The sequence below is a fragment of the Achromobacter sp. ACM01 genome, from assembly GCF_014851745.1.
Taxonomy (GTDB): Bacteria; Pseudomonadota; Gammaproteobacteria; order Burkholderiales; family Burkholderiaceae_B; genus Achromobacter; species Achromobacter aegrifaciens.
This window is the reverse complement of the sequence record NZ_JACVAF010000002.1, coordinates 1303676-1360029: the sequence shown is the minus strand read 5'-3', so window position 1 is coordinate 1360029 and position 56354 is coordinate 1303676. Positions and strand designations below refer to the sequence as shown.

The 56354-nt window shown below is 66.7% G+C and carries 52 protein-coding genes and 1 pseudogene (2 of these 53 running past the window's edge); 35 read left to right on the top strand and 18 right to left on the bottom strand.

The genetic code is table 11. The features are described 5' to 3' along the window. Together guaB and guaA are read left to right on the top strand one after the other, a co-directional pair. Positions 1-258 carry the end of an IMP dehydrogenase gene (gene guaB / locus IB268_RS14640; protein WP_054456333.1) on the top strand. The gene continues 1203 nt to the left of window position 1, outside the view, so only the last 258 of its 1461 coding nucleotides appear in the window; its start codon lies beyond the left edge, outside the window; the stop codon is at positions 256-258. Between the two features lie 118 nt (positions 259-376). Next, a complete protein-coding gene (gene guaA / locus IB268_RS14635) occupies positions 377-1969 on the top strand; it encodes a glutamine-hydrolyzing GMP synthase (RefSeq protein ID WP_119451346.1) in 1593 nt (530 codons plus the stop codon). 80 nt (positions 1970-2049) lie between these two features. Here the strand turns inward: guaA and IB268_RS14630 are convergent, their stop codons facing one another. After that, positions 2050-3261, bottom strand: a complete 1212-nt coding sequence (locus tag IB268_RS14630; RefSeq protein WP_192354439.1) for an MFS transporter — start codon at positions 3259-3261, stop codon at positions 2050-2052. A gap of 226 nt (positions 3262-3487) precedes the next feature. On the opposite strand from IB268_RS14630, the gene IB268_RS14625 reads away from it, so the two are divergent. Beyond that, positions 3488-4402, top strand: coding sequence for a LysR family transcriptional regulator (locus IB268_RS14625; RefSeq protein WP_125472949.1), 915 nt, complete (start codon positions 3488-3490; stop codon positions 4400-4402). Positions 4403-4459: 57 nt separating this feature from the next. On the opposite strand, the gene IB268_RS14620 is transcribed toward IB268_RS14625, so the two are convergent. Further along, the gene (locus tag IB268_RS14620) at positions 4460-5626 is read right to left on the bottom strand and encodes a mandelate racemase/muconate lactonizing enzyme family protein (protein WP_192354438.1); all 1167 of its coding nucleotides are present in this window, start codon (positions 5624-5626) and stop codon (positions 4460-4462) included. An 81-nt stretch (positions 5627-5707) separates the two neighbouring features. Here IB268_RS14620 and IB268_RS14615 point away from each other — a divergent pair, with 81 nt between their 5' ends. The 5 genes from IB268_RS14615 to IB268_RS14595 are packed head-to-tail and all read left to right on the top strand — an operon-like array spanning position 5708 to position 10775. After that, a complete protein-coding gene (locus IB268_RS14615; protein WP_054456338.1) occupies positions 5708-6475 on the top strand; it encodes an ABC transporter permease in 768 nt (255 codons plus the stop codon). Between the two features lie 29 nt (positions 6476-6504). Continuing rightward, a complete protein-coding gene (locus tag IB268_RS14610; RefSeq protein WP_192354437.1) occupies positions 6505-7362 on the top strand; it encodes an ABC transporter ATP-binding protein in 858 nt (285 codons plus the stop codon). A gap of 34 nt (positions 7363-7396) precedes the next feature. Beyond that, complete coding sequence (locus IB268_RS14605) at positions 7397-8395, top strand: ABC transporter substrate-binding protein (protein ID WP_054456339.1); 999 nt, start codon at positions 7397-7399, stop codon at positions 8393-8395. Continuing rightward, the gene (locus tag IB268_RS14600) at positions 8392-10059 is read left to right on the top strand and encodes a GMC family oxidoreductase (RefSeq protein ID WP_192354436.1); all 1668 of its coding nucleotides are present in this window, start codon (positions 8392-8394) and stop codon (positions 10057-10059) included. The genes IB268_RS14605 and IB268_RS14600 overlap by 4 nt, the downstream gene beginning before the upstream one ends. Continuing rightward, positions 10056-10775 (top strand): GntR family transcriptional regulator, encoded by a 720-nt coding sequence (locus tag IB268_RS14595; protein WP_054456341.1) that lies wholly within the window; start codon positions 10056-10058, stop codon positions 10773-10775. Before IB268_RS14600 ends, IB268_RS14595 begins: the two co-directional genes overlap by 4 nt. A 60-nt stretch (positions 10776-10835) precedes the next feature. On the opposite strand, the gene IB268_RS14590 is transcribed toward IB268_RS14595, so the two are convergent. Next, positions 10836-11633, bottom strand: coding sequence for an aminoglycoside adenylyltransferase family protein (locus IB268_RS14590; protein ID WP_119451359.1), 798 nt, complete (start codon positions 11631-11633; stop codon positions 10836-10838). Positions 11634-11769: 136 nt separating this feature from the next. On the opposite strand from IB268_RS14590, the gene IB268_RS14585 reads away from it, so the two are divergent. From IB268_RS14585 to IB268_RS14565, 5 genes and pseudogenes are all read left to right on the top strand, one after another. After that, positions 11770-12375 carry a hypothetical protein gene (locus tag IB268_RS14585; protein WP_175161463.1) on the top strand — a complete coding sequence of 202 codons (606 nt, stop codon included), beginning with the start codon at positions 11770-11772 and terminating at the stop codon, positions 12373-12375. Positions 12376-12398: 23 nt separating this feature from the next. Next, positions 12399-13406, top strand: coding sequence for a hypothetical protein (locus IB268_RS14580; protein WP_119451361.1), 1008 nt, complete (start codon positions 12399-12401; stop codon positions 13404-13406). Positions 13407-13465: 59 nt separating this feature from the next. Continuing rightward, positions 13466-14674 carry a hypothetical protein gene (locus IB268_RS14575; protein ID WP_192354435.1) on the top strand — a complete coding sequence of 403 codons (1209 nt, stop codon included), beginning with the start codon at positions 13466-13468 and terminating at the stop codon, positions 14672-14674. 17 nt (positions 14675-14691) lie between these two features. Continuing rightward, positions 14692-14796: pseudogene (locus IB268_RS14570) on the top strand (VOC family protein); the annotation flags it as partial. 84 nt (positions 14797-14880) lie between these two features. Next, entirely contained in the window at positions 14881-15228 is a 348-nt protein-coding gene (locus IB268_RS14565; RefSeq protein ID WP_119451363.1) for a hypothetical protein, read from the top strand. A 63-nt stretch (positions 15229-15291) separates the two neighbouring features. On the opposite strand, the gene IB268_RS14560 is transcribed toward IB268_RS14565, so the two are convergent. Both IB268_RS14560 and IB268_RS14555 read right to left on the bottom strand, forming a co-directional pair. Beyond that, positions 15292-16905, bottom strand: coding sequence for an NAD(P)/FAD-dependent oxidoreductase (locus IB268_RS14560; RefSeq protein ID WP_175161458.1), 1614 nt, complete (start codon positions 16903-16905; stop codon positions 15292-15294). A 90-nt stretch (positions 16906-16995) separates the two neighbouring features. Further along, a complete protein-coding gene (locus IB268_RS14555) occupies positions 16996-17949 on the bottom strand; it encodes a GlxA family transcriptional regulator (RefSeq protein WP_192354434.1) in 954 nt (317 codons plus the stop codon). 136 nt (positions 17950-18085) lie between these two features. On the opposite strand from IB268_RS14555, the gene IB268_RS14550 reads away from it, so the two are divergent. The 5 genes from IB268_RS14550 to IB268_RS14535 all read left to right on the top strand — a co-directional run bounded on the left by IB268_RS14550 (position 18086) and on the right by IB268_RS14535 (position 21620). Beyond that, a complete protein-coding gene (locus tag IB268_RS14550) occupies positions 18086-18886 on the top strand; it encodes an SDR family oxidoreductase (protein WP_175213555.1) in 801 nt (266 codons plus the stop codon). A 3-nt stretch (positions 18887-18889) separates the two neighbouring features. After that, complete coding sequence (locus IB268_RS14545; protein ID WP_192352408.1) at positions 18890-20104, top strand: multidrug effflux MFS transporter; 1215 nt, start codon at positions 18890-18892, stop codon at positions 20102-20104. A gap of 42 nt (positions 20105-20146) precedes the next feature. Next, positions 20147-20560 carry a PaaI family thioesterase gene (locus IB268_RS14540; protein ID WP_054456351.1) on the top strand — a complete coding sequence of 138 codons (414 nt, stop codon included), beginning with the start codon at positions 20147-20149 and terminating at the stop codon, positions 20558-20560. A gap of 255 nt (positions 20561-20815) precedes the next feature. Further along, a complete protein-coding gene (locus IB268_RS31055; protein ID WP_082401177.1) occupies positions 20816-21091 on the top strand; it encodes a hypothetical protein in 276 nt (91 codons plus the stop codon). 4 nt (positions 21092-21095) lie between these two features. After that, on the top strand, positions 21096-21620 hold the full coding sequence (locus tag IB268_RS14535) for an AlpA family transcriptional regulator (protein WP_192328258.1): 525 nt from the start codon (positions 21096-21098) through the stop codon (positions 21618-21620). Positions 21621-21754: 134 nt separating this feature from the next. Here IB268_RS14535 and IB268_RS14530 read toward each other — a convergent pair whose 3' ends face one another. Genes IB268_RS14530 through IB268_RS14500 form a run of 7 tightly spaced genes read right to left on the bottom strand, consistent with a single transcriptional unit; the run spans position 21755 to position 30180 of the window. Next, a complete protein-coding gene (locus IB268_RS14530) occupies positions 21755-22879 on the bottom strand; it encodes a C45 family peptidase (protein ID WP_192354433.1) in 1125 nt (374 codons plus the stop codon). Between the two features lie 28 nt (positions 22880-22907). Next, positions 22908-23948, bottom strand: coding sequence for a CapA family protein (locus tag IB268_RS14525; RefSeq protein ID WP_192354432.1), 1041 nt, complete (start codon positions 23946-23948; stop codon positions 22908-22910). A gap of 10 nt (positions 23949-23958) precedes the next feature. Beyond that, entirely contained in the window at positions 23959-25512 is a 1554-nt protein-coding gene (locus IB268_RS14520; RefSeq protein ID WP_119451373.1) for an ABC transporter substrate-binding protein, read from the bottom strand. A gap of 40 nt (positions 25513-25552) precedes the next feature. Next, a complete protein-coding gene (locus tag IB268_RS14515) occupies positions 25553-26683 on the bottom strand; it encodes a C45 family peptidase (protein ID WP_192354431.1) in 1131 nt (376 codons plus the stop codon). Between the two features lie 31 nt (positions 26684-26714). After that, positions 26715-28370 carry an ABC transporter ATP-binding protein gene (locus tag IB268_RS14510; protein ID WP_119451375.1) on the bottom strand — a complete coding sequence of 552 codons (1656 nt, stop codon included), beginning with the start codon at positions 28368-28370 and terminating at the stop codon, positions 26715-26717. 1 nt (position 28371) lies between these two features. Then, on the bottom strand, positions 28372-29229 hold the full coding sequence (locus IB268_RS14505) for an ABC transporter permease (protein ID WP_054456358.1): 858 nt from the start codon (positions 29227-29229) through the stop codon (positions 28372-28374). Positions 29230-29235: 6 nt separating this feature from the next. Next, on the bottom strand, positions 29236-30180 hold the full coding sequence (locus tag IB268_RS14500; protein ID WP_054456359.1) for an ABC transporter permease: 945 nt from the start codon (positions 30178-30180) through the stop codon (positions 29236-29238). A gap of 184 nt (positions 30181-30364) precedes the next feature. On the opposite strand from IB268_RS14500, the gene IB268_RS14495 reads away from it, so the two are divergent. Together IB268_RS14495 and IB268_RS14490 are read left to right on the top strand one after the other, a co-directional pair. Then, positions 30365-31255, top strand: a complete 891-nt coding sequence (locus IB268_RS14495) for a LysR family transcriptional regulator (protein ID WP_054456360.1) — start codon at positions 30365-30367, stop codon at positions 31253-31255. A gap of 137 nt (positions 31256-31392) precedes the next feature. After that, entirely contained in the window at positions 31393-33006 is a 1614-nt protein-coding gene (locus IB268_RS14490; RefSeq protein ID WP_192354430.1) for an ABC-F family ATP-binding cassette domain-containing protein, read from the top strand. Here the strand turns inward: IB268_RS14490 and IB268_RS14485 are convergent. Further along, the gene (locus IB268_RS14485) at positions 32999-33454 is read right to left on the bottom strand and encodes a GNAT family N-acetyltransferase (RefSeq protein WP_054456362.1); all 456 of its coding nucleotides are present in this window, start codon (positions 33452-33454) and stop codon (positions 32999-33001) included. The genes IB268_RS14490 and IB268_RS14485 overlap by 8 nt on opposite strands. Before the next feature lie 107 nt (positions 33455-33561). Here IB268_RS14485 and IB268_RS14480 point away from each other — a divergent pair, with 107 nt between their 5' ends. After that, positions 33562-34836 (top strand): hypothetical protein, encoded by a 1275-nt coding sequence (locus tag IB268_RS14480; RefSeq protein WP_192354429.1) that lies wholly within the window; start codon positions 33562-33564, stop codon positions 34834-34836. Between the two features lies 1 nt (position 34837). Here the strand turns inward: IB268_RS14480 and IB268_RS14475 are convergent, their stop codons facing one another. The 4 genes from IB268_RS14475 to IB268_RS14460 all read right to left on the bottom strand — a co-directional run bounded on the left by IB268_RS14475 (position 34838) and on the right by IB268_RS14460 (position 37311). Continuing rightward, entirely contained in the window at positions 34838-35404 is a 567-nt protein-coding gene (locus IB268_RS14475; RefSeq protein ID WP_054456364.1) for a hypothetical protein, read from the bottom strand. Next, positions 35401-35982, bottom strand: coding sequence for a hypothetical protein (locus IB268_RS14470; RefSeq protein ID WP_175181309.1), 582 nt, complete (start codon positions 35980-35982; stop codon positions 35401-35403). Before IB268_RS14470 ends, IB268_RS14475 begins: the two co-directional genes overlap by 4 nt. Beyond that, on the bottom strand, positions 35979-36575 hold the full coding sequence (locus IB268_RS14465; RefSeq protein ID WP_054456366.1) for a hypothetical protein: 597 nt from the start codon (positions 36573-36575) through the stop codon (positions 35979-35981). The genes IB268_RS14470 and IB268_RS14465 overlap by 4 nt, the downstream gene beginning before the upstream one ends. Positions 36576-36744: 169 nt before the next feature. Continuing rightward, positions 36745-37311: a hypothetical protein gene (locus IB268_RS14460; RefSeq protein ID WP_119451382.1), complete on the bottom strand. Its 567-nt coding sequence runs from the start codon at positions 37309-37311 to the stop codon at positions 36745-36747. Between the two features lie 279 nt (positions 37312-37590). On the opposite strand from IB268_RS14460, the gene IB268_RS14455 reads away from it, so the two are divergent. The 6 genes from IB268_RS14455 (at position 37591) to IB268_RS14430 (ending at position 46173) form a co-directional block, all read left to right on the top strand. Further along, positions 37591-38304 carry a gluconate 2-dehydrogenase subunit 3 family protein gene (locus tag IB268_RS14455; protein WP_054456371.1) on the top strand — a complete coding sequence of 238 codons (714 nt, stop codon included), beginning with the start codon at positions 37591-37593 and terminating at the stop codon, positions 38302-38304. Positions 38305-38307: 3 nt separating this feature from the next. Next, positions 38308-40083, top strand: coding sequence for a GMC family oxidoreductase (locus IB268_RS14450; protein ID WP_192354428.1), 1776 nt, complete (start codon positions 38308-38310; stop codon positions 40081-40083). 12 nt (positions 40084-40095) lie between these two features. Beyond that, on the top strand, positions 40096-41409 hold the full coding sequence (locus tag IB268_RS14445) for a cytochrome c (RefSeq protein ID WP_192354427.1): 1314 nt from the start codon (positions 40096-40098) through the stop codon (positions 41407-41409). Positions 41410-41680: 271 nt separating this feature from the next. Continuing rightward, a complete protein-coding gene (locus IB268_RS14440; RefSeq protein WP_192354426.1) occupies positions 41681-42193 on the top strand; it encodes an ATP-binding protein in 513 nt (170 codons plus the stop codon). 69 nt (positions 42194-42262) lie between these two features. Continuing rightward, a complete protein-coding gene (locus IB268_RS14435) occupies positions 42263-43906 on the top strand; it encodes a VRR-NUC domain-containing protein (protein ID WP_192354425.1) in 1644 nt (547 codons plus the stop codon). Next, on the top strand, positions 43903-46173 hold the full coding sequence (locus tag IB268_RS14430; protein ID WP_192354424.1) for an ATP-dependent DNA helicase: 2271 nt from the start codon (positions 43903-43905) through the stop codon (positions 46171-46173). Before IB268_RS14435 ends, IB268_RS14430 begins: the two co-directional genes overlap by 4 nt. Here the strand turns inward: IB268_RS14430 and IB268_RS14425 are convergent, their stop codons facing one another. Further along, positions 46174-46581: a group III truncated hemoglobin gene (locus IB268_RS14425; RefSeq protein WP_119451386.1), complete on the bottom strand. Its 408-nt coding sequence runs from the start codon at positions 46579-46581 to the stop codon at positions 46174-46176. 217 nt (positions 46582-46798) lie between these two features. On the opposite strand from IB268_RS14425, the gene IB268_RS14420 reads away from it, so the two are divergent. The 8 genes from IB268_RS14420 to IB268_RS14385 all read left to right on the top strand — a co-directional run. Beyond that, on the top strand, positions 46799-48280 hold the full coding sequence (locus IB268_RS14420) for an amidase (RefSeq protein WP_175181301.1): 1482 nt from the start codon (positions 46799-46801) through the stop codon (positions 48278-48280). Positions 48281-48528: 248 nt separating this feature from the next. Continuing rightward, the gene (locus IB268_RS14415) at positions 48529-50148 is read left to right on the top strand and encodes a methyl-accepting chemotaxis protein (protein WP_192354423.1); all 1620 of its coding nucleotides are present in this window, start codon (positions 48529-48531) and stop codon (positions 50146-50148) included. Then, positions 50148-50678, top strand: coding sequence for a chemotaxis protein CheW (locus tag IB268_RS14410; RefSeq protein ID WP_370540022.1), 531 nt, complete (start codon positions 50148-50150; stop codon positions 50676-50678). The genes IB268_RS14415 and IB268_RS14410 overlap by 1 nt, the downstream gene beginning before the upstream one ends. Further along, the gene (locus IB268_RS14405; RefSeq protein WP_082401157.1) at positions 50675-51958 is read left to right on the top strand and encodes a protein-glutamate O-methyltransferase CheR; all 1284 of its coding nucleotides are present in this window, start codon (positions 50675-50677) and stop codon (positions 51956-51958) included. The genes IB268_RS14410 and IB268_RS14405 overlap by 4 nt, the downstream gene beginning before the upstream one ends. A 4-nt stretch (positions 51959-51962) precedes the next feature. Continuing rightward, complete coding sequence (locus IB268_RS14400; RefSeq protein ID WP_175181489.1) at positions 51963-52613, top strand: chemotaxis protein CheW; 651 nt, start codon at positions 51963-51965, stop codon at positions 52611-52613. Then, on the top strand, positions 52610-54865 hold the full coding sequence (locus IB268_RS14395; RefSeq protein ID WP_192354421.1) for a hybrid sensor histidine kinase/response regulator: 2256 nt from the start codon (positions 52610-52612) through the stop codon (positions 54863-54865). The genes IB268_RS14400 and IB268_RS14395 overlap by 4 nt, the downstream gene beginning before the upstream one ends. Beyond that, entirely contained in the window at positions 54862-55872 is a 1011-nt protein-coding gene (locus IB268_RS14390) for a chemotaxis response regulator protein-glutamate methylesterase (protein WP_175161415.1), read from the top strand. Before IB268_RS14395 ends, IB268_RS14390 begins: the two co-directional genes overlap by 4 nt. 34 nt (positions 55873-55906) lie before the next feature. Then, positions 55907-56354, top strand: partial view of a PleD family two-component system response regulator gene (locus IB268_RS14385; RefSeq protein ID WP_054456382.1) — the start only. 566 nt of this gene lie beyond the right edge of the window; only the first 448 of its 1014 coding nucleotides appear in the window; the start codon lies at positions 55907-55909; its stop codon lies off the right edge, out of view.

Here is a 56354-nt window from a genome sequence, read left to right as displayed (position 1 = left end):
CAGGACCCGTCCAACAACGCCGACAAGCTGGTTCCCGAAGGCATCGAAGGCCGCGTTCCCTACAAGGGCAGCGTCCTGGCCATCATTTACCAGTTGGTGGGCGGCATCCGCGCCTCGATGGGCTACTGCGGCTGCGCCACCATCGACGACATGCGCACCAAGACCGAATTCGTGGAGATCACCTCCGCGGGCGTGCGGGAGTCCCACGTGCACGACGTACAGATCACCAAGGAAGCGCCCAACTACCGCGCCGACTGATCCGTACAGTCAACTACAATGTCATGCATCGCGCACCGGCAGAACCGCAACATGAATCAGCGGTTCTGCCGGTGCGGTTTTATTTACTGCGGTTTTATTCTTTACCGGTAGAGTCTCCATGCACCAGCGCATCCTCATTCTCGACTACGGTTCGCAAGTCACCCAGCTGATCGCCCGCCGCGTCCGCGAAGCCGGCGTCTACTCCGAAGTGCACCCCGGCGACGTCGACGACGCCTTCGTGCGCGACCAGATGGCGCAAGGCCTGAAGGGCATCATCCTGTCCGGCAGCCACGCTTCCGCCTACGAAGAAGGCTCCATGCGCGTGCCGCACGCGGTGTTCGAGCTGGGCGTGCCCGTGCTCGGCATCTGCTACGGCATGCAGTCCATGGCGCAGCAGTTGGGCGGTGTGGTCAGCTATTCCGACCACCGCGAATTCGGCTACGCCGAAGTCCGCGCCCACGGCCACACCAAGCTGCTGGAAGGCCTGGAAGACTTTTCCACGGCCGAAGGCCACGGCATGCTCAAGGTCTGGATGAGCCACGGCGACAAGGTCACCGAGCTGCCCCCGGGCTTCAAGCTGATGGCTTCCACGCCGTCCTGCCCCATCGCCGGCATGGCCGACGAAGACCGCAAGTTCTACGCCGTCCAGTTCCACCCCGAAGTCACGCACACCGTCCAGGGCAAGGCCATGCTGGCCCGCTTCGTCAACGAGATCTGCGGCTGCGAAGGCGACTGGAACATGCCCGACTACGTGGCCGAAGCCGTCGCCCGCATCCGCGAGCAGGTCGGCACGGACGAAGTCATCCTGGGCCTGTCCGGCGGCGTGGACTCCTCGGTCGCCGCGGCGCTGATCCACAAGGCCATCGGCGACCAGCTCACCTGCGTGTTCGTCGACCACGGCCTCTTGCGCCTGGACGAAGGCAAGCAGGTCATGCAGACCTTCGCTGAAAATATGGGCGTGAAGATCATCCACGTCGACGCCACTGCCCAATTCATGGGCAAGCTGGCCGGCGTGGCGGATCCCGAAGCCAAGCGCAAGATCATCGGCCGCGAATTCGTCGAAGTGTTCCAGGAACAGGCGGGCAAGCAGAAGAGCGCCAAGTGGCTGGCCCAGGGCACGATCTACCCCGACGTCATCGAATCCGCTGGCGCCAAGACGGGCAAGGCCACCTCCATCAAGTCGCACCACAACGTGGGCGGCCTGCCGGACACGCTGAACCTGCAACTGCTGGAGCCGCTGCGCGAACTGTTCAAGGACGAAGTCCGCGAACTCGGCGTGGCCCTGGGCCTGCCGCCGCAGATGGTCTACCGCCACCCGTTCCCTGGCCCCGGCCTGGGCGTGCGCATCCTGGGCGAAGTGAAGCATGAATACGCCGAACTGCTGCGCCGCGCCGACGCGATCTTCATCGAAGAGCTGCGCAACACCAAGGACGAGGCCAGCGGCCTGACCTGGTACGAGCTGACCTCACAAGCGTTTGCCGTGTTCCTGCCGGTGAAGTCGGTGGGGGTGATGGGCGATGGGCGCACCTACGAATACGTGGTGGCGTTGCGTGCTGTGCAGACCTTCGACTTCATGACCGCCGATTGGGCGCCGCTGCCGCATCCGCTGCTGGCGCGGGTGTCGTCGCGGATCATCAATGAGGTGCGTGGCATTAATCGCGTTGTTTACGACGTGTCGAGCAAGCCGCCTGCGACGATTGAGTGGGAGTGATCCCGCTGTTGTCGTGCGGTGAATGAAAGAGGCGCTTCGGCGCCTCTTTCTTTTTGAGTCGGGAGATGAAAGCGCTGCCGTCATCCCCTCAATCGCACCAAGAATGCTCCGAGCGCCGTGGCAGTGGACAGCACCGTCACCGCCATCCATCCGAACTGTGCATACAGCAAGGCTGCCAATGCCGACCCGACGGCCATTCCGATGAACATGCCGGTGAACAGCACCGCGTTGAGCCGGCTGCGGGCGTTCGCATCGATACCGTAGATGATGGTTTGGTGCGCGATCAGCGCTGCCTGTATGCCCAGGTCGAAGCCGATGGCGCTGGCGACCAGCAATCCCAGCTGCGCGCCGGGCGCCAGGAACGGGGTCAAACCCATCACGGCGAAGGACACGACGACCAGAGCTGCGCCCAGGCGGGTGACTAGCGCCGCGCCGTGCCGGTCGGCGATGCGTCCGGCGATGGGCGCGGCCATGGCCCCTGCCGCGCCGGCCAGTCCGAAGGCGCCGGCGGCGGCTGCGCCCAGGTTGAAGGGTTCGCCATGCAGCATGACGGCCAGGGTGGACCAGAAGGCGCTGAAGCCGATCGACAGCAGGCCTTGGGCCCAAGTGGCGCGACGTAGTGCGGCATGTTGCTGCCATAGCGCGGCCAGCGATCGCAGCAGCGCAAAGTAGGGCAGTCGCGTGCTGGCCTCGAAGCGCGGGAGTTGGCGGCTTGCGGCCAGGCCCACGAGTGCGATGCTGGCGGCGGCGGCCGCGAACATGGCGCGCCAACCCCAGTTCTCGGCAACGAAGCCGCTGACTACCCGGGACAGCAGGATGCCCAATAGCAGGCCTGTCATCACCGTGCCCACGATCTTGCCGCGGTGCGCGGCTGGCGCCAGCGTTGCGGCTGCCGGCACGATGTCCTGCGCCATTGTCGCGGACAGGCCGACGGCCAGGCTGGCGACCAGCAGCGTCGCCAGCGTAGGTGACAGCGCCGCCAGCAGCAGCGCGGCAGACAGGATGGCGGCTTTGAGCAGGATGATCTTGCGCCGGTCATGTCGGTCACCCAGCGGCGCCAGGAAGAGGATGCCCAGGGCATACCCCAACTGGGTCAGTGTCGGCAGCAGTCCGACCGACTGGGAAGAGGCGCCGATGTCCGGAGCCAGCACGCCCAGCATGGGCTGGCTGTAGTACAGGGATGCGACCGACAGGCCGGCGCTGCCGGCCAGCATGAAGGTCAAGCGTAGTGGCAGCCCCGAGGAGACGGTCGGATCCTGATCCTTGGTGGCGGTAATTTGCGTGGAAGGCATGTTGCTATGTTCCGGGGGCTTAGTGGGCGGCCGCCGCAGCGGCCTGTTGAAGGGCTTGCAGGAACGGCGCGAGTGGTTGCGCAGCGCTGACGAGTGAAGCGCCGATGCACAGGGATTTCACGGCGTAGCTCCTTGCGTTGAGGGGAAGGCCAGATTAGTCTTTGCATGGAATTCAATGAATTGGTCTTTATCGCAACGTAGGGTTGCGTTATTCGCAAAGATAACCATGGATAAACTGCAAGCCTTGCGCGTCTTCCTGGACGTGGCCGAGTCAGGAGGATTCTCCAGAACCGCGCGGCGCCTGGGGGTCGCCACGTCTTCCGTCACGCGGCTGATCGATACCTTGGAGGCGTCTCTCGGTACCGCGCTGCTGACCCGGTCGACGCGCCGGGTAACGTTGACCGACGCAGGAGTGACTTACCTGGAGCAGGTGTCCAGGGTTGTGTCGGATCTGGAGGAGGCCGACGGCAGCGTGTCGGACGTTGGCGCGGTCGCGGTCGGACCCTTGCGAGTTTCCTTGCCTGTGACCTTCGCGCGCTTGTGCCTGGGACCCTATATCTCGGGTTTCCTGCGCGAGAATCCGCGCGTGTCACTGGATCTGGTGCTATCCGATGCGTATGTGGACCTGGCGGCGGAGCGGATCGATGTCGCTGTCCGCATTGGCACACCGGACTTGCAGCCGCAATTGATCGTGCGCAAATTGGCCGAGCATCGGCGCTACGTGGTGGCCAGCCACGAATACCTGGAGCGGCACGGCACGCCTACTGCGCCGGAGGAATTGACACAGCACGACTGTCTGCGATTCGCCCACCAGGCCGGGCCGCAGCGCTGGTCGTTTCTTCGGGGCGATGACAAGATGCAGCATGTGGAGGTGCAGGGGCGTCTGGCCGCCAACAACTCGGACATGCTGCGCGAAGCTGTGCTGGATGGACAGGGCATCGCGTTGCTGGCGGAATGGCTGATCCGGGAAGACGTGCGGGCCGGGCGGCTGCGCCGGTTCTTCGAGGACTACGAGGTCAATCCTCAAGAACAGAGTGTGTGCGTCCATGCGGCGTATCTACCGAATCGCAGGCACTCCAAGAAGGTCCAGGTATTCCTCGATTTTCTCCAGATGCGTCTTGCGACAAGCGCGGCCGGCTGACGTCAAGCCCTGTTGACCCCTGCAGCCTGGGCAATTGTGGGCCTTCTTTCTGGGATGTTATGAACGCAAACCACAGATCTCGCGCAATTGCGCGAGATCCGGCTCCACGCCCAGGCCCGCCGCGTTTCCGAGCTTGGCCTCTCCTTCGATGATGACGCGCAACGCCGGGCTGAGGGCCGCGCGCAGCGGGTTCTCGTTGGCATCGATTTCAAGCATGCCGCCGGCTCGTCCTCGCGCCGCCAGAATGTGCGCCGACGCAAGCTGGCCGACACCCGCGCCAAGGAAATGCGGGCAGTAGCGCAGTCCAGCCTCGTGAATCCTGTCGATGACGGGCAGGCAGCCGGATATGCCGCCCCATTTGGCCAGATCCGGCTGTACGACTTTAAGCGTCCTGCTGTTGATCATGGTCTCGAAGGCATCTGAACCGATGAGGTTCTCCCCGGCTGCCAGGGGGATGTCCGTTTGAGCAGCCAACTGCGCCCATTCCGACAGCGGGCGATCCGCGCGCAGCGGCTCCTCCAGCCAGCGCGGCGCGAACTCGCTGAAGTGGCTGGCCATGCGCTGCGCACCCGCCAGATCCCAGGCCTGATTGGCGTCCAGCATGAGCTCGTTGCCCGAAGGCAGCCGGGCGTGCACCGTTCTGACATTGGCGAGGTCCCGCTCTTCGCCAAAGCCCACCTTGAGCTTGAAAGCGCGATAGCCCTCCGCGTGTTTTGCGAGCACCGCATCTTCGGGGCGGTCAGGGTTGATGCCGCTTGCATAGACGCGGATCACGTCCGAGACGCCGCCCAGGAATTGCCATAGCGGCACGCCCGCCCGGCGCGACAGCATGTCCCACAAGGCCAGGTCGATGCCGGCGATCACCTGCGCGATGGGCCCGGGTTCGCCCGACTGGATGGCGAGCACCGCGGTGCGCGCGCTCATGTGGGCAAACGCGGCTTGGGCCGAGGCGTAAGGCTGACCGACGACCAGCGGCGCGACAACGGTTTCAAGCAGACGGGCGCGGTGTTCCGCGCCGCAGCCGGGAAAGTTGCACCAGACCTCGCCCCAGCCCACTGCGCCATCCGTGTCCTCTACCCGCACGAGCAGGGCGGGGCGGTCATGCATGGTGCCGAACGAGGTCTGTACCGGACGCTTGACCGGCCATCGCAGGACGTAGGCCTCGATACGCGCCAGCGTGAATGGTTTGATGGACCAGGCTTGAGTCGTATTAGGGTTTGTCATGGCATGAAGATATTAAGTGCTGGTCTATAGTATGTTTAGCACTTACGGATTGCAACTCAGGTCTAACCCTCTATACACACCATGCGCCTTCCGTCCTTCATCTCGCGCCCGCTGCTCATCGCGGCGCCATGGCTATGCATCCTCTTGCTGTGGCTGGCGGTGCGCGCCAGCGGACTCGTCAGCCCCGCGCTTGTGCCTTCGCCGGCCGCCGTCGTCGAAAAGTTCATCGAGCTCTCCAAGGACCGCCTGTGGCTGGACATCTGGATGTCGGCCCGGCGCGTCTTCACGGGCGTCGCACTGGGCATCCTGGTGGCAGTGCCTGTGGGTTTTTGCCTGGGCTGGTACCGCGGGCTGCGGGTCTTCATCGATCCCGTCATCAACTTCTTTCGCGCGCTCCCGCCGATCGCGTTGATTCCGCTGGTGATCGTCTACTTCGGCATCGGCGAATCGGCCAAGACCGTCATCCTGTTCTATGCCTCGTTTTTTGCCGGCGTCATCGTGATGTACGAAGGCATCGCCCAGATCAGCCCGATCTTCGTGCGCGTCGCCCGCACGTTGGGCGCCAACGACGTGGAGATCTTCGCCAAGGTCATCGTGCCGCTTACCGTACCGCACATCCTGACGGCCATCCGGGTGGCGCTGGGCGTGGCCTGGGCCACGCTGGTGGCGTCCGAACTCATTGCGGCCCAGCAGGGGCTCGGGGCGCTTATCCAGAATGCATCGTCGTTCTTCCAGCTGGACGTGATCTACGTGGGGATCATCTGCATCGGCCTCATCGCCATGCTGATGGACCTGGCGCTGAGGGCCGTGAGCCGGCGCCTGGTCGCGTGGCAAGACCGCATCGCCTGAGACCGTTCCGGACATACAAGACCATGACCATGAGCACTCAACTGCGCAGCGTGGACACCGCTACGCCCAAGCCTTCCCAGGAATCGGAAGTCAGGATCAGGTTCGATAACGTCACCGTGGACTTTCCCACGGCCACAGGCCCGATGAGGGTAGTGGATGGCGTGACCCTGGACATCCGGGATGGGGAGTTCGTCTCCATCATCGGCCCTTCAGGCTGCGGCAAGACGACCTTGATGAATATCGTCGGCGGTTTTGTGCAACCCACCGCCGGCTCCGTGATGCTGGACGGCCAACCCGTCACGGCGCCCGGGCCAGACCGCGGCGTGATCTTCCAGGAATACGGCGTGTTTCCGTGGCTGACGGTGCGCGGCAACATCGAGTTCGGCATGAAGCTCGCGGCCAACAAGACGAGCCCGCGGGAGCGCGCCGAGATCTGTCAGCGCTACATGAAGCTGATGGGCCTGAGCGACTTCGCCGATCACTTTCCGAAGCATTTGTCCGGCGGCATGCGGCAGCGGCTGGCGATCGCGCGTGCCTACGCCGTCAAGCCCCAATTCCTGTTGATGGACGAGCCCTTCGGCGCGCTGGATGCGCAGACCCGGACCGCGATGCAGGACCTGCTGCTCGAAGTGCTGCAGACCGAAGGCAAGACGGTGATGCTGATTACCCACTCGGTTGAAGAAGCCGTCTACCTGTCGTCAAAGATCGTCGTGGTCACCGCCCGGCCCTCAAAGGTCCGGAAGGTGATAGAGGTGCCTTTCGGCTACCCCCGTTCGGAGCGGGTCCACGAGGACCCTCGCTTCGTCGAGTTGAGCCGCGAGATACGGGAGCTGGTCATGTTCGAGTACGAAGCCCAGGCCCGCCAATCCGTGCGCCCGACGGATTGAGCCAGCGTCAGCAGCCCCACCACAAGGAGACTCCATGAAACTCGACCGCAGAACCCTACTCAAGGCCGGCATGGCCGCTTCCATCGCAGCAATCGCGGCGCCTGCCATCGGCCAGGCGCGCAAGAAACTGCGCGTAGGCTACTTGCATACGCCCGCCGTCGACGGCCACCTGTGGCTGGGCTTGCAGATGGGCAGCTACGCCAAGCATGGTTTGGAACTGGAGCCCATTGTCTTCACCACGGGGCTGGAGATCTTCCAGGCCATGATAGGCGGCAGCCTGGATGTGCTGGCCACCGGCGCGGTTGTGTCGAACTTTCCAGCGCGCGGGCAGGGCAAGGTTTTTCTTGTGAACGACATCGAGTACGGTACTGCCCAGCTTTGGGTCCGCGACGAGTCGATCAAGACCGTGGCCGATCTGAAGGGCAAGCAGATCTCCACGACCACGGGTACGACCGCCCATGTGTTCCTGGACCGGGCCTTGCGCGCCGCCAAGCTCGATCCGGGCAAGGACGTGCAGATCGTCAACCAGCGCATGGCCGATGCCGTTACCTCGTTCGTGTCCGGCGCGGTCAGCGCGGTTGCGCTCTGGGTTCCGTTCGACACGATCGTCCGGTCCAAGGTGTCCAATGCGCGCATGCTGATCGACGCTTCCGCGTTCTATCCGGAGGCGGCGATCATGGGCGGATGGGCGGCCAGGAACGATTTCTACGAGGCCCAGAAGCCGGCCATCCGTAGCCTCATCGCTGCCTGGGGCGAGGCCAACGATGCAATCGTGAAAACCCCGGACGCGGCGGTGGAGACGCTGCAGAAGACGCAATACAAGGACGTGCCGCTGGCCGAGTTCAAGGCGCAGTTCAAGCAGGCCAAGTATTTCTCCACGGCGGAATGGCGCACCAAGTACGAGGACGGCTCAGTGACACGCTGGCTGCAGCAGGTGACCGATTTCTTCGCGCAGGCCGGGAACATTCCGAATCCGGTTCCCGCTTCGCGCTACTTCGATCCCTCGGCCTATCTGGAGGCGATCAAGGCATGAGCATTCCGGCTGGCGCGGGCTTTGATTACATCGTCGTCGGCGGCGGCTCCGCCGGATGCGTGCTGGCCAACCGGCTCAGCCGCGATCCTGCGGTGCGCGTGCTGCTGCTGGAGGCGGGCGCGGCTGCGCACAATTTCTGGCTCAAGCTGCCGGTGGGCTACTTCAAGACCATTTACGATCCGCGGTTTGCTCGGCTGTTCCCGGTCGAAGCCCAGGCCGAAACCGGCAATCGCACCATCCTGTGGCCGCGCGGCAAGGCGTTGGGCGGTTCAAGCGTGATCAACGGCTTGTTGTACATCCGTGGACAGCATGAGGACTACGACGACTGGGCCGATCTGGGCGCAACGGGATGGGCCTATCGGGACGTACTGCCGTACTTCAAGAAATCCGAGCGCTACGACGGGGGCGAGTCCGAGTATCACGGCGCTTCCGGTGAACTCCGTGTCTCCAACCTGCGCAATGAACATCCTTACACGGCTGCTTGGGTGGAAGCGGCAGTCGAGGCCGGCTGCCGGCGCAATGACGACTTCAACGGCGCCGAATCGGAGGGTGTGGGTCCCTACCAGCTGACGCTGGGCAGCCGTTGGCGTTGCGACGCCGCGACCGCGTTTCTTTATCCGGTCAGGTCGCGTCCGAACCTGGTGATCGAGACCGGCGCCCATGTCACGCGCATCCTTATCGAAAGCGGCCGGGCGCTGGGCGTGGAGTGGGTGCAAGAGGGCCATTTGAAGCGCGCGATGGCGGATGTCGAGGTGGTGCTTGCTGCGGGTGCGCTGCAATCGCCCCAGGTACTGCAGCTTTCGGGCGTGGGCGACGCAGCGCTGCTTGCCAGGCACGGCATCGCCGTCGCCGCGCATTCGCCGGAAGTCGGCCGCAACCTGCAAGATCATTACCAGGCGCGCGTGATCGTCAAGCTTAAACGGCGCATGTCGCTCAACGACGCGGTGCGCAATCCGTTCAGCCTCGCAGGCATGGGGGCGCAGTGGCTGTTCCAGGGCAGGGGACCGCTCACGGTGGGCGCGGGCCAGGTAGGCGGGCTGGCGGCGACCGAGCACGCGGTGGGCGGCCGTGCGGACATACTTTTCAATGTCATGCCGCTATCCGTGGACAAGCCAGGCGACGCGCTGCACCGGTTTTCCGGCTTTTCCGCGTCGGCGACGCAATGCAGGCCCGATTCGCGCGGCACCGTCGAGATCGTGGGCACGGATCCGTTCGCATCGCCGCGCATCGTCTCGAACTACCTGACCGAACCGCGCGATGCGAAGGTCTTGGTCGCGGGCTTGCGCATGTTGCGCGACATCTATGCCCAGCCGTCGTTCCGCGACCTGGTAACCGGAGTTGAGTACCTGCCGGGAAACGATGTCACGACAGCCGCCGCGCTGGAGCAATTCGCGCGCGACAAGGGCGGCACGGTGTTCCATCCTGCCGGCACCTGCCGCATGGGCGGCGACGCCGGGTCGGTGGTCGACGCGCGCTTGCGCGTGCGCGGGGTGGAGCGCTTGCGCGTCGTCGACGCTTCGGTCATGCCCCGCATGGTGTCGACGAACACCAACGCCGCCGCGATCATGATCGGCGAGAAGGGCGCCGCGCTGATCCTGGAAGACGCGCGCGGCGCTGCCCGGCCGCAAGCGCGTGATATAGTCGCGGACACTTTGACGCCATGATTCTCGACACCGCCCAAGCCCCTCTCTACGTTCAACTTTCGGATCTGTTCCGGCAGCGGATCCTGAAGGGTGTGTGGAAGAACGGCGAAAAATTGCCCTCGCTCGACGCGCTGGCCGAGGAGTTCCACGTGGCCAAGGTCACGGTGCGCCAGGCAATCGAAAGGCTTACCCGCGACGGACTGCTTTCACCGCAGCGGGGGCGCGGCACCTTCGTGACGGGCGCGCCCCAGGACAACCGTTGGTTCCGTGTCGAGACCACGCTCGAGAACCTGTCCAGCGTCTATCGGGATACGCACCCGACCATACTCAATATCGACGAGTCCACGCGCACGCCGTTGCTGAACGAGTCGGACGGCGTCGCCGCGGAAAAGTATGTGTTCATGCGGCGCATCCATGCCCGCAACGGGCAGCCGTATTGCGTCATCAACATCTACCTGGACGCCGCCATCTTTGCCAAGCACCCTGCGCGCTTTCGCAAGGAGACCGTCATTCCCATTCTGATGGGGATGTCCTCGGTGGATATTGTCTCTGCCCGTCAGGTGCTGACCATCTCGACCGCTGACGTCGAAGTGGCGCGGCATTTGGGCATCAACGTGAACGCGCCCGTGGCGGAAGTCCGGCGCGTATTCACCGGGCCGGACCGCCGCGTCATCTACCTGGGCGAAGTGACGTATCGCGGCGATTTCGTGCGCATGGAAATCGACCTGAAGCCGTGATGGCTGAAAGGCTGCCCGCTGTATCCGCGCAGGCAAGCAGGCCCTTCACGTGTCCCCGGGTTATCGGCTGCCGGCCAGTCCTTCAATAGCGGCGCGGGCGTGGGCAATGAACGCCGCGGTTTCGGCATCGTGCCGTTGCGCCAGGTCGTCTTCTTCTTGTCCCAGATAGATCGCGCGCGCCTTGGCGAGGACGGGGCGGTAGGGCGCTTCCAACCTCTCGAGCAGCCATGCCGCCGCCTGGTCCTTGGATGCGATGCCCCCGGAGACGGCCGTGTACCAGATGCGCGCCAGCGCGAGGATGATGTGCTTTTCATCGCCGGCCCAGTCCTCGGGCGTGTTCCACTGCGCGACAGTGTCCAGTAGCGCCCGCCTCAGGTCTTCGCGGGGGACGGCCTGGAGCAACTGATCGGCCTGCGGCCCCAAGATGGGAATGCTGTGTCCACGGACCTTGGTGAGCAGTATGGCCAGATCGTGGTCCATCATGGGCGGTTCCACGACTCCCGCCATCAGATCGGTCCGCAGCCATTCGCCGAACTGGAGTTCGCGTCTGGCCGGGTGGCGCCAAGGCACGACGTGTTCCAGCGCCAGCACGGTGACTTCGAGCGCGCGCAAATCGGGTGATGAGCCGGGCGGCGCGGAGATCGCCAATAGCGCCGCGGCCAGCGCGCGCAGCACGGCTTCGTCCGGCGGCTGGGTCACGGTAACGAGCAGGTCGATATCGCTATGGGGCTGCAGCCCGCCGTCCACGGCGGAGCCGAACAGATGGATGGCGACGAGGCCAGCGCCCAGATGCCGTTCGATGAGGCTGCTGGCCGCTGCGACCTGGGTGGCGATTGAGGGGGGCACGAGATGAGCCATGCGTCGATAGTAGCGAAGTTTGCTCGCAGCCGGCAGGGCGGCGGCGCGCAGGCCATGATCGCCGCGCCGGCACTGGTACTATGCCGGCGCAAGGCCCAAGTCCGCTGATCCCAACAAGCCCACGACAGGCACCGAGATGAACCGTTTATTGTTCCGAGCAGGCGCCCTGGCCGCAGGCGTCCTGATGGCAACGGCCAGCCAGGCGCAACCGCCTGCGGCCGCGCCCAATATTGGAGGCTGGCGCCAGGTGTCGGATAGCCAGTTCAACCGGCAATTCCATTTCTCGATGCTGCCCGGCGTGGCGGCCATCGGCAGCAACTGGGCGGTGTACGACTCCCGCGCGGGGAAGGTGGTGTGCTGCCTGGTGGTGGAAGGGCCGGAAGTGTCGGAAGAGCAACTGGGCAGCGTGTACGACATTCCGGGCCCCTGGATCACCGATCTGACCAATGGCTGGAACCTGGACGCGGCGCCTTACCGGCCGCGGGTGCAATTGCTGCGCGTGGATGGCGAGTTGCGCGACTACGAGTTCGCCGATGCTGGCGACGGCGTGGGCGGTCTGCTGGTCCCCGACCATGCCGACGCCGTCGCCGCCCGCTCGCTGGAAATCGATGGACAGCGCTACGCGGTGGAGCGCAAGGATTCGACGCTGGCTGATGACGATGGCGGCCTGTACACGTACAGCCTGCGTCCGGCCAAGGGCGGCGCGCCGCTGAAGATCGAGGTTCCCATCGGAACCTATTGAGCCCGGGAGGCGACGACCACCGCATGAGCCAGACCCTGCAAATCGAGGATGCCCCGCTCACCGAGGATGACATCCTGCTGCTGCGCAGATGCTCCCGCGGCAGACTGTTGATGGCCGTGTTCGGCGTCTTCGTGGTGCTGCTGCTGGCGCTTTCCGTGTTGACCTTTGTCGTGCTTGGTCTGTCCGAGTGGCGCGCGCTGGACGTCGGCGTGGGCGCGGTGCTGCTGGCGGGCATTGCGGTGATGGGAGCGCTGGCGGTGTTTTTCGGACGCAAGCTGCTGCGCATGCCGCCAGGCTGGCGCAGCCTCGACCGGGCGCTGAAGGGGCGGCTGGCCAAGCAGATCGTTTCAGGCCGACTGACGTCATTTGGTCCGGCTTCCTCGACGCCGGGCGTGTGCTACGGATTCGGCGAGCAGCGCGTGGACGCCGCCCTGCCGTTCTGGAACGAGATCGCCAGCGACACTCGTAGCGGACACGGGCCCGCGACGGCCGTGGGTCTGACAAATCTGCCCGTGCGCCTGCACCTGCTGACCTTGCAGCCAGACTCGCCTCCCGTGCTGTTGCGGGTGGAGTACCCCATGAGCGCGGAGTCCCTGGTCGCTGTCGAGGAAATCAGCGATGCCGACCGTGCGGCCGTGCGCAGGGAAGAGTTGGACGCGCGCAAGTTCATGCTGATCTTTGCCCTTGTGCCGCTGGTGGGGGGGCTGTTTCTGCCGCCGCTGCTGTTCGTCGCAGCGATCTTTGCAATCCTGGGAATGCTGTTTGGCATGCGCAGCCGCAAACTGCAGCGGGGGCTGTACAAACATGGCGTGCGGGGCGTGGTCGAAGAGGCCGTGGTCTATCGATTGCGCAGCCCCAACTCCTCGATCGTCTCGCTGGTCCACAACTACCGCATCGGCGGCGTGATGTATCGGGTCGAATACCTGGGCGACGTGGTTGAACCGGGCAGGCGCGTCGAGTTCGAGTTCCTGGATGGCGGCCTGAAGGGGCAGACTGCGCTGTTCTTCCGCGTGGACGGCGAGCCTGCGTAGGCGTCAATGAATCGGCGGAACCGCCATCAGTGGATCCCGCCAAGCAAAAGGAGAGTTGCATGTCCGTACCCATAGACGTGTCCGGCGATCCCGCGGGCTCGGTGAGCGAGGCAGGGCATTATCAGGTGAGCCTGACCGCAGCGGGCAGCCACGTCTTTGCACGCGAAGCAGGGCGCGGCAATCTGATCATCGGCCCGGCCAGCATGGGCAAGAAGGCTGATCTGCACGTGGCTGGCGACGAGGCCATCAACTGGGCTGCATTTGAACCGTTCTCCACGCCTGCCGGCTCGCCGTGGCCGCGGCATATCGATTATTACGGCAACGACAGCGGTTTTTTCGGCTGGTCGCAGGGCCGCGAAATCGAGCAGTTCAGCTGGGCGCCGGCATACTCAGGCAGGCGCGCCATCGACGCGGGCGCGGCAAGAATCCAGACGCTGCGCATCCGGCTGGACCAGGTGTCGGGGCATCTTGAAGCCAGGTTGCCTCAGGTCCGTGACCTGGAGCTGTTTGGCGACCTGACGCGCATTGCCGTGGCGGGCGAACTGCCCGATATGTTGTCGCTGCGGCCGGCGCTGGGGCGCCGGACTGGCGTGGCGCCTTACGCCTTGCCCGACCTCGGCCCGCTGCAGGACGTGCGCGCGCTGGCGCTGCATGGCGCGCCGCTGGGGCAGCCCATTTCGCTGCAGGGAATCGATCGCTTTCCGCAGTTGGAGAGCCTGTCGCTCTGGGGCGGCTTCAGCGGCTGGGAGGCGCTTGCCCGCCTGCCGCGCCTGACTAGTCTGGAGATCCGATTCACGCCCGATCTGGATGGCTTGCCGGAACTGGCCAGTTGGCCCGCGCTGGACAGGTTCATCGCCTACAACGTCGACGAAGCCGCAGGCAAGCGCTTGAAGGCGCAGATGAAGGCAAGGGAGAAGGTCCGCGCATGGGGCGGTTACAACTCCGTCTCCCAGCTGCGCAAGCGGGAGTGGTGGCAAAGCGAATACGGCCGGCCTTTCTCGGGCAGGAACAGCCGCATGGCGAAGTCGGCGAATACGGCCTACGACACGGCCCGGTCGGCGCTGGAAAGCGCAAGCAATACCATTGAGGTCCAAGCCGCAATCTCTGTCTTTACCCGCCACTTCAACAGCATGAAGGGGATCGAGACCAGCGAGCGCGAAGACATAGGCGAGGCGGTGTGGCAGTTCAGCCAGCTTGCCCAGGTCGAACGGCTGGGAGTAAGCGAAGCGCAGACGCAGCGCTGGTTCGACGAGGCCAGGGATTACTGAGGCGTTGCTTACCCGTGGTCAAGGCCGCAGGCGATACCTTCTATGGCGGCTACGCGGGCTACTTCATGGATCCGGACGGGCATTTGTGGGAAGTGGTCTACAACCCTCAGATGCTGCCTTAGGAATAGTCGCGTAGCGCTCTGTTACGGTGACAAAGGGGCGCTTCCTTTAAGCTCCGCGAGTCTCAATTCTGATGGAGCTGGCGCATGTTCAAGCCCTTGATTTCCGTGGCGTCGATGGTTGCATTGTTGGGAATGGGCGGCATAGCCCGGGCCCAGGATCTGGTCCTGCCTTCCATTCCCGAAGCGACGGATGCGATCGTCGACATGCTGGCGGACACGGGCATGCCCCGGCCGTCCAAGGTCAAGCTTGGAACCTGCATCCCGGCGGTGGAGGCCACGTATCCGGGCCAGGTCGCCTGCACGGTCGCGGTGACCCTGGGGGCCGCGGTCAGCGAGAACCAGATGGATTTCTACAAGCAGGACGGCAAGTGGAAAGCGCAGCCCAGCGTTTCCCAGGATAAGCTGCCGTTTCCTGATCCCAAGCTGGATTGAGAACGACCTCCGGCCTGGCGACGGCCACAGGCACTTCAACCCGGGCGCCGCAAGTGCGACTGTTTACGCCTGCCGGCTCATGATGCTCAAGGCCACCGCCTCGGCGATCTTGATGCCGTCCACGCCCGCCGACAGGATGCCGCCGGCGTAGCCCGCGCCTTCGCCCGCCGGGAACAGTCCCTGGGTGTTGAGGCTCTGCAAGGTTTCGTTGTCGCGCTTGATGCGGATGGGCGATGAGGTGCGGGTTTCGACGCCGGTCAGCACCGCGTCGTGCATGCCGAAACCCTTGATGGTCTTGTCGAAGACGGGCAGCGCCTCGCGGATGGCGGTGATGGCGAATTCGGGGAGCGCGGTGGCCAGGTCGGTCAGGTGCACGCCCGGCGTGTATGACGGCAGCACGGAGCCGAATTCGGTCGATGCCTTGCCGGCGATGAAGTCGCCGACCAACTGGCCTGGCGCGCTGTAGTTGCGGCCGCCCAGCTCAAAGGCCTGGGATTCCCATTTGCGCTGGAAGTCCACGCCCGCCAGCACATGTTCGGGGTAATCGACCTCGGGCGAGATCCCGACCACGATGCCCGCGTTGGCATTGCGCTCGTTGCGTGAGTACTGGCTCATGCCGTTGGTGACGACACGGTCGGGTTCGGAGGTGGCTGCCACCACCGTGCCGCCCGGGCACATGCAAAAGCTGTAGACCGAGCGTCCGTTGCTGGCATGGTGCACCAGCTTGTAGTCCGCCGCGCCCAGGATGGGGTGGCCGGCGTTGGGACCGAAGCGCGCGCGGTCGATCAGCGACTGCGGATGTTCGATGCGGAAGCCGATAGAGAAGGGCTTGGCTTCCATGAACACGCCCTGGTCGCGCAGCATCTGGAAGGTGTCGCGCGCGCTGTGGCCGATGGCCAGCACGACGTGGTCGGCCTCGATGTGCTCGCCGCCGGCCAGGGTCACGCCGGTGACGCGGCCGTTTTCCCGATGCAGCGTCTCCACCCTGCTGGAGAAGCGGACTTCGCCGCCCAGCTTTGTGATGGTGTCGCGCATGACTTCCACCATGCCGACCAGGCGGAACGTGCCGATGTGCGGCTTGCTGACGTACAGGATTTCTTCGGGCGCGCCAGCCAGCACGAATTCCTTGAGCACTTTTTCGCCGTAGTGCTTGGGGTCCTTGATCTGGCTGTACAGCTTGCCGTCGGAGAAGGTGCCGGCGCCGCCTTCGCCGAACTGGACGTTCGAATCGGGGTTCAGGATGCGCTTGCGCCACAGGCCCCAGGTGTCCTTGGTGCGTTCGCGCACGGCCTTGCCGCGCTCCAGGATGATGGGTTTGAAGCCCATCTGCGCCAGGACCAGCCCGGCGAACAGGCCACAGGGGCCGGTGCCGATGACAATGGGGCGCTTGGCCAGGTTGGCGGGCGCCTGGGCGACGAACTTGTATTCGGTGTCGGGAGTGGGCTTGACGTTGCGGTCGTCGTGAAAGCGCTTGAGCAGCGCCGCTTCGTTTTCGACGTCGACGTCCAGCGTGTAGATCAGCAGGATGTTGTGCTTCTTGCGCGCGTCATAGCTGCGGGAGGCAACGGTATGGCCGCGCAGATCGCTGGCCGCTACACCCAGTTTCTTGAGAATCGCGGCGGGCAATTCTTCGGGCGCGTGATTCAACGGCAGCTTGATTTCAGACAGTCGCAACATCTTTGGTCCAGATAAATGGGCGAGCACAACGTCGCCAAACGCGAATTGTACTGGACCGCAGGCAGGGGGCCGCGGGGTATCTGGCACCGGTCAGGGGGCGGGAGGGCTGGTCCGCGCGTCGCGCCGCACTGCCTGGGGCGGCATGCCGAAGCCGCGCAGAAAAGCCTCGCGCAGGTGGCGGCGGTCGCGAAAACCGGTTTCCCTGGCCACGACTTCCAGCGGATGCCGGCTGCTTTCTATCATCAGCCGGGCAGCTTCCAGCCGCAGCCCCTCGATGGCCTTGGCGGGCGACTGGCCGGTCTCGGCCGTAAACACGCGGCTGAACTGGCGCGGGCTCAGGCTGGCGGCCTGGGCCAGATCCTCCACGCTCAAGGGGCGGGCGAGGTTGCGGCGGGCGTGTTCCAGCGCCTGCTGGATGCGGTCGGACTTGGGCGCGAGCCTGAGCATTTCCGAGTGCTGCGACTGGCCGCCCGAGCGGCGTTGATGCATGACCAGCCGGTGCGCCACCGCGCGCGCGATATCCGCGCCCAGGTCTTTTTCCACCAGCGCCAAGGCCAGGTCCATTTCCGCGGTCATGCCGGCGGAGGTCCAGACCGTCCCGTCGGCGATGTAGATGCGGTCGGCCTCGACCCGCGCGCGCGGATGGCGCTGCTGCAAGGCGTCGGCCCAGTACCAGTGCGTGGTGGCGCGCCGGTCGTCCAGCAGGCCGGCGTCGGCCAGCAGGAACGCGCCGGTGCACAGGCCGGCGACGCGGCGCGAGCGGGGCGCGAGTTTTTCCAGCAGCCGGGGGAGTTCGGGCGCGACGGGCCTGGACAGGGGCGAAAGCACGCCGGCCACCAGCCAGGTGTCGGCCTGGCTGCGGACGGTGAGCGGACGGGCCTGTACCGTCAGGCCAGCCGAGGCGCGCACCGCGCCATCCAGGGCGTAGCTCTCCACCGCGTAGAAGGGCTCGCGCGCCACCACATTGGCGAGTTCGAACACGGCCTGCGTGCCCAGGCCGATGATCTGGAAGCCTTCGGGAAGTATGTAACCGATGCGGTGCATGGGAGCGTCCTTGCGGGCTATGGCCCCGCGTATGTCCTGCGTCAATGTCCTTATTTATGACTATATACGTCATTTACGCCATGGGCTGCAAGCCGCAATATGGCTTCCATCGCAATCACCCCTACGGAGTCTCACCATGGCACAAACCCAACCCGGCACTGCCCTCGTTACGGGCGCATCCAGCGGCATCGGCGCGCTGTACGCGGAAAAGCTCGCGCAGCAGGGCTACGACCTGATCCTGGTCGCGCGCAACCGCGAACGCCTGAACGCGCTGGCCAGCGTCATCAGCACCCGCAGCGGCCGCGCGGTGGAGGTATTGGCGGCGGACCTGGGCGACCGCGCGTCGCTGGCCCGCGTCGAAGAGCAGCTGCGCCAGGACGCCAGCATTACCTTGCTGGTGAACAACGCCGGCATCGGCACGCATACGCCGCTGCTGCAAAGCGACGTGGAGCAGATGACGCGCATGGTCGACCTGAACGTCACCGCGCCGATGCGGCTGACCTATGCGGCGGTTCCGGGCTTTGTCGCGCGAGGCCGGGGCGCCATCATCAATATCGCTTCCGTCGTGGCGCTTGCGCCCGAAGTCCTTAATGGCGTCTATGGCGGCAGCAAGGCATTCGTGCTGGCGTTCAGCCAGTCGCTGCAACACGAGCTGGCCGGGACTGGCGTGCAGGTCCAGGCTGTGCTGCCCGGCGCCACGGCCACGGACTTCTGGGCCATCGGCGGGCGGCCGGTGGAAACATTGGACCAGCGCATCGTGATGCGCGCCGAAGACCTGGTCGACGCCGCCTTGCTGGGCTTCGCGCGCGGCGAGAAGGTCACCATTCCCTCGCTGCATGCTGGCGAGGAATGGGACGCCTACGAGGCCGCGCGCCTGGCCATGGCGCCCCATCTGTCCAGCAGCGCCGTTGCACAACGCTACACGGCCGCGGTCTGAACCATGGACACCGCCATCTCCGCTGCGGCGCCGGGCAGTGCGGCGCCTGCGCGCCTGACCGGGCGCCTGCTGGCCGTGCTTGCCGGCATGGCGGCCTTGGGCGCGCTGTCCACCAACATTATCCTGCCGGCGTTTCCCAGCATGGCAACCGAACTGGGCGTGGACGCCCGCGATATGGGACTGGTGCTGTCGAGCTTTTTCCTGGCCTTCGCCATCGGGCAATTGTTCGTCGGGCCGCTGTCGGACCGCTGGGGACGGCGCGCTCCGGTGGTGGGTGGACTGGTCCTGTTCATCGCTGGCAGCCTGGTCTGCGTGTGGGCGTCGACCTTGCCGCTGCTGGTGGCGGGCAGGGTGGTGCAGGCGCTGGGCGTATGCGCGGCCTCGGTGCTGTCGCGGGCCATCGCGCGCGACCTGTTCGAAGGCGAAGCGCTATCGCGCACCCTGGCCTTGACCATGGTGGCCATGGCCGCCGCGCCGGGCTTTTCGCCTCTGCTGGGCAGCGCGATGGAGTACGGGCCGGGCTGGCGCGCGAGCTTTGCGCTGGTCGCGGTGCTGGGGCTTGTTCTGGCGCTGGCCTATGTGGCGACGGTGGGGGAGACGCATCCGGCCGACCGGCGCGCTGCGGCGACGCCCGCTGCCGTGCTGCGCGGCTATGCGGACTTGGCGCGGGATGTCCGGTTCATCGGTCCGGCGTCTGCCGTGAGCGTGGTCATCGGCGGCCTGTATGCCATTTTTGCAGCCACGCCAGCCATGCTCATGGGGCGCCTCGGTCTGAGCGCGCTGCAGTTGGGATTGTTCTTCGCCTGCACGGTGTTTGTGGTGTTCGCCGCCGGCATGCTGGCGCCGCGCCTGGCTCACCGCTTTGGCGCGGCCAGGGTGGCGCGATCCGGCTGCGCGGTGGCGCTGGCGGGCGCGCTGACCTTGCTGGCGGGCGGCGAAGATAGCGGCCTGTCGCAGTTCACGGCCGCCGTGGCGCTGTATCTGTTCGGCATGGGACTGGTCAATCCGCTGGGCACTGCGCTGGCGCTGGGACCCTTCAGCCGGCAGGCCGGGCTGGCGTCCGCGCTGCTGGGCGGCCTGCAGATGGCTTGCGCGGGTGGCATGACGGCGTTGGCCAGCCTGGCGGGCGGCAGCCCCACGCTGATATTGGGCGGGGTGTTGGCTGGCGCTTCTGTGCTTGCGTGCGCTGCGTTGATGGCGGGCAAGCGCCAGCGGTAGTACTTTCCTGATTCTCGACAACCTGTACAAAGGACAAACGCAATGCTGCGCTCACCCGAAACCATAGAAAGTCTCTTCGAACGGCAACGCGGCACGTTGCCTGACACCTTCGGCGTGCGGCCGCTGTCAATCGAGGAAGGGCGCATGTCCATGGAAATGACGGTGGCGCCGTGGATGATGGCGCCCAACGGTTATCTGCACGCAGCCTCGCAGGTGATGCTGGCCGATACCTGCGCCGGTTACGCCACCCTGGCGCATCTGCCCGAAGGGGCCAAGGGCTTCACCACGCTGGAGCTGAAATCGAACTTCCTGGGCACCGCCCGGGAAGGCGTGCTGACCGTAGAGGCGGTGGCGGAGCACATGGGGCGCACGACCCAGGTCTGGTCGGCGACCGTGGTCGACGCAAGCGGCCGCAAGCTGTCGCTGTTCCGTTGTTCGCAGATCATCCTTTGGTGAGCGCGCGGCCCGGTGATGGGCCGCGATGGTAGAACCCGCAAGCCATTCCAGCCTTTTCGTCCGTTTCTCAGACGGATTCCGCCTTGGTTCCCGCGAGCGCCCTCGATAAGCTGCAATGTCGGCTTTCAGGACCGGCGGCCATGGCGCAAAGAACGCCGTTCGTTCACGACGCCCGACGCTGTTGGCATCCCCTGAAGCTGTGGCTTGGTTGTCTATTGACAACCTATTCTTATGTCTTCATACTGGATACCAATGATGGCTCGTCCGTCCCATCCCAAAAAAGAGGTCGAGGCAGCACTGCACCATGCCGAAGAATGCGGCTGGCGTGTGGAGGTTGGCGGTAGCCACGCATGGGGGCGGATCTATTGCCCCAGCAATCTGGCGGACTGCCGCTGCGGCGAATTCTGCATCACCAGCATCTGGAGCACCCCGAAGAACCCCGGCAATCATGCGCGCGCCTTGCTGCGCGTCGTAAATAACTGTACTGCGCACCGCCACTTGCCTAGGGCTGACGGCGGCGCATGGGAGTAGTGCGATGGAATACACCTTCACCTTGAAGTACCAGCTTGCCGACGGCGACCATGACATGGATGCATTGGTCGAACGCCTGGGTGCGGCCGGTTGCGACGATGCCCTGGTCGGCACCGGGCTGCCGGGACGCATCGCGCTGGAGTTCACCCGCGAGGCTGAAAGCGCGGAATCCGCCGTGCGCTCGGCGCTGGCAGACGTCAGGCGCGCGGTTCCAACCGCCAAGCTGATCGAGGCCGCACCCGATCTGGTGGGCCTGACTGATGTGGCCGAGATCGTCGGCGTCTCGCGCCAGAACATGCGCAAACTGATGCTGGCGTATCCAGACAGCTTTCCGCTGCCGGTCCATGAGGGCAGTACCTCGATCTGGCACCTGGCGGACGTGCTGGCCTGGTTGCAGGCCAAGGGCGGCTATCCGCAGGTCGAACAAGTCATGGACGTGGCGCGCGTGGCCTTGCAGGTCAATGCGGCAAAGGAAGGGCAGCGCGTTTCGCGTTCTGCCTCCAAGGAACTGGAAGCGCTGGTGGGATGACGGTCCCGCGCATTTTGAGAGCGCTTGCCCGCGCCAGCGTCCCGATCTCGCCCAGGATTTGCAAGGCGGGCCCCGGCAATATTCCTTCGCGCCGGCGATGCGCATGAAAAACATGCGCTCATGGCCCAACCCGTTCAGTCGATCGGATAGGCCTCGCCCTCCAGGCCATAGCGGGTGAAGAACTGCCCGAACGACGGCATGGCGGCGATATCCATTGTGAGTCCTGCGGTGTCCAGCACCAGGGTGGCGACGGTGGCCGAGCGTCCGCCCGTCAGCGTGCCGCGCGGCGGGCGGCAGACGGAATAGGGCGTGGCCCAGTCGTCCGCCAGGGCGCGCCGCACGTCTGTCACCGTGATCCGGGGGCCGCAGGCGTCCAGCAACTGGCGCACGCGCCAGGCCCGGTAATAGGTGTCCACGGCATTCTTCAGGCCCGCTTCGCGCAGCTTGCCCAGCGCGACTTCGCTCATGAAATGGTTGGAATGGGTCAAGAGGCCGTCCTGCGGCAGCAAGGTGAAGCTCTCGTCGGGCGCGCATTCGAAGTCGATCACCCAGCCGTTCTGGCTGACGATCATGTTGCTGGAGCAGGCCTTGGGCGTGGCGGCGATCAGCTGCATGGCGATGGCGACGTGCTGCTGGCAGAGCACCGCGCGCCGCACGCTGCTCAGCGGCACGCCGGTTTGCGTGTAGTCGCGGTCGCTGCTGAGATAGTTGCCGGTCAGGCCGATGCCGGCCGAGTTGAAGCCGTGCCGCGCCAGGCCGCCGGCCTCCACCAGCGTCAGGAAGGTGATGCCGCTTTCCAGGGTGGCGCGCAGCACAATGGTGCTGTCGCAGGCGTCGGGTTCCCAGTCCCAGTTGTGCGCATGGATCAGCGTGCCTGTCGCGCTGCGCCCGGGCATGACCAGGGCGGCGGTGCATTCGCCCTCGGCGGGGTCCAGGTTGCCCATCTTGGCCAGCAGCCGCGCTTTGGCGATGACTTCGGTGCGGGCGTTGATCAGGGCTACGTCGTCGAAGGCGCAGCCCGCGCCTTGCGCGATGCCGCGCATTTCTTCGGTATGCGCGGGGTCGAACTTCTGGATCTGGTCTGCGAACTCCTTGATCAGGGCAGCCTGGGCGGCCATGGAAGTGCCGATCTTGTCGAGTTCGCCGCGATAGTGCCGCGCGCTGCGGGCAATGCGTTCGGGCACGGCGCGGCCGTACTGCACGCCGCGTTCAAAGGGGGCGCCGGAGATCGAGACTAGGGGAAACGGGGCGTATTTCATGGGAGCATCAAATGGGGGAGACGGATGTTCAGGAGGCGGCGTGGCCGGTCAGGTCCAGCAGCAGGGCATCGCCGTCGGCGTGCAGATCCGCGCCCAGCGCGGCGGACGCGCGGATCAGCAGGTCGCGTTCTTGGGCCACGTCGGACGCGGGCAGGAATACGGTCTGGTTGGCGTCGTTGCGCTGCACGAAACGGAACTGCATGGCGGCGGGGCGCTTGTCGCGGATGTCGACGCGGACCGTCATGCCGGTCCACTCCGTATGCGCGTCCGCCTGGTGGGCGACCTGGAAGGAGAAATTGCCGCTGCCGTAAAGAATGGGCTTGCCGCGATGCAGTTCGATCGGCAGGATCATGTGGGGGCCATGTCCCAGCACGATGTCGGCGCCGGCCTCGACGGCCGCATGCGCGTACTCGCGCTGGTACTGCAGCACCTCGCGCCGGTAGCCCCAGTGCAGCGAGGCGATCACGACGTCCGCCTGTTCCCGCAGCGCCGCCACGTCGGCCCGGAATTGCGCGAGCGACTCCGGATCGGCCCAGGTCAGCACTTCGGGCGGCACGCCGGGGCGCGTGCGCGCCGCCTGCATTTCCAGCCGCGGCCGGTAGGCGGTATGGCCGCGGATGATGGCGACGCCGGCATGGTGCGCGGTGGCTTCATGGTTGTCCGGCCAGTACACGGCGGTGCGCTGCAGGAAGCCGTAGCGCACGCCGTCGCGTACCTCGATCAGCGGAGCGCGGGCGGCACTGGCGTTCGCACCGGCGCCCACGCTGGACAGGGAAGCGTTCCGCAAGGCCGCCAGCGAGGACAGCACCGCTTCATGGCCGATGTTGACATTGTTGGCGTTGCCCACCGCCTGCAGGCCGGCGTCGCGCAGGACCTGCGCGTGGCGGGGGGAGGTATAGAAGCCGCGCCGCTCCTGGGCGTGCTCGGGCAGGTCGTACAGGCAGCATTCCAGGTTGGCGAACACCAGGTCCGCTTGCCGCAGCGGCTGGCTGACGCGGTCGAACAGGCCGCTGGCGTCATCCACACCCTTGAGGTTGATGTCGCCCAGCAGATACAGGGTTTGATTCATGGTGGCGTTCCTAGTCGGCCTTCGAGACTTCCCAGAGCAGCGGCGCGCCGAAGATCGACGATTCGAAGCCCTGGACGTTCTTGCGGTATGCGCCCGTGCTCAAGGTATTGAACAGGGGAATGATGGGGACCTGCTCCAGCATCAGCCGGTGCAGTTGATCCAGCAAGGCCTGCCGTTCGGCGGGCGCCGTGGCGTTGGTGGCCTTTTCCAGCAGCGCGCGGGCAGCGGGGTCGTCCCACAGCTTGCGCGGCTGGGAACTCTTGTCACCGGTGACGGCCTCGAAGTTCAGGGCGGGGTCCATGCGGCTGGAGTACGAGAACGACATCATCTGGTAATTGCCTTTCTGCCACTTGTCCTGCTGGGCGCCCCATTCCAGCACCTCGATGTCGGCGTTGATGCCGGCCTGCTGCAGCATCGCCTGTGTGATCACGGCCGCGTCGTAGTTCGGCAGATTGCGCTTGTTGGTCGAAATGACGATTTTCTCGCCCTTGTAGCCGGCCTTGGCGAGCAGCGCCTTGGCGCGCGCCAGGTCGTAGACGTAGCCCTGCTTTTCGGCTTCGCCATAGTAGGGCGAAGCTACGGGGACGAGCGAGTTGTTGGGCTCGGTCAGGCCGTAGGTCACGCCGGCCACCAGTTCCTTGTAGTTCAGCGCCGCGGCGATGGCCTGGCGCAGATAGGGATTGGACAGCAGCTTGTCGCGCGTTTGGATCGTCAGCGTGGAAGGCGCCAACTGGGGCGAGACATTGGTGCTGATGGCCTTGTTCTGCGCCAATTCGGCGACCTCGGAATACGGCACCTTGGACATCACGTCGATAGCCCCGCTGGCCAGGGCGGTCTTGGCCGTCGCCGGGTCGGAGATCACGACAAAGCGCACTTCGTCGACCAGCGGGCGCTTGGAACCCACATAGCCGTCGGGCTTGCCCGGCCGGTTGGCGTAGTTCTCGAAGCGCGTCAGGCTCACGTATTCGCGGCGGCGCCACTCCGCGAAGCGGAACGGGCCGGTGCCGATGGGCTTGTCCCAGGTGCCGTCGGGCTTGACGGAGTCGCGATGGGTGATGGCCGTCATGCCGCAATCGCTGCGCGCCAGCGAATCGAGAAACAGCGGCGCGGCCCGGTCCAGCTTGAACACGACGGTGGCGGGATCGGTGGCGGCGGCGCTTTCCACTTTCAGGCCGATGCGACCATCGAAGTCGGTCAGGCAGCGCCAGCCCGTCTTGGGATCCATGTAGCGGTTCCAGCTCCAGACCACGTCGTCCGCGGTCAGGGGCGCGCCGTTGTGGAAGGTCACGCCCTGGCGCAGGTGGAAGGTGTAGGTCTTGCCGTCTTCGGATACGTCGATCTTCTCGGCCAGCAAGGGGGCGGGCTGGCCCTTCGCGTTGTAGCCGACCAGTCCTTCAACCACGTGCAGGATCACCCCATCGGTATTGGCGTCGCGGTTGACGCCCGGATCGCTGCTGCGGATGTCCGCGTCCTGGTGGGCGCGCAGCACGGTGGCGCTCAGGGCCGGCGCGGTGGCCGTCAGGAGGGCGGCCAGGGCGGTGTACGCATACAGAGGTCGTTTCATGATGGGTCCTTGTTGTGAGCGGTTTGCAGCCGGAAGACGTTCAGAAGGAAGGGGAGGATCCGCGTTCCACCGTATAGCGGGCGTAGGTGGCGCCCTGCCAGGGCATGCGCGCGACCTCCAGCACGCCAGCCGCGGGTTCCATGATCAGCGTCGCGGTGGTGCAGGATGCATAGCCCTGGGCGCTGACGCGCCCCGGCCGGCAGACGGAAAAAGGAGTGGCGTGGGTATCGGCGAAGGCGGCCTTCAGGTCCTGCACGCCGAGCTTGTTGCCCGCGGCGGACAGGCGCTGGCGCACGCGCTGGTCGCGGTAGAGGCTTTCCGGCGAGCTGGCGATGCCCGTCTCTTTCAGCTTGCCCAGCGCCACTGGGCTGGTCCAATGGTTGGCGTGGACCAGCAGGCCGTCCTCGGGATAGACCAGGAAGGTCTCGTCGGGCGCGCATTCCAGGCTCAGTGCCAGGCCCAGTTGCGTGCCCAGGATCAGGTTGCACGAACAGGCTTTAGGCGTGCCGGTGACGATCTGCAGGGCCAGCGCGTAGTGCTCTTGTTCCAGCGCCTTGCGGCGCACCAGCGGCAGGGGCACGCCGTCCTGCTGGTAGTCGCGGCTGGAGGACATGCCGTTGCCGTTCAGGGTCAACCCGGCCGAGTTCATGCCATAGCGCGCCAGGCCGCCGGCTTCAACGAAGGTAAGCACGTCGGGGCCGTCGTCGCGCAGCACGCGCAGGATGATGATGGTGTCGGCGCAGTCCTGGCGGTTGTCCCAGTTCTGGCCTTGCAGGAAACTGCCGTTGGCGCTGCGGGCAGGCAGGATGGCAGCGCCGGTGCATTCGTCGCTTGCCACCGCGGCAGAACCGACCAGCTGCGCGCGCCGGGCCTGGGCCACGATCTCGGTGCGGGCGTTGATCATCAGCACGTCTTCGAAGGAAACGCCGGCGCCCTCGGCGATGCCGCGCATCTCGTCCAGGTAGGCAGGCTCGAAATTCTCGACGGCGCGCGAGAAGTTCGCGATGAGCCGGCGCAGGTCCGCGGGCGAGTACCGCAGCTCTTGCAGCGCACGGGCGTAGATCCCGGCGCTGCGCCGCACGCGCGCGGCGGCCAGGCGTCCGTGCTGCAGTCCGCGCTGGTAAGGCGTGCCGGCCACCTCGACCAGCGGAAAGTAGGCTTGCGCTTCCATGTCTGTTCCTATGCCTGCGGGGCTGCGGGCGTCATTGGTCGAACCGCCATTTCAGGCGTACGCCGCCGCTGTCGTTGGCCTCCAGGGCCGGAATGGCCGACAGCAGCTTGCGCGTGTAGGGATGCTGGGGCGCGTCGAAGATCTGGTCGCGCAGGCCCTGTTCGACGATCTGGCCGTCCTGCATCACGACCACGCGGTCTGCCACCTGCTCAACCACGCCCAGGTCGTGGCTGATGAACAGACAGGAAAAGCCGTGGCGTTGCTGCAATTCGGCAAACAGCTTGAGCACCTGCGCACGCACGGTCACGTCCAGCGCCGAGACCGGCTCGTCGGCGATCACGAAGGCGGGGCGCCGTACGATGGCGCGGGCTATCGCCACGCGCTGGCGCTGGCCGCCCGACAATTCATGCGGGTAGCGCCTGGCGTACTCCGGGCCCAGCCCGACCTCGGTCAGCACGGTCTGGACGCGTTCGGCCTTCTGCGCCGCCGTCATGCCGTCCACCTGGCGCAAGCCTTCGGCCGTGAGCTCGCCGACCGTCATGCGCGGATTCAAGGAGGAATAGGGATCCTGGAACACCATCTGGCAGTTGAGGCGGTAGTCGTTCCAGGCGGCGCCCGTCTGCGCAATGGGCTTGCCGCGGAAGTAGATGCCGCCGTCCGTGGGGGCCAGCAGCCCCGCGATGGCCCGGCCCAGCGTGGTCTTGCCGGAACCCGATCCGCCCACCACCGCCACCACCTCGCGCGGCCGGATCTGCAGGTCGATGCCGTGCAGGGCGCGCTTGGCCTGGGTGCGGCCGAACAGCCGCTGGCGGCCGGCGTAGTCCACCAGCAGCTGGCGCACGTCGACGATGGGCGCCTCGGTCGGAACGGGACGGGCGGGGCCGCGCATGGGCATGGCCGCCAGCAATTGCCGCGTGTACGGATGCGCGGGACGGTCCAGGATCTGCTGGGTGGTGCCTGTTTCCACGATCTCGCCGTGGCGCATCACGATCATGCGCTCGGTGTACTTGGCGACCATGGGCAGGTCGTGGCTGATCATCAGCACGGCCGTATTGCGGGCGCGGGTCAGCTCCAGCATCAGTTCCAGCACGTCGCGCTGCACCACGGCGTCCAATGCCGTGGTGGGTTCGTCGGCCACCAGCAGGGCGGGTTCCAGCAGCATGACGGCGGCCAGCATCATGCGCTGGCGCATGCCGCCGGAGAATTCATGGGGCCAGGCGTCCAGCGCAGCCGCGGGGTCGCGCAGGCCGACGCGCGCCAGCATCTCCAGTATCCGCTGCTTGCGGGCGGCGGCGGACAGGTCCTTGCGGTGCAGCGCCAGACCTTCATCGAGCTGGCGGCCGATCTTCATGGAAGGATTGAGCGAGGTCATCGGCTCCTGGAAGACCATGCCGATGCGCGCTCCGCGCAGCTTGCGCAGGGTGGCGGGGCGGGCGTCGGTCAGCGACTTGCCTTCGAACGTGATCGAGCCCGCCGCGCGCACCAGCGGCGGCGGCGTCAGGCCCAGCAAGGCGCGCGCTGCCTGGGTCTTGCCGCTGCCCGATTCGCCGACGATGCCGACCAGTTCCCCGGGCTTGATGGAGAAGCTGACCCGCTTGACGATTTCCCGGCCGCCCGCGCCCACGGTCAGCGTCAGGCCGTTCACCTCTGCCAGCGTCGCGCCGGCGTCCATATGCTTGGTCGTCATGTCATTCACCCGTACGCATGCGCGGATCCAGGCGGTCGCGCACGGCGTCGCCCAGCAGGTTGATGCCCAGCAGCGTGAGCGAAATGCAGATGCCGGGGAAGATGCTGAGATACGTCGCCTGTGCCATGAACGGACGGGCCGAGGCCAGCATGTTGCCCCAGGTCGGCGCGGGAGGCGGCACGCCCAGCCCCAGGAAGGACAGGGCGCTTTCGGCCAGGATGACCCAGCCGAACATGGAAGTCGCCAGAACCGTCAGCGGCGCGACGCAGTTGGGCAGCACGTGGCGGAACATTGTGTAGAGCTCGGAATTGCCCAGCACGCGCGAGGATTCGATGAACTCCTTCTCGCGCAGCGACAGCACCGTGCCGCGCACGATCCGCGTCACCGAAGGCGTATAGGCCAGCCCCAGCGCCAGGATGATGCCGTACTTGTTGGCGCCTACCACCGCCAGCAGGCCCAGCGCCAGCAGCAGGCCGGGAAAGGCCAGCAGGGCGTTGTTGAAGGCCATGATGATGCGGTCGGTCCAGCCGCGCACGAAGCCGGTCAGCACGCCGATGGCGGTGCCCAGCACGATGGAGAACGAGACGGTCAAGAGGCTGATCCAGACGCTGGTCGAGGCGCCCACCATCAGGCGGCTGAGCACGTCGCGGCCGAATTCATCGGTGCCCAGCCAGAACTGGGCGCCTGGCGGCTTGAGCCGGGACGCGAAGCTGATGCCCAGCGGGTCGCGCGGGGTCCAGACGGCGCCGATGAGGGCGGCGCCCACGACGATGGCGATGATGACCCCGCCGATGGCCGCATTGGCGGGCAGGCGGCGGCGCCGCGGTTTCACGGGATTGATGGCTGTAGTCAGTTGCATGGCGGTTTACTCCGCTCCAACGCGGGGATCGAAGGCGGGATAGAGCAGGTCGACGAACAGGTTGACCAGCACGTAGATGACCGCGACGAACAGCAGGCAACCCTGGATCACCGGGTAGTCGCGGGCGAAGATGGAATCGACCAGCAGGCGGCCCAGGCCGGGTATGGTGAACACGGTCTCGACCACCGCGATGCCGCCCAGCAGATTGCCGAGCACCAGGCCGATCAGGGTCCAGGTGGGGCCGAAGGAATTCTTGAATACGTGATGGGTCAGTACCGCGCGCTCGCTCAGGCCCTTGGCGCGGGCATGGGTTACGTAATCCAGGCGCAGGACCTCCAGGGCGCTGGCGCGCGCCATGCGCATCAGCACGCCGATCTCGTGCAGGAACAGCGTCAGGATGGGCATGGCCAGGTACAGCAGGCCGGCGACCGCGTCCTCCGACACCGACACGTAGCCCACGACCGGCAGCCATTCCAGCTTCAGTCCCAGCAGCAGCAACAGCAGCAGGCCCAGCCAGAAGGTGGGGATGGAAACCAGCAGCGTGGCCATGCCGACCAGCGCGATATCGGTGGCACGATTCTGGCGCCAGGCGGCGATGATGCCGGCCGGCACCGCGACCAGGGCGGCGGCCGCCACGGCGGCCAGCACGATGGGGGCGCTGACCAGGAAGCGGTCCCAGACCAGGGACAGTACGGCCTGGCCGGTGGTAATGGATTTCCCCAGGTCGCCCTGCAGCAGGTCGCCGAACCACAAGGCGAATTGCGCGGGCCAGGATAGGTCCAGGCCCATGCGCTGGCGCAGTTCTTCCAGGCTGGCGGGGTCGGCAAGGTCGCCCAGCAGCAGTTGGGCCGGATCGCCCGGGATCATGCGGATCAGCACGAAAACGGCGACGGACACGATCAGCAGTGTCGGTATGGCCATTCCGATGCGCGAGAGTGCGAAGCGAAGCATAGGGGGCTCGTAGCTCACGTCCCGGCGCCTGCCGCGGCAGCGCGATGGTGACGATACGGTTGACGGGGCCGCTATGCCAGCTCGGCTGCGGGACGACGTAACTTTGACGTCCTGTCATAAAGAAGTAAAACTAAAATTACTTTGTGATATATAAAGTTCTTCTTACTGATATGGCGCCCACCCGATGAGCTCGATCCGCTTCTTCCGCACCTTCGTCGCCGTGGCGCGCAGCGGGTCTTTCGCCGCGGCGTCGGAACGGGTGTCGCTGACGCCGGCCGCGGTCAGCCTGCAGATGCGCGCGCTGGAAGACGACTTGGGCGTCACCCTGTTCGACCGCAGCGGCAAGATCGTGTCGCTGAGCGAAGGCGGACACCGGCTGTTGCCGCGCGCGGAGCAACTGCTGGCGGTGTACGACGACCTGCGCGACGGCCCGGCCGGCGACGAGCTGGTGGGTTCCATAGATGTGGGGTCGGTGGGCACGTCCATGGCGTTCCTTGCGCGCGCCGTACTGACCCTGCGGGACTCGCATCCCAAGCTGAACGTGCAGCCGGTGATCAGTTTTTCCGGCGACCTGTCGCTGCGCGTGCGGGCAGGGGAGCTGGACGCGGCGCTGGCGGTCAAGAACGCCCACAAGCTGCCTTCGGGCACGCAATGGACGCCGCTCTACACAGAACCCTTTGTGTTCATCGCCAACCGTCAGGCGGCGGGCAAGGCGGACGTGGCCAGCCTGATGGCGCGGCGGCTCTTCCTGCGGCCTTCGCGCGACACGCACACGGGGGCGCTGATCGATGCCTTCGTCCGCAGGAATCACCTGAAGTTTGGCGAGTACCTGGAAATCAATTCGCTGCGGACCATGGTTGAACTGGTACACCAGGATGTCGGCGTGACCATTGTTCCGCTGACGCGCGCGGCGCATTGGGAGGAAGATCCGCGGCTGCGCGTGGCTTACTTCGATGATCCCTCCGCGCAGCGCACCGTCGGGCTGTTCGAGAACGAGGCGCGCAGCCATCTGACCAGCGCCCTCAGGCGCGTTCTGCTAGCCACGATCGAGCAGGATGCCCAGGTCAGGCGGTGATCCCCATTACAATGCGGTATTCATCACCTCACCAGGAGTCATTCGCCATGCGCCACTGATGCCGCCGTCTACGCGACGGCCAGTCTCCACCCACCCCCAAAGAGCAGGGGGAGTTCTTGGCATCCTTGGAATTGCACATGACGAATCCCTATATCGCGCTGGAAGGCGTGTCTTATGTTCTGCCGGACGGCAGAACGCTATTCTCCGGTCTCGACGAACAGTTCGACCTGCGGCCTACCGGGCTGGTGGGCCGCAATGGCGTGGGCAAGAGCGTGCTGGCACGCATTCTTGCCGGGCAGCTACCGCCGGCCCACGGCCGCTGCCTGCGCTCGGGCAGCGTGCATTACCTGGCCCAGCAGGCGGCGCCCGGCGTGGCGGAAACCGTGGGCGGCCTGGCGGGCATGCAGGCCACGCTGGCTGCGCTGGAGCGCATCGAAGCGGGCAGCGCCGCCGCCGAGGACTTCGACATCGTGGGCGAGCGCTGGGGGGCGCGCCTCGCGTTGCAGCAGGAGCTGGAACGCTGCGGCCTGGGCCATCTGGATGCGGCGACGCCGGCCGCCGCGCTCAGCGGCGGCGAGGCCATGCGTGTCGCCTTGATCGGCGCGTTGCTGTCGGACGCCGACTTCCTGATCCTGGACGAACCCACCAACCATCTGGACAGGCCGAACCGGCAGGCCCTGGCCGAGCAGCTGCAACGCTGGCCGCGCGGTTTGCTGGTGATCAGCCACGACCGGCAATTGCTGGAGGCGATGCAGCGCATCGTGGAATTGTCGACGCTAGGACTGCGCGGGTATGGGGGCGGCTACAGCTTTTACGCGCAGCGCAAGGAAGAGGAACGGAGCAATGCGCTGTCGCTGCTGGAGCAGCGCAAGCATGAACGCCAACGCGAGGAACAGGCCCTGCGCGAGCAGCACGAACGCCAGGAACGCCGCCAGGCGCGCGGCAACCGTCAGGCACGCGACGCCAATCAGGCCAAGATCCTGCTGGGCCGGCAGAAGGCGCGCAGTGAAACTTCCGCGGGCAAGCTGCGCCACCAGCATGCGGCGGCCAGCGAGCGGCTTGCCTTGCGCGTGCGCGAGGCGGCCGCGCAGGTCGACGACCAGGACGCCATCGTGCTGCATGCGCCGCCCGCCGCGATGCCGGCGCAGCGGCGCGTCGCCGAACTGGATGCAGTGGAGCTGCCGTTTGTTCCGGCCGCCACGCGCCGCATCGACCTTACGCTGGGCGGGCAGCAACGGGTGGGCGTGGTCGGTCCGAATGGTTGCGGCAAGTCGACCTTGCTCAAGGTGCTGGCGGGACAGCTGCAGGCACCGGGCGGAACCTGCCGGGTCGCGGCAAAGGCCGTGTATCTGGACCAGGGATTGGCCATGCTGGCGCCGCAGCGGCCGGTGCTGGAGCAGTTGCAGGCGGCCAATCGCAGCGCGACGCAAGCCGACTTGCGCACGCGCCTGGCCCAACTGGGGCTGGACGCGCGCAAGATCGCGGCGCCCAGCGGCGAGCTCAGCGGGGGAGAGCGCCTGAAGGCCGCGCTGGCCTGCGCGCTGTACGCCGACCCGCCCGCGCAATTGCTGTTGCTGGATGAACCCAGCAATCACCTGGATCTGCCTTCGATGCAGGCATTGGAGGCGATGCTGCGCGCCTACCGGGGCGCCTTGGTCGTGGTGTCCCATGACGACTCGTTCATGGAGCGTCTGGACCTGACGCACCGGCTGGTTGCGGGCAGGGAAGGCTGGCGCCTGGAAACTATCTGATCAACAGTTCCAGGATGTCGTCGCCGGCCTCGTCGCGCTCCCCGGTGGGCGTCCACCCCAAGTGGCGGTAGAAGCCATGGGAGCGCACGGCGGGATCGCTGGCGCATGCCAGGAACAGGCGTTCGTGTCCCAGGCTGGCCAGATGGCGGACCACCAGTTGCAGCAGCGTCTTGCCCGCGCCTTGGTTCTCGCTTTCGGGCAGCAGCGCCAGCACCACGATTTCGCCGGTCTCGCGGTCGCCGAAGCAGTAGCCTGTCACCCGGCCGTGCGCGCAGGCGACGAAGCCGGGCAGGTCGCCCGCGCGCACGCCAGCGGCCCAGCTGTCCTCGGTGATGCCCAATGCGTGCAGTTCCTCCACGGAAAATGCGTTCTCTCTCGTCTGGCCGCGGATCGTCAGGCAGGCGGGGACGTCGTCGGCGGTGGCGGGGCGGAATGTCAATGTGCTCATGTCCGTATATTGACACCCTGTGCGCAATCGTGGCGAGCGGTAACACTCCGCGCGTCCGGGCGGCATTAACATCGTCCGCTTCAATCCGCGCACTGCAGGGTGTAGGCATGCTCGAGTCCGTACTCGCGCCATGGGCGCTCACCGGCCGGCTGTGGCTGCGGTTCTGGCCGCAATTGATGGCGCTGGTGCTGGCAGGCACGCTGGCCCGCGATGTGCTGCTGTGGGTGGCGGCGCAGACCGGCTTCGCCAACCATCTGGCCGGCCTGGCCGTGCTTACGCTGGTGGCCCTGGCTCAGCTGGTCACCACTGTCGCCATGTTCCTGGTGCTGCTACCGGGTCTGCCAGCCTTGCAAAGCGCACAGGAAGCGGCGCGCGCCGGACAGGCGGAGGCCGGCGGCAGCAACGGACGTCTGGGGCGGGCGCTGACCGTGGCCTTGTTGCCGTTCTTCGCCTACTACGCCGCCTGGGGTTTCCTGGGCGACATCGTGCGGCAATACTCGCGTCTTGCTTATGGGCTGGATCCGCTGGGCGAGCACGGCAATGTGCTGGACGCGCTGGATTCCCGCTGGCTGCTGGTGTCGGTGGCGATTTCCTGGCTGGTGCGCAAGGCGGCGGTGACGGCGCGCGACCGCACGGGCAAGGGTCGCTGGCAATGGCTGGTGGTGCTGTGCGAAACCAACTGGGTGCTGATCGGCTTGTACGTCATCAGCCGCTGGAAGGACCAGGCGTGGCAGTGGCTGGCCGACCGGCGCGGCCTGGAGGCGTTGTTGCAGTCCCTGATGAACATGCTGACGCCCGTCACGAATGCCTGGGCGGCGGGCATGACGCCCGTGGAGGCGCAGGGGCGCGGCCTGGGCGCCGCGCTGCTCAGCCTGTTCTTCTATGCCTTGTTGCCGGTGATATGGCTGGTGATGGCCGCACTGGTCTATGGCTATGACGTGCGCGACGATGCCGATCTCAGGCGCTATGAACGGCTGCAACGGCTGGGCGATCGCTACCGCGCCGTGCCGCGCTTTCTGCGCGATTTCGTCGAGCATTTCGTGGCCGGCTACCGCAAGCGCTATCTGCCGCTGGCCAGCGGCGTGCGGCTGGCCTTTCACAGCAGCGCGCTGCTGCTGGTTACGCTCATCGTGGGCTACCGCCTGATCGACTGGGGCGCCGCGTGGCTGTGGTACGGCGCGGCGCGCCTGATCGGTCCGTACGACCTGGATACCTGGCAGGTGCTGGCGCATGGCGTTTCGCTGCTGTTCGGCAGCCCCTTCCGCGATTCTTCCACGGGTCTGCTGATCGAACCCGTGCGCATCTGCTTTCTTGCGGCCGTGCTGGAATGCGCTTACGCACCCTGGAAGATGCGCAGCGCGGCGCCCGCGCCAGCAGCGTGAGTCAGCCGGCAGGCTCCGGCGGCGCGAAGCGCAGGTAGGCGGGCCGTTCGGCGTCGATGGACACGGTGATAGACCAGGGCGCGGCTGCGTCGGCGGGCACCATGAAGGCTTCCATGATTTCGACGCTGGCGCCGGGTGCGGCGCCGCTGTGGGCCGCGGCCACGCAACCGCGTGCGGTGCCGCGCGGCAGGCGCAGCGCCGGGGCGATGGCGGGCAGCCAGGTGCGTCCCTGCGCGTCGTGCAGCGCAATACGGCAGCCGCGCCAGCGCGTGGGCAGATCGGCAGATTGCACCTGCACGGAGAAAGCAGCCAGCGCGGCGCGCGAGCCGGGCTGCCAACCCCTGCCGGCAGGTGGTTCCAGTACCGCGAATTGCCGCAGCTGCCATTGCGCGCCGCCCAGCGGCGCCTGCGCGCCCGCCGCGATTTCGCGCGGCTGCAATTCACGGCCTGCGAGCCAGCGGGCCACGCTGTCGCGACCGCTCCAGTACAGCGTCAGCGCGAGCAGCACAGGAAGCAGCCACAGGCTGCGGCGGCGCCAGCGGCGTTCGCTCGCGGCCGCATCGTTCATGGGGCGGCCTCCTGTTCCAGATCATGGTTGGCGGCGGCGATGGGCCGGCCGGAGGCGTCCAGCGGGACGTCGTCCAGCGTAATGCGCACCTGCGAATCCAGGCGCGGGTCATAGCGCGCGGACAGCAGCAGCGTGGCGCCGCGCGCCTGATCCGGCCGGATCTCGAACACCAGCCGCACGGTGCGCGGCAGGCCCGGTTCCAAGGCGTGGGGCGGCTGGTTGCGCGCGAGGGCAAGGCGGTCCGTATGGCGGTAGGCCAGGCCGCCGGGTCCGAGCCAGGCGGCTTCGCCGACCGTGGCCGACGTGTCCCGTGCCGCCAGGCGCAGCCAGACGATGGCCCAGACGCCGCCCGTCGTGCGCGTCTGCGTGGCGCTCAGGCTCTTGTAGTTCAGCTGCTGAGCGAACTGCACGCGCTCCACAGTGACGTCGAACAGCCTGGCGCTCACCGTCTGTCCCATGGCGCCGCTTGCCGTGATGGGGCCGGTCAGCGCCATGTAGCGGGGCGTGGTGCGCTGCATGGCGTACAGAGCCAGCGCGGCGGCCAGCACCAGCAGCAGCGTGCCCAGCCGCGCGCTCATGGGGCCGACTCCGGCGCGCCGCCCGGGGCTATCGGCAACTCGATCCGGCCCACGTTCGCGGGATTGAACCAGCCCGGCGCGCCATACAGGTTGTCGACGGGCTTGTAGATCTTGCTCTGCACCGCGAGCGCGGTGCGCATGGGAACCGCGGCCGCGGGGGGCAGCATCCAGACGAAGGCCATGCGCTCGGGCAGGCCGGGCTGCAGATAAGGCATTTGCTGGGAGTCGCGCAGGCCGACCACCATGGGCTTGCCGGCAGCCGAACCCAACGGCGCATTCCAGCGCAGCAGTCCGAGATAGTCGGCGCTCGATTCGGCGGTGCGGTTGGTGAGGTCGGCCTCGACCACCAGCGCCGTGGCGCCGGGCTTGAGCGGCACGCCATAGACCTTGGGCGTGGAGGCGGTCCAGGCCCGGCGCGGCACCACCTGCCACTGGCCGGTCTGGATCGAGATATCGGCGCCATACACGGGTTCGGACGCACGGTTGAGCTTGCCGTAGGCGCCGTAAATCGCCACGCTGGCCGCGGCGACCAGAGAGCCTATGCCTGCCAGGCTGGCTGCGACACGGGCTCTGAGCGAGTGCAGTACGCGCATCCGGACTCCAGGCGCGCAGGCCGCGCGCATCGGGAATCCCAGATCGTAGGCGTGTCGCTCCTGGCGGGTTTTGTCCTTATGTTTCCATGCATGTCGGGGGCGGCAATGCTGCGTGCGCCGGCCAAGTTTTGAAACAATTCGCCGGGCGCGTTGCGCAGTCCCGGGCGCTTCAGAACAGGTTCAGCGCCCGCGCCACCCACCAGCCCAAGCCGATCGCGACGCCGATCAGCAGCGTCCTGCGCAGGCCGCCGCCCTTGGCCGGCACGGCGCCCGGAGGGAGGCCCGCGTTCGGGTCCGATTGGACCGTTGCCGTCGGGGCGCGGGTCGGCGTCGGCTCATCGGTCTCGATCACGAACTCCGGCTTCGCGCCCTGCGGCTTCAATCCCGGCGCGAGATTTTCCACGTCCACGCCGGCATTGCGCAGCATGTCCCACAGGCCTCCATCGCCCTGGCCGGCGCGCAATGCCTCGATGCGTTCGCGTTCGGCGCGCGGCACTTCGTCCAGGCTGTCGTATTTGCGGCCATTGACCGTGACCGCGCCATTCTTGATCTCGACCTTGAAGGACTCGCCGTTTTCAATGCCGGCATAGCTCCAGGTCTCGCTGACCGTGGCGCCGTCCATTCCGCCGTCCAGCAGATCTTCGATGTTGGCGCGCTGTTCAGGCGTGAGGTCCTTCGCGGCGCTCCAGCTGCGCGTCGTCGTAGTGCTGCGCCAGGTCTTGGTTTTTTCGTTCATGCGTGGGTCCGTTGTCATGCGGGTCTAGTGCAAAGGCACTTACTTTGTCCTTAATGCAAAACTTATTTTCATGTCAAGAAAATCGATCTGATATGGTCATCTGAGCGTATCAGATGGCCTAAAAAGCGCATAATGTGCGCACCCTTTCCCAAGCTCCATGTCGTGGGGATCGGGTCGATTTTCTGCAAGCGAAGAGCGTGTTGTCACTAGCTCGGCGGTTCGTGTTCCCAGGTTCATGTTCGGTAGCTAGGACAACTTGGAGTATTCACGGAGATGTCTATGACAGAAGACGCAAAGCCGCGCAGGCGGTTCCTGCAGGCGTTGGCCATTGTGCCGGCGTCGACGCTGGCGGTGGGCGCAATGACCACCGGCTGTACCAACGAGCCGGATAGCGCCGCAGCGCGCGCGGCCAAGCCTTACGAACCCACCTATTTCACCAAGGCCGAATGGGCCTTCATCGTGGCCGCGGTGGATCATCTGATTCCCGCAGACCAGTACGGTCCCGGCGCCATCGAGGCCGGCGTGCCGGAGTTCATCGACCGCCAGATGGAAACCCCGTTCGGCCACGGCAAGCTCTGGTACATGCAAGGTCCGTTCCACACCGACCAGGTGCCGGAACTGGGCTATCAGCTGAACCAGAATCCCCGCGAGGTCTATCGCCACGGCATCGAGGCCTGTGACGCCTGGTGCGTGAAGACGCACGGCAAGGCCTACGCCGAACTGGACAAGCCGCTGCAGGAGCAGATCCTGAAGGACCTGCAGGGCGGCAAAATCAAGTTCGAAACCGTGCCTGCCACGACGTTCTTCAGCTTCCTGCTTTCCAACACCAAGGAAGGCTTCTTCGCCGATCCGATGTATGGCGGCAACAAGAACATGGTGGGTTGGAAGATGGTGGGTTTCCCGGGCGCGCGCGCGGACTTCATGGACTGGGCCGACCAGCCCAACGCGAAGTATCCCTACGGCCCCGTGTCGATCTCTGGGGAGAAGGGTTAAGCCATGGCGATCAAGAAAGACAAAGTCGATGCGGTGCTGGTCGGGTTCGGCTGGACCGGGGCGATCCTCGGCCAGGAGCTGACCGAGGCCGGGTTGCATGTACTGGCGCTGGAGCGCGGCGCGATGCAGGACACGCCCAAGGACGCCGAGTATCCCAAGGTTGCGGATGAGCTGGCGTACTCCGTGCGCGGCAAGCTGTTCCAGGACCTGTCCAAGGAAACCGTGACCATCCGCCATGGCGTGGACGACGTGGCCGTGCCGTACCGCCAGAACGGCTCGTTCCTGCTGGGCACGGGCGTGGGCGGCGCGGGCTTCCACTGGAATGGCATGCACTACCGTGTGCTGCCCGAAGAACTGGAGCTGCGCACCCGGTATGAAACGCGCTACGGCAAGAACTTCATCCCTGAAGGCATGACCATCCAGGATTTCGGCGTGACCTACGACGAGCTGGAGCCGTACTTCACGAAGTTCGAGTACGTATGCGGCACCTCCGGCAAGGCCGGCAACCTGAACGGCCAGATCGTCGAAGGCGGCAATCCGCTGGAAGGCAAGCGCAGCAAGGAATTTCCGCTGCCGCCCCTGACCACCACCTACGGCGCCCAGTTGTTCAACAAGGCGGCGCGCGAGGTCGGTTTCCATCCGTATCCGGCGCCTGCGGCCAATGCTTCGGGTCCGTACACCAACCCTTATGGCGTGCGTCTCGGCCCCTGTAATTTCTGCGGTTTCTGCGAGAACTACGGCTGCTACATGTACTCGAAAGCTTCGCCGCAGACCACCATCCTGCCGGTGCTGCTGAAGAAGCCCAACTTCGAGCTGCGCACGCACTCGCACGTGATCAAGGTCAACCTGGACTCGAGCGGCAAGAAGGCCGTGGGCGTGACCTACATCGATGCGCAAGGCCGCGAAGTGGAGCAGCCGGCGGACCTGGTGATCCTGTCGGCCTACCAGATGCACAACGTGCGCCTGCTGCTGCTGTCCGGCATCGGCAAGCCCTACGATCCCAAGACCAATGAAGGCGTGGTCGGCAAGAACTACGCGTACCAGATGAACGGCGCGGTCAGCGTGCTGCTGCCCAAGGGCACCCAGCTCAATCCCTTCGTGGGCACGGGCGCGGGCGGCGTGGGCATGGACGACCTGAACGGCGACCAGTTCGACCACGGCCCGCTGGGCTTCCTGGGCGGCGCCAGCATCCGCCACGTGCGCTACGGCGGCCGTCCCATCAAGCAGACGCCCACCATGCCGGGCACGCCCAGCTGGGGCACGGGCTGGAAGGCCGGCGTACAGGACGCCTACCAGCGCCACATGTCCATAGGCATTTCCGGTTCGGTGATGTCGTACCGCGACGCCTATCTGTCGCTGGACCCGACCTACAAGGACAGCTTTGGCCAGCCGCTGCTGCGCATGACCTTCGATTGGCACGACAACGAGTTCGACATGCTGGGCTACATGGGCAAGCGCATGGAAGAAGTGGCCAAGGCCATGAAGCCCGAAAAGTACGCCGTGGGAGTGCGCAAGAAGGGCGCGCGCTACGACACGCGGGTCTACCAGAGCACGCACAACACGGGCGGCGCCATCATGGGCACCAACCCCAAGGAAAGCGTGGTCAACAAGTACCTGCAGAGCTGGGACGTGCCCAACCTGTTCGTGATGGGCGCCTGCGTGTTCCCGCAGAACATGGGCTACAACCCCACCGGCCTGGTCGGGGCGCTGGCCTATTGGTCGGCGCAGGCGATCCGCGACCTGTATCTGAAGAACCCCGGCCCGCTGGTCCAGGCTTAAGGAGACGGCACAATGATTAAGCAGACCATTGTTGCGGCCATCTCCGCCCTGGTGGCCAGCGCCGCGTTCGCCGCGGACGGCACGCCGGCCGCCGCCGACGCCCAGATGATCAAGCAGGGCGAGTACCTGTCGCGCGCCGGCGACTGCATCGCCTGCCACACGGCCAAGGACGGCAAGCCGTTTGCAGGCGGCCTGGGCATCGATTCGCCGCTGGGCATGATCTATTCCACCAACATCACGCCCGACAAGGACACCGGCATCGGCAGCTACTCCTACGAGGACTTCGACCGGGCCGTGCGCCATGGCGTGGCCAAGGACGGGCACTCGCTGTATCCGGCGATGCCGTACACCGCCTACGCCAAGGTCACGCCCGAGGACGTGAAGGCCTTGTACGCCTACTTCATGCATGGCGTGGAGCCGGTCAGGCAGGAGAACAAGGACACGGACATCATCTGGCCCTTGTCGATGCGCTGGCCGCTGGGCGTGTGGCGCTGGATGTTTGCGCCCGACGTGGCCACGGCCCCCGTGACCGCGGACACCCAGGGCGCCGACCGCGCCGCGCTCCTGCGCGGCCAGTACCTGGTCGAAGGGCTGGGCCATTGCAGCACCTGCCACACGCCGCGCGGCGTCGCCTTGCAGGAAAAGGCCTTGACCGAGGCGGACGGCTCGGCCTTCCTGTCCGGCGGCGTGGTCGAAGGCTGGCTGGCCAAGAACCTGCGCGGCGACACGACCGACGGCCTGGGCAGTTGGAGCCAGGCGGACATCGTGGCCTTCCTGAAATCCGGTCGCAACGGCCATTCCGCGGCTTTTGGCGGCATGGCGCAGGTGGTGGGCGACAGCACGCAGCACCTGTCCGATGCCGACCTGAACGCCATCGCGGCCTATCTGAAGAGCCTGCCGCCGGTGAACAAGGACGCCACCAAGCCGCTGGCCTACAACGAGTCCGTGGCGCAGGCGCTGCGCACGGGCAAGGACAAGGGCGACGGCGCCATGGCCTTCCTCAACAATTGCGCGGCCTGCCACCGCAGTACCGGCAAGGGCTATGCGGAAACCTTCCCGCAGCTGGCGTTGAGCTCGACGGTGAATTCGGCGGACCCCGCGTCCCTGATCCACATCGTGCTCAAGGGCGCGCAGATGCCGGCCACCGCGGCGGCGCCCACTGCCTACGCGATGCCGGGCTTCGACTGGCGCATGACCGACAAGGAAGTCGCCGATGTGGTGACGTTCGTGCGGTCCAGCTGGGGCAACCAGGGGGCGGCCGTCACCGCCGCCGACGTGGCCAAGGTGCGCAAGGACGTGGGGGCGGCGCCGCAGCCCGCGCGTTGAGGTCCCCGCGGCATCGCGCAGCGTGATGCAACACGGCGCCGGCAAGCTGCAGGGCTTGCCGGCGCTGTTTTTTCCGCGGAATTTGACAAGAGCCGATGCCGGGCGCAAGCTTCACCACATGCGCCGATCCCTGACCCCGTTCGCTTTGATTATTACCACCATCAAGGTCATGGTGGGTTAGCGCGCGTCGGTACATCGCTACATAAACCCGCCAGAGGCGGGTTTTTTGTTGGCCCGCCTCCTGCCGCAGTTTTTTCCAGGAGAGCACTTCATGATGTCCACAGAACTTTCCGCCGCCGCCACGCCCATGCTGCACTTTCTGTGCGGCAAGATCGGCGCCGGCAAATCCACGCTGGCGCAAGCCTTGGCCGCGCGGCCCGGCACCATCCTGCTCAGCGAGGACAGCTGGCTGGCGGCGCTGTATCCCGGAGAAATCGTGGACCTGACCGACTACGCCCGCTGCGCCAGCCGCCTGCGCAATGCCATGGGCAGCCACGTGGCGGCGCTGGTCCGGGCGGGCTTGTCGGTGGTGCTGGACTTCCCGGCCAACACGCGGCGCAGCCGTGAATGGCTGCGCCAAGTGGCGCAAGAGGCCGGCTGCGCCCATCAGCTGCATTTTCTGGATCTGCCCGATGAGGTCTGCAAGGCCAGGCTGCGCGCGCGCAATGCCTCGGGCACGCACCCTTACACTACCACGGACGAACAGTTCGACATGATCACGGCGTACTTCGTCGAGCCGGACGAAGACGAAGGGTTCAATCTGGTGCGCCACGGGCAAGCCTGAAGAGAGGGACGCGGGTCGGTCGCGCCTGCTATGATTGCTGGATAAATATCCAGTCTTCCGGCCCGGCCGATGTTCCCCGCCTACCGTTACTACTATCTGCACAACTTCCAGCGCGCGCTGACGTGGGTGGGCGACCGCTACGCCGACCTGCTGGACGACGCCGAGCGCCGCTTCATGGCGGAATTTCCGGCCTTGCCGCAGGCATCCCAGGCCCTGATGGTGCGCATGCTGATGCGGCGCGGGCCATGGTTCCGCGCCAGCCGGCTGACCTACGAGGAGATCGGCGCGGCCGAGGCCGCCGCCGGGCCGCTGCTGCAATTGGGCTGGCTGGACGCGCAGGCGCCGATGACGCTGGATGAACTCTTCGGCCTGCATACCAAGCCGGAGCTGAATCGCATGTTTGCGCAGGTGCCGGCCAAGTCCGCCCCGCGCAAGGGCGATCTGCTGGAGGCCGTGCGCGTCGCGTGCGCGGATGCGCGGCCCTATGCGGACTGGAATCCTGCAGCGGACGAGTCAGTCTGGCGCGTGACCGTATCGGATGTCTGTGAGCGATTCCGCCTGATGTTCTTCGGCAATCTGCACCAGGACTGGTCGGAGTTCGTGCTGGCCGACCTGGGCGTATTCCAGTACGAGACCGTGCTGTTCGATGCCTCGTCGCGCGCCTTCCAGACGCGCGAAGACGTGGACTGCTATCTGGCGCTGCACGCCTGCCGCGTCGCGCTGGATGAGGGGGCGGATGCCGATGCGCTGATGCAGGCCGTGCAGGCCTGCGCCAGCGCCAACCCCTGGCTCGAAAAGCGTCGCGCCAAAGTGCTGTTGCGCATCGGGCAGTCCTGCGAGCGGTCGCAGGACTGGGACACCGCGCAGCGCGTGTATGAGGCCTGCGCATATCCTGGCGCGCGCCATCGCCGCATCCGCGTGTATGAACGCATGGCGCGGCACGGCGACGCGTTGGCCCTGGCTCTGCAGGCGCAGGCCCAACCTGAAAGCGAAGAGGAAAGCCAGCGCCTGGCGCGCATGCTGCCGCGGCTGTATCGCGGCGCGGGGCAGGGCGCTCCGGCGCGCGATTCGGCTCCCGCCTTGCTGCGCACCGATCTGACGCTGGCGCGCCCGGCAGAGCGAACTTCGGTCGAATTCGTCACCCGCGATCACCTGCATCGGGACGACGCACCCGTGCACTACGTGGAAAACGCGCTGATCAATTCGCTGTTCGGACTGCTGTGCTGGCCCGCGGTGTTCGCGCCCTTGCCGGGCGCTTTCTTCCATCCGTTCCAGCGCGGTCCGGCGGACCTGGACGCGCCGGATTTCCATGAGCGCCGCGCGGCGCTCTTTGCGCAATGCCTGGCGCAGCTGGACACGCCGGGCTACCGCGACCTGATCCTGCAACGCTACGCCGAAAAATCCGGACTGCAATCGCCCTTTGTTTTCTGGGGCTCCCTGTCCGAGGACCTGCTGACGCAGGCGCTGGACTGCCTGCCTGCCGCCCACTTGAAGCTGTACTTCGAACGCCTGCTGCGCGACGTCAAGACCAACCGCTCCGGCTTGCCGGACCTGATCCGCTTCTGGCCGGCCGAGCGCCGCTATGAGCTGATCGAGGTCAAGGGGCCGGGCGACAAGCTGCAGGACAACCAGATCCGCTGGTTGCGGTACTGCGTGTCGCACGGCATGCCGGTGCGGGTGTGCCACGTCAGCTGGCGCGAGGACGCGGCATGAGCTACGCCGTGGCGGTGCGCGCCCTGTGTGAATTCACGGCGCGGGCGGGGGATCTGGACCTGCGCTTCACGCCTGCGCCTACGGGTCTGGAGGGCATGGCGGGCCATGCCGCCGTGACGGGGCGCCGGGGGCCGGATTACGAGACCGAGTTGGCGCTGTCCGGCCTGCATGAAAACCTGCTGGTGCGCGGCCGCGCCGATGGCTACGATCCCGTTGCCAATCAGCTCGAAGAGATCAAGACCTACCGCGGCCAGCTTGAAAGTGTGCGCGATAACCACCGCGCAGTGCATTGGGCGCAGGCCAAGGTGTACGGGCATCTGCTGTGCCAGGCGCGCGGACTCGCAAGCCTGCACGTGGCGCTGGTGTACTACAACGTGGTCACCGAGGAAGAGACGGTGCTGGTGGAAGCGCACGAGGCCGCCGCGCTGCAGGCGTTCTTCCGCGAGCAATGCGGAAGATTCCTGGCCTGGGCAGCGACCGAGCTTGCGCACCGCCAGGCGCGCGATGCGGCGTTGGAAGCGCTGAAGTTCCCGTACGGCGAGTTCCGCGCGGGGCAGCGTGAGCTCGCCGTGGCCACGTACCGCACGGCGCGCGACGGCGGCTGCCTGATGGCCCAGGCGCCCACCGGCATAGGCAAGACGCTGGGGACGATCTTCCCGCTGCTCAAGGCCAGCCCGGGCGCGGGCCTGGACAAGATTTTCTTCCTGGCCGCCAAGAGTCCGGGCCGTGGCCTGGCGCTTGAGGCGCTGGACACGGTCAACGCGCAGCCGGCTGCGCCCGGCTTGCGGGTGCTGGACTTGCAGGCGCGCGACAAGACCTGCGTCCACCCGGACCTGGCCTGCCACGGCGAGTCCTGCCCGCTGGCGCAGGGATTCTACGACCGCTTGCCGCAGGCGCGCGAGGCCGCGCTGTCGCATGCGCGGCTGGATGCCGCCACGGTGGCGGCCACCGCGCGCGAACATCAGGTCTGCCCGTACTACCTGTCGCAGGAGCTGATCCGCTGGAGCGACGTGGTGGTGGGCGACTACAACTACTACTACGACGCCACTGCGATGTTGTACGCCATGACGCAGGTGTACCAATGGAAGGTGGCGGTGCTGGTGGACGAGGCCCACAATCTGGTCGACCGGGCGCGCCGCATGTACACGGGCGAGCTCGACCAGGCCTCGCTCGTGGCGGCGCGCTACGCCGCGCCCAAGGGGTTGAAGAAGTCCCTGGATGGTTTGCAGCGCTCATGGAACGCGCTCAACAAGAAGCAGGCGGAGCGCTACCAGGCCTATGACGAGGTCGCGGCCGGCGTGCTGGCCGCGGTGCAGAAGGCGGTGGGCGCGATCATGGAGCACATGGCCGAGAACCCGCTGCCGCAGGACGATCCCGTGCTGGCGTTCTACTTCGAGGCCTTGCAATTCATGCGGCTGGCCGAGCAGTTCGGCTCGCACGCGCTGTTCGATGTGACCCTGTCGGACGCCAGCGCGGCCGGCGCCAAGACGCCGCCCTCCGTGCTGTGCGTGCGCAACGTGATCCCGGCGCCGTACCTCGCGGCGCGTTACGCGGCGGCGCATGCCACGGTGCTGTTCTCGGGCACGCTGAGCCCGCAGCAGTTCTACCGCGACACGCTGGGCCTGCCCGCGGCCACGCCCTGGCTGGACGTGGCCGCGCCATTCCAGGCCGAGCAGCTGGCGGTGCGGGTGGTGGGCAACGTATCCACGCGCTATCGCGACCGCGAGCGTTCGCTGGCGCCCATCGTCGAACTGATTGCGCGGCAATACGCCGAGCGGCCGGGGAACTACCTGGGTTTTCTCAGCAGTTTCGACTATCTGCGCCAGGTGTCGGACCTGATGCGTGAGCGCCATCCCGCGGTGCCGATCTGGCTGCAGACGCCGGGCATGGACGAGGCGGGCCGCGCGGCGTTCCTGGCGCACTTTACCGAAACGGGGCAGGGCGTAGGTTTCGCGGTGCTGGGCGGCGCATTTTCGGAAGGCGTGGACCTGCCCGGCAAGCGGCTGATCGGCGCGTTCATCGCCACGCTGGGGCTGCCGCAGGTGAATCCCGTGAACGAGAACATGAAGCGCGCCATGGACTTGCGCTATGGCGTGGAGAACGGCTACGACTACACCTACCTGTACCCCGGCATGCAGAAGGTGGTGCAGGCGGCGGGCCGCGTCATCCGCACGGAACACGACGTGGGCACGGTGCACCTGATCGACGACCGCTACCGCCGCGCCAAGGTGCGCGGGCTGCTGCCGGGCTGGTGGCGGATCGAGTGATCAGGCCGGGTGCAGTTCGGTCAGCGGCTGGCTGGGGTCGCGGCTGAGCTGGTACCCATACCAGAGGCTGCGCGCCATGCGCCGGGCCATTTCCTGGGCTGCGTCGGCCAGCGCCCGGTTGGGCAGGGCGTCGGTGGTCTCCTGCCATAGCGCCAGCCAGCGCTCGAACAGTTCTGCGCTGAGGTTCGGCATGGCGGCATGCTTGGGCATGGGCATGCCGGTGAAGCGGCGCGTGCCCAGCAGCACGGCGGACCAGAAATCCGACAGGGTCGCCAGATGCTCGTCCCAGTCGTGCACCTGGCTGTTGAAGACCGGGCCCAGCTGCGCGTCCGCGCGCGCCTTGCCGTAGAAGGCGTGCACCAGGTCGCGGATTTCGGCTTCGGTGCAGATGTCTGCGTCTGAGGTCAAGGTCGTCTCCTTGTGGGGCGGAAGGCGATCTTAGGGCGGGTGCGCCAGCCTGCGGTTTGATCTGGCGCAAGTTTTCCGGCCTGCCGCGGGATCCGGCGCGCCAAGCGCGGCGCCTGTGGTTTGCGTAGTATCGTCTGCCTGCGCGGCCGGCGTCCGGCAAGCGCGACCCCATATGATCAGGCGCCCCGAGTCGAAGGCGCGCCGCAAGGAGACCCGCATGACCATTGCCGCCCCGGCCGCAGCCGTCCCATTGAACGACATCGTGGCGATGCCCGCGCACGCGCTGTCCGAGGCGATCCGCAAGCGTCAGGTGTCCTGCCGCGAGGTCATGGCGGCCTACCTGGCGCACATCGACCGGGTCAATCCCAAGCTCAACGCCATCGTCGCCCGGCGCGACAGCGACGAACTGCTGCGCGAGGCCGATGAGCGCGACGCCCAATTGGCCGCGGGACAGTGGCTGGGCTGGCTGCATGGCATGCCGCAGGCGCCCAAGGACCTGACCGCCGTGCGCGGCATGGTCACGTCCATGGGCTCGCTGGTCTACAAGGACCAGGTCACGGCGCACGACTCCATCATCATCGAGCGCATGCGCGCGTCCGGCGCCATCTTCATCGGCCGCAGCAACGTGCCGGAGTTCGGCCTGGGCTCGCACACCTATAACCAGGTATATGGCGTCACGGGCAACCCCTACGATCCGTCCCGGACCGCGGGCGGCAGCAGCGGCGGCGCTGCGGCCGCGCTGGCGGCCCGCATGCTGCCGGTGGCGGACGGCAGCGATTTCGGCGGCTCGCTGCGCAATCCCGCGGCGTTCTGCAACGTCTACGGCATGCGCCCGTCCGCTGGCCGCGTGCCTTACGGACCGTCGACCGAGGTTTTCCTCAAGCAGCTGGCGGTTGAGGGGCCGATGGGCCGTACACCGCGCGACGTGGCCATGCTGCTGTCCGTGATGGCGGGGCCCGACCGCCGCGTGCCGCTGTCCCTGACCGGCGACCCGGCGCAGTTCGCGCAGTCCCTGGACGCCGACCTGCGGGGCAAGCGCGTGGGCTGGCTGGGCGACTGGAATGGCTACCTGCCGATGGAGGCGGGCATTCTGGAACTGTGCGAGCAGGCGCTGGCCGGCCTGGCGCAGACCGGCTGCGAGGCGGTCGACTACCAGGTGCCATTCGCCGGCGAACGCCTTTGGCGCATCTGGCTGGCTCACCGCCACTTGATGGTGGGCGGACAACTGCACCCCCTCGTCCACAATCCCGAAACCCGCAAGCTGGTGAAGCCGGCCGTGGTCTGGGAAGTCGAAGGGCTGGAAGGCATGACGGCGCGGCAGGTTTACCAGGCCACCGAAGAGCGCAGCGCCTGGTACCAGACCGTGCAGCGCATGTTCGACGACGTGGATTATCTGGCGGTGCCGTCGGCCCAGGTCTTCCCCTTCGACGCGGCGCTGGACTGGCCCAAGGAGATCGCCGGGCGTCCCATGGACACTTATCACCGCTGGATGGAGACCGTCACGCCCTGGACGCTGGCGGGCTGCCCGGTGATCAGCGTGCCGGTGGGATTCAACGCCGCAGGGCTGCCCATGGGCATGCAGCTTATCGGGCCGCCGCAGGCGGACCTGGCTGTGCTGCAGCTTGCGCACGCCTATGGGCAGGCGCAAGACTGGGTGCAATCCCGTCCGCCCGCGGCGCTTTGGAGCGGCGCCGCCTGAAAACGGGTCCGGTACGCATTGTTGCGGGAAAAGACAAGCCCTTGTAAGAGGGCTTTGCTTTTTTCCGACGCAAAGCGCCATATTTCCCGCAATTTCGGCGTTTTCCGTGGCTGTCAGCGTTTGCCTTTGCAATAATTGTCAACCAACTCACAACATCCCGTAATAAATGGACAGCCTTGTGTCCCCGGTTCTGTTCCAGAATATTTCGGTCCAATCGACGAGTTGATTTTGCATAGAGGTCTCCCGGCATGAAGAATCTGACACTACGCCAGCGCATCCTGGCCAGCTTCCTGGCGATTCTGGCCATCATGGCGTTGATGGTGGTGATGGATTACCGGCGCCTGCTGGTCATCGAGTCGGAAGTCGAGCTGATCAACAATGATGCCGTGCCCGGCATCTACTACAGCACTTCGATCCGGGCCTCCTGGTTCGCCGGCTTCGTGCTGGTGCAGGACGCGTTCAACATGGAGACGGACCAGGAACGCAGCCGCATCCTGGCGGGTCTGCCCGAGACCGATAAGTTGCTGGCGGAAGATATCGAGCAATACCGTCGCACCATCGCGCGCGCCGACGACCGGCAGATGTTCGAGGAGTTCGAGAAGGAACTGCAGGAGTACAGACGCATCCGCGCCAACATTCTTGCGCCTGCCGCGCTGGCGGACCCGGCGCGGGCGCAGGCGCTGATCAAGGCGGAACTGCGGCCGGCGTTCTACAAGGGCCGCGACATCCTCGCCAGGATGGTGCAGGAAAACAAGAAACAGGCCGACGAAGCGGCCGTCGCCATCAAGCAATCGGTGAACAGCGCCGAAACGCGCATGCTGCTGTCGCTGGGCCTGGCGATCGTGGCGGCCATCATCTGCGGCATCCTGCTGATGCGCGCCATCGCCAACCCCATGCGCGCCATCGTCAAGACCTTGGAGGCCACCGGCGGCGGCGATCTGACACGGCGACTGACGCTGGCGCGCAAGGACGAATTCAACGCCATCGAGACCGGCTTCAATGGCATGGTGGACGAGCTGACCGGTCTGGTTGGCAAGACGCAGCGCTCCGCGGTGCAGGTGGCCACCTCCGTCACCGAGATCGCGGCCACTTCCAAGCAGCAGCAGGCGACGGCCTCCGAAGTCGCCGCCACGACGACCGAGATCGGCGTGACCTCGCGCGAAATCTCCGCCACCTCGCGCGAGCTGGTGCGCACCATGGCCGAAGTCTCCGGCGCGGCCGAGCAGACCGCGGCGCTGGCGGGCAGCGGCCAGGTGGGCCTGGCGCGCATGGAAGACACCATGCGCAACGTGGTCGGGGCGGCGGGTTCGGTCAACGCCAAGCTGGCGATCCTGAACGAGAAGGCCGGCAACATCACGCAAGTGGTTACTACGATCACGAAAGTGGCGGACCAGACCAACCTGCTGTCGCTGAACGCGGCGATCGAAGCCGAGAAGGCCGGCGAATACGGCCGCGGCTTCGTGGTGGTGGCGACCGAGATCCGCCGGCTGGCGGACCAGACCGCCGTCGCCACCTACGACATCGAGCAGATGGTGCGCGAGATCCAGTCGTCGGTGTCTGCCGGCGTCATGGGCATGGACAAGTTCTCCGAGGAAGTGCGACGCGGCATGGCCGACATGCAGCAGGTGGGCGACCAGCTGTCGCAGATCATCCAGCAGGTGCAGACGCTGGCGCCGCGCGTGCAAATGGTCAACGAAGGCATGCAGGCGCAGGCCACCGGCGCCGAACAGATCAACCAGGCCCTGCAGCAGCTGAGCGACGCCGCCCAGCAGACCGTGGAATCGCTGCGCCAGTCCACGCTGGCGATCGAAGAACTGACGCTGGTCGCCAACGACCTGCGCAGCGGCGTTTCGCGCTTCAAGGTGTGATGGTTGCCATGGCGCAGCGCGCTCCCTCTGCTGCGGCCGGACGCCGGCTGTACCTGCTGTTCCGCATCGGCGGCGACCGCTATGCGCTGGACGCAAGAGACATCGCCGAGGTGCTGGGCCTGTGCCCGTTCAAGCAGGTGCCGGGCGCGCCGGCGTGGGTGGCCGGCGTGATGGACCGCCGCGGCGTGGCTGTCCCCGTCATCGACATGAGCGCGCTGGCGGGGGGCGGCGCGGCCGCCGCCGTCACCAGCACCCGGCTGGCCCTGGTGCGCTATCAGGCGCAGTCGGACGGGCCGGAACATCTGCTGGGGCTGATCCTGGAGCAGGCGACCGAAACCGTGCACTACGATCCCGCAGCGTTTCAGTCCGGCGGCCTGGACAATCCGCAGGCGCGCTATCTGGGCGCGGTGCTCGGCGATGCCGACGGCATGGTGCAGGCTGTCAACGTGCGCGACCTGCTGCCTGCGCCCGTGCGGGCGCTGTTGTTTCCCGCCGACGCCGCAGGCGCGGCGCGCGAGGCGCGGCCATGATGCTGATCGACGAGTTCAGCGCCTTGCTCAAGCGGCGCATGGGCCTGGATAGCGGCTCCATCGGCAAGGCCGCCGTCGAGCGCGCGGTGCGGCGCAGAATGGGCATGGCCGGCATTGCCGATGAGCAGGATTACCTGTGGCAGGTGCAGGCGGCGCCTGCCGAGATGCAGCAGCTCATCGAAGCGGTCATCGTGCCGGAGACCTGGTTTTTCCGTTATCCCGAATCGCAGGCGGCCATGGCCGCGCTGGCGCGGGCGCGCCTGTACGCCACGGGCGCCGAAGGCCGTGTGTTGCGCGTGTTGAGCGTGCCCTGTTCCAGCGGCGAGGAGCCTTACTCCATCGCCATGGCGCTGCTGGACGCCGGCGTGCCCGCCGAACGTTTCCAGATCGACGCCTTCGACATCAGCGTGCGCATGGTCGAATTCGCGCGGCGCGGCCTGTACGGCCGCAATTCATTCCGCGGCGATGACCTGGGGTACCGCGACCGCTATTTTTCGGAGACCGCCGACGGCCACCAACTGGCCGCCCACGTGGCGGCGCAGGTGCGGTTCCAGGCCGGAAATCTGTTCGATCCCGATCTGCTGGCAGGGGTGGCGCCCTATGACTTTGTGTTCTGCCGCAATCTGCTCATCTATTTCGACGCGGCAACGCAGGCCCGCGCCGTGCAGGTGCTGCGCAGCTTTACGCGCGAGGATGGCGTGCTTTTCGTCGGCCCGGCCGAAACCACCTTGCTGACCGGCCGCAGGCTGCCGGCAGTGCCCATGGCGCGTTCGTTCGCCTTCCTGGCCAAGCCGCTGCCCCCGCCGGCCGAGCCTGTCGCGCCGGCGGCAGCGCGGCCCATCGTGCACAGCTGGACGCCGCCCAGGCGGCCGCTGGCCCAGGCGCCGGAGCCCGGCCTGCCCCTGGCGCATGCGCCCATACCGGCGATACCCGCGGCGCCCGTGGTCGCCTCGGCCGGATTGCGCGACGCGCAGGCCTCCTTGCGCCATATCGCGGCCCTGGCCGACCAGGGCCGGGTGCAGGACGCCATGGCGCAGTGCCAGGCGCACATAGGCACCCACGGCGCCAGCGCCGAGGCCCTGTATCTGCAAGGCTTGCTGCAGGACGCGGCAGGCGACGCGCGGCAGGCGCAAGCGGCCTACCGCAAGGCGCTCTATCTCGATCCGACCCATCGCGAAGCCCTGCTGCATCTGGCCGCGCTGGTGGCGTCGGACGGCGATCACGAAGCGGCCAGCCGCCTGCAGGCGCGCGCGGCTCGCGGGGAGGCGCGACGTGGTTGAAATCATGGGCGTGCTGTCCGACGTGGACGACTGCTGGAACCGCATCGGCATCCGCGGCGACAAGAGTTGCGCGCAATTGGCCGACCACGTGCATTGCCGCAATTGTCCGGTCTATGCGGCGGCGGCCAAGCGCATACTTGACCGTCTGCCGCCGCAAATGGAAGAGCAGGGCGCCGAAGAGGCCCAGCAGGAGCGCGCCAGGCTGTCTTCGCTGCTGGTGTTCCGCGTGCACCGCGAATGGCTGGGGCTGCCGACCCGGGCGCTGGACGAAGTGGCCGGCACCCGCAGCATCCTGAGCCTGCCGCACCGGCGCGATCCGGCGATGCTGGGCGTGACCAATGTGCGCGGCTCCCTCACTGTGTGCGTGTCGCTGGCGCGCCTGCTGGGCCTGGAGGCGGCAGCGGAGGACGCGCGCGAGCGGCCCGCCACGGCGCGCATGCTGATACTGGGCGGCGCAGGCCGGGCGGTGGTCGTGCCGGTGGATGAGGTCGAGGGCATGCACGCCGTGGACCTGGACGGGCTGGAGCCCCTGCCCGCGACCGTGGAGGGCGCAAGCCTCAAGTACTCGCGCGGCATGGCCCGCTGCGGCGGCCGCGCCGTGGGCGTGTTGGACGAGACCTTGCTGATGCAAGCTTTGGAACGGAGCCTGGCGTGAATCCGGATCAGATGCGCGATGCCTCGCTTCTGGAATTGTTCCAGCTGGAGACCCGCACCCAGGTGGAGGTGCTGAACAAGGGCCTGCTGGCCCTGGAGCACGACCCCACGTCCGCGCCGCAGCTGGAAGCCTGCATGCGCGCGGCGCATTCGCTCAAGGGCGCGGCCCGCATCGTCGATCTGCATCCGGCGGTGCGCATCGCGCACGCCATGGAGGATTGCCTGGTTGAGGCGCGCGAAGGCCGGCTGCGGCTGCAGGCCGCGGACATCGATGCCCTGCTGATGGGCGCGGACCTGTTGCAGCGCGTGGCCACGCCGGGTGTGGAGCTGGGTAGCGAGATCGACGAGCTGGTGAAGCGCCTGAGCAATGCGCCTGCGTTGCCGGCAGCGCAGGCTGCCGCGCCGGCCCCCAAGCCCTCGGATTTCCTGCCGCCGATTCCGGTCCTGGATGAACCGCCCGCCGCAGCGGTGCAAAGGCGCAGTTCGGACGCGGGATTGGGCGAGGGCGAACGCGTGCTGCGCGTGACGGCTGACACCCTCAACAAATTGCTGGGCCTGTCCAGCGAGACCCTGGTGGAGTCGCACTGGATCGCGCCCTTTGGCGCGTCCATGCTGCGTCTGAAGCGCATGCAGGCGGGCGCGGTCCAGGCATTGGACGGCGTGCGCGCGGCCCTGGCGGGCCAGGCGCTGGACGCGCAGGCGCAAGCCGCGCTGGACGATGCCCTGCGCATCGTCCAGCAATGCCAGCAGGAGCTGTCGCAGCGCACTAGCGAGGTCGACGAATTCGGCTGGCGCATGGGCCACCTGGCCCAGCGCCTGTACGACACCGCGCTGGCCTGCCGCATGCGGCCGTTCGGCGACGGGGTGGGAGGCATGGCGCGCATGGTCCGCGACGTAGGCCGCGCGCTGGGCAAGCAGGTGCGGCTGGAAATCGAAGGCGAGTCCACCCAGGTGGATCGCGACATCCTGGAAAAGCTCGACGCGCCGCTGATGCACCTGTTGCGCAACGCGGTGGACCACGGCATCGAGATGCCGCAGGACCGGCTGGCGGCGGGCAAGCCGGCTGAAGGCCGTATCCGGCTGTCGGCGCGCCATGCGGCCGGCATGCTGCTGATTGAACTCAGCGACGACGGCGCCGGCATTTCGCTGGACCGGCTGCGCGTGGAAGTGGTGCAGCGCAAGCTGGCCAGCGCGGAAACCGCGGCCCGGCTGACCGAGGCCGAGCTGCTGGAGTTCCTGTTCCTGTCGGGCTTCAGCACGCGCGGCGAAGTCACGGAGATCTCGGGGCGCGGGGTGGGGTTGGACGTGGTGCAGACCATGGTGCGCCAGTTGCGCGGCGCGGTGCGCATCCAGCAGCAGACGGGGCAGGGCACCCGTTTCATGCTGGAGATGCCCTTGTCGCTGTCGGTGGTGCGCAGCCTGCTGGTCGAGGTGCAGGAAGAGATCTACGCATTCCCGCTGGCCTACGTCAACCACGCGCTGCAAGTGCGCGCCGAAGACATCGAACAGCTCGAAGGGCATCAACATTTCCGCTTCATGGACCGGCAGATCGGGCTGGTGTCCGCGCGCCAGATCCTGCGCACGGGCGGCGCCGCGCCGGCCTCCGAAACGGTATGCGTGGTGCTGGTGGGCGACCACGACCGGCTTTATGGCGTTGCCGTGGACCGTTACGTGGGCGAGCGCACGCTGGTGGTGCAGCCGCTGGACCCGCGTCTGGGCAAGGTGCAGGACGTGATGGCGGGCGCATTGATGGACGATGGCACGCCGCTGCTGATCCTCGACGTGGAAGACATGCTGGTGTCGGTGCAGAAGCTGGTGGAAGGCGGACAGCTGAGCCGGGTGGACGGCGCGGGCGCGGCCGAACAGGCGCGGCGGCGCAAGCGCGTGCTGGTGGTGGACGACTCGCTTACGGTGCGGGAGCTGGAGCGCAAGCTGCTGTTGAACCGCGGCTTCGACGTGGCCGTGGCCGTGGACGGCATGGACGGCTGGAACATGTTGCGCAGCGAGTCGTTCGACCTGGTCGTGACCGACGTGGACATGCCGCGCATGGACGGCATTGAACTGGTGTCGCGCATCAAGGCCGATCCCAAGCTGCAGGGCCTGCCGGTGATGGTGGTGTCGTACAAGGACAGGGAAGCGGACAGGAGGCGCGGGCTGGACGCCGGCGCCGACTATTATCTGGCGAAGGGCAGCTTCCATGACGACGCGCTGCTCGACGCGGTGGAAGACCTGATCGGAAAGGCGCGCACGTGAGAGTCGGAATCGTCAACGACATGCCGATGGCAGTGGAAGTGCTGCGGCGCGCGATCGCGCTGGAGCCGGGGCTGGACCTCGCCTGGGTCGCGACCAACGGCCAGGAGGCCGTGGACCTGTGCGCCCGCGACCGGCCGGACGTGGTGCTGATGGACCTCATCATGCCCATCATGGACGGCGTCGAAGCCACGCGCCGCATCATGGCCGAAACGCCGTGCGCGATCGTGGTGGTGACCGCCGACGTGGCGCGCCATACCTCGCGCGTATTCGACGCCATGGGCCACGGGGCGCTGGACGCAGCAGACACGCCGGTAATCGGCAGCGGCGACATGCGCATGGCGGCGGCGCCGCTGCTGCGCAAGATCCGCAACGTGGGCTGGCTGATCGGCCGCTATGGCAAGCGGCCCGCCCTGACGCCGGTGGCCCGGCCCATGCAACAGGCCGACGCCAAGCGCCTCCTGGTCATCGGCGCATCGGCTGGCGGTCCGCCGGCGCTGGCGCAGCTGCTGAAGGGAATACCGCCGGAGTTTCCCGCCGGCATCGTGCTGGTACAGCACGTGGACGCCTCGTTTGCCGCGGGCATGGCGGACTGGCTCAATGAACAGGCGCCGCTGCCCGTCAGGCTGGTGCGCGAGGGCGAATGGCCCGAACCCGGCCAGATATTGCTGGCCGGCACTGGCGACCATCTGCACATGCTGGCCGACGGCACGCTGCGCTACACCGAAACCCCTAAGGAAAGCCTGTACCGGCCTTCCATCGACGTTTTTTTCCATAGCGTGGCGCAGCACTGGCGCGGCCTGGCCGTCGGCGTGCTGCTGACGGGCATGGGCCAGGACGGCGCGCGCGGGCTGAAGGCGCTGCGCGAGCGCGGTTACCTGACCATTGCACAGGACCAGGCCAGCAGCGCCGTCTATGGCATGCCCAAGGCCGCGGCGGCCATGCAGGCGGCCGTGGAAATCCGCCCATTGGACCAAATCGCTCCTCGCGTGATCCAGGCTTTTGCCTGAGCGCGCGGACCTCGACAGCATTCAAGGACTCACTATGCAACCTCCCATTGACAGCTCGGCTTCGGCGAACCTGCATTCGCATGCGGCCATGGTGTTGCTCGTCGACGACCAGGTGATGGTCGGCGAGGCCATCAGGCGGGCCCTGGCCACGGAGGGCAACATCGACTTCCACTATTGCTCTGATCCGGAAAAGGCGCTGGCCGTGGCGATCCAGACCCGGCCCACCGTCATCCTGCAGGACCTGGTGCTGCCGGGCGTGGATGGACTGAGCCTGGTGCAGGAATACCGTGGTCATCCAGTGACGCGCGATATCCCCATCATCGTGCTGTCCACCAAGGAAGATCCGGCGATCAAGAGCGCGGCCTTTGCCGCCGGCGCCAACGACTATCTGGTCAAGCTGCCCGACTCCATCGAGCTGGTGGCGCGCATCCGCTACCACTCGCGCTCCTACCTGGCCCTGGTGCAGCGCGACGAGGCCTACC

Coding starts and splice junctions, on each gene's coding strand:
- IB268_RS14500 (WP_054456359.1), bottom strand. CDS start 30,180: ATGCTTCGCTTCGCACTCTCGCGCATCGGAATGGCCATACCGACACTG.
- IB268_RS14575 (WP_192354435.1), top strand. CDS start 13,466: ATGTCCGTACCCATAGACGTGTCCGGCGATCCCGCGGGCTCGGTGAGC.
- IB268_RS14580 (WP_119451361.1), top strand. CDS start 12,399: ATGAGCCAGACCCTGCAAATCGAGGATGCCCCGCTCACCGAGGATGAC.
- IB268_RS14585 (WP_175161463.1), top strand. CDS start 11,770: ATGAACCGTTTATTGTTCCGAGCAGGCGCCCTGGCCGCAGGCGTCCTG.
- IB268_RS14510 (WP_119451375.1), bottom strand. CDS start 28,370: ATGACGACCAAGCATATGGACGCCGGCGCGACGCTGGCAGAGGTGAAC.
- IB268_RS14435 (WP_192354425.1), top strand. CDS start 42,263: ATGTTCCCCGCCTACCGTTACTACTATCTGCACAACTTCCAGCGCGCG.
- IB268_RS14525 (WP_192354432.1), bottom strand. CDS start 23,948: ATGAATCAAACCCTGTATCTGCTGGGCGACATCAACCTCAAGGGTGTG.
- IB268_RS31055 (WP_082401177.1), top strand. CDS start 20,816: ATGGCTCGTCCGTCCCATCCCAAAAAAGAGGTCGAGGCAGCACTGCAC.
- IB268_RS14505 (WP_054456358.1), bottom strand. CDS start 29,229: ATGCAACTGACTACAGCCATCAATCCCGTGAAACCGCGGCGCCGCCGC.
- IB268_RS14415 (WP_192354423.1), top strand. CDS start 48,529: ATGAAGAATCTGACACTACGCCAGCGCATCCTGGCCAGCTTCCTGGCG.
- IB268_RS14620 (WP_192354438.1), bottom strand. CDS start 5,626: ATGACAAACCCTAATACGACTCAAGCCTGGTCCATCAAACCATTCACG.
- IB268_RS14540 (WP_054456351.1), top strand. CDS start 20,147: ATGCTGCGCTCACCCGAAACCATAGAAAGTCTCTTCGAACGGCAACGC.
- IB268_RS14405 (WP_082401157.1), top strand. CDS start 50,675: ATGATGCTGATCGACGAGTTCAGCGCCTTGCTCAAGCGGCGCATGGGC.
- IB268_RS14550 (WP_175213555.1), top strand. CDS start 18,086: ATGGCACAAACCCAACCCGGCACTGCCCTCGTTACGGGCGCATCCAGC.
- IB268_RS14420 (WP_175181301.1), top strand. CDS start 46,799: ATGACCATTGCCGCCCCGGCCGCAGCCGTCCCATTGAACGACATCGTG.
- IB268_RS14475 (WP_054456364.1), bottom strand. CDS start 35,404: ATGAACGATGCGGCCGCGAGCGAACGCCGCTGGCGCCGCCGCAGCCTG.
- IB268_RS14410 (WP_370540022.1), top strand. CDS start 50,148: ATGGTTGCCATGGCGCAGCGCGCTCCCTCTGCTGCGGCCGGACGCCGG.
- IB268_RS14480 (WP_192354429.1), top strand. CDS start 33,562: ATGCTCGAGTCCGTACTCGCGCCATGGGCGCTCACCGGCCGGCTGTGG.
- IB268_RS14440 (WP_192354426.1), top strand. CDS start 41,681: ATGATGTCCACAGAACTTTCCGCCGCCGCCACGCCCATGCTGCACTTT.
- IB268_RS14455 (WP_054456371.1), top strand. CDS start 37,591: ATGACAGAAGACGCAAAGCCGCGCAGGCGGTTCCTGCAGGCGTTGGCC.
- IB268_RS14595 (WP_054456341.1), top strand. CDS start 10,056: ATGATTCTCGACACCGCCCAAGCCCCTCTCTACGTTCAACTTTCGGAT.
- IB268_RS14545 (WP_192352408.1), top strand. CDS start 18,890: ATGGACACCGCCATCTCCGCTGCGGCGCCGGGCAGTGCGGCGCCTGCG.
- IB268_RS14615 (WP_054456338.1), top strand. CDS start 5,708: ATGCGCCTTCCGTCCTTCATCTCGCGCCCGCTGCTCATCGCGGCGCCA.
- IB268_RS14590 (WP_119451359.1), bottom strand. CDS start 11,633: ATGGCTCATCTCGTGCCCCCCTCAATCGCCACCCAGGTCGCAGCGGCC.
- IB268_RS14400 (WP_175181489.1), top strand. CDS start 51,963: ATGGGCGTGCTGTCCGACGTGGACGACTGCTGGAACCGCATCGGCATC.
- IB268_RS14530 (WP_192354433.1), bottom strand. CDS start 22,879: ATGAAATACGCCCCGTTTCCCCTAGTCTCGATCTCCGGCGCCCCCTTT.
- IB268_RS14605 (WP_054456339.1), top strand. CDS start 7,397: ATGAAACTCGACCGCAGAACCCTACTCAAGGCCGGCATGGCCGCTTCC.
- guaA (WP_119451346.1), top strand. CDS start 377: ATGCACCAGCGCATCCTCATTCTCGACTACGGTTCGCAAGTCACCCAG.
- IB268_RS14490 (WP_192354430.1), top strand. CDS start 31,393: ATGACGAATCCCTATATCGCGCTGGAAGGCGTGTCTTATGTTCTGCCG.
- IB268_RS14495 (WP_054456360.1), top strand. CDS start 30,365: ATGAGCTCGATCCGCTTCTTCCGCACCTTCGTCGCCGTGGCGCGCAGC.
- IB268_RS14450 (WP_192354428.1), top strand. CDS start 38,308: ATGGCGATCAAGAAAGACAAAGTCGATGCGGTGCTGGTCGGGTTCGGC.
- IB268_RS14555 (WP_192354434.1), bottom strand. CDS start 17,949: ATGCACCGCATCGGTTACATACTTCCCGAAGGCTTCCAGATCATCGGC.
- IB268_RS14535 (WP_192328258.1), top strand. CDS start 21,096: ATGGAATACACCTTCACCTTGAAGTACCAGCTTGCCGACGGCGACCAT.
- IB268_RS14485 (WP_054456362.1), bottom strand. CDS start 33,454: ATGAGCACATTGACATTCCGCCCCGCCACCGCCGACGACGTCCCCGCC.
- IB268_RS14465 (WP_054456366.1), bottom strand. CDS start 36,575: ATGCGCGTACTGCACTCGCTCAGAGCCCGTGTCGCAGCCAGCCTGGCA.
- IB268_RS14630 (WP_192354439.1), bottom strand. CDS start 3,261: ATGCCTTCCACGCAAATTACCGCCACCAAGGATCAGGATCCGACCGTC.
- IB268_RS14445 (WP_192354427.1), top strand. CDS start 40,096: ATGATTAAGCAGACCATTGTTGCGGCCATCTCCGCCCTGGTGGCCAGC.
- IB268_RS14520 (WP_119451373.1), bottom strand. CDS start 25,512: ATGAAACGACCTCTGTATGCGTACACCGCCCTGGCCGCCCTCCTGACG.
- IB268_RS14600 (WP_192354436.1), top strand. CDS start 8,392: ATGAGCATTCCGGCTGGCGCGGGCTTTGATTACATCGTCGTCGGCGGC.
- IB268_RS14560 (WP_175161458.1), bottom strand. CDS start 16,905: ATGTTGCGACTGTCTGAAATCAAGCTGCCGTTGAATCACGCGCCCGAA.
- IB268_RS14625 (WP_125472949.1), top strand. CDS start 3,488: ATGGATAAACTGCAAGCCTTGCGCGTCTTCCTGGACGTGGCCGAGTCA.
- IB268_RS14515 (WP_192354431.1), bottom strand. CDS start 26,683: ATGGAAGCGCAAGCCTACTTTCCGCTGGTCGAGGTGGCCGGCACGCCT.
- IB268_RS14565 (WP_119451363.1), top strand. CDS start 14,881: ATGTTCAAGCCCTTGATTTCCGTGGCGTCGATGGTTGCATTGTTGGGA.
- IB268_RS14460 (WP_119451382.1), bottom strand. CDS start 37,311: ATGAACGAAAAAACCAAGACCTGGCGCAGCACTACGACGACGCGCAGC.
- IB268_RS14470 (WP_175181309.1), bottom strand. CDS start 35,982: ATGAGCGCGCGGCTGGGCACGCTGCTGCTGGTGCTGGCCGCCGCGCTG.
- IB268_RS14430 (WP_192354424.1), top strand. CDS start 43,903: ATGAGCTACGCCGTGGCGGTGCGCGCCCTGTGTGAATTCACGGCGCGG.
- IB268_RS14610 (WP_192354437.1), top strand. CDS start 6,505: ATGAGCACTCAACTGCGCAGCGTGGACACCGCTACGCCCAAGCCTTCC.